Origin of the sequence: Sphingobium sp. RSMS (assembly GCF_005406185.4) — a bacterium.
Lineage (GTDB): Bacteria > Pseudomonadota > Alphaproteobacteria > Sphingomonadales > Sphingomonadaceae > Sphingobium > Sphingobium fuliginis.
On record NZ_CM191257.1, the window covers coordinates 2,091,769 to 2,147,557 of the forward strand.

Genomic DNA, 55,789 nt, shown 5'->3' on the forward strand with positions numbered 1-55,789 from the left:
CACATCCACTGGCGGGCAAAGTCTCCCTCCGGCGCGCGGCGGCGATAGGCGGGGTTGATCGAGAGCGCGGAAAATTCCGCCACCACCCTTCGCCGCAGCGGCGGGACCATCAGGCTGAGCGGCGTCAGCACGGCGAAACGCAGGATGAGGCCCAACGGCGCCAGCGCCGCCACCAGGATGAACAGCGGCAGCGACCAGGGCTTCATCAGCGCCAGCGGCAGATATTCCGGATCATTCGCCGTGCCGTAGCGGGTGCGGGCATGATGCTGCGTATGCACCTCTTCATACATGAATGACGGGATCATCAGGGGGATGCCGACGATCAGGTTCCAGCCAAGGCGGAAACCCGGCAGCGCGCCCTTGCGGATGTGGGTCAGCTCATGGATGAAACTGGCCGCGCGATAAAGCGCCAGCATCGCCGCCAGGCCGAACGCCAGCATGAGAGCGGCATCGCCGGTCAGGATCGCCCCGGCCAGCGCGGCATAGCCGACAAGAGCCGATGCCAGCATGTCGGGCCAATAGATGGCGGGCCGGGCCGTCGACAGTTCGCGGGTCAGGTCGGCCGCCGCGCGCAGCATCGCCGCATCGTCGGGGATCGCGCTTTTCGTCCGCGACGCGGCTGCAATAAGGGGATCGTGCACAGTCATGCCGTGGTTCCTAAAGGGTAAATGCGCTGCAATTGGGGCAGCAACATGACGATTTGGTCATGATGATCCCATCCGCTCATGTCCCGATTGACATTCCCGGAACAAGCGCCGAACTGCTCTGCCCAAACCTCTCCAGCGAAAGCGTCCTGCGCCGTGGCCAATCAAGAACTGGTGATTACCCCCGTAACTTCCAAGGCCGACCGCAAGGCTTTCGTCGATCTGCCCTGGCGGCTCTATGCCGGCGATCCCAACTGGGTGCCGCCGCTGAAGGATGAGGTCTACAGCCTGATCACGCCGGGCAAGAACCCCTTTTTCGGCCATGCCGAGGCGCAATATTTCCTGGCCCGCCGCGGCGACAGGGTCGTGGGACGGGTGTCGGCGCATCTCGATCATCTGGCGCTGGCCCAGCCCGCCGAGCAGGGCATGGGGCCGGGCACCGGCAATTTCGGTCTGTTCGAGGCGGAGGATGCCGAAACCGGCGCAGCCCTGATCGCGACGGCGGAGGGGTGGCTGCGGGCCAAGGGCATGACCCGCGTGCTGGGGCCGATCTCACTGTCGATCTGGGAGGAGCCGGGGCTGCTGATCGAAGGCTTCGACCACAGGCCGACGGTGATGATGGGCCATGCGAAGCCGGAATATCGCGCCATGGTGGAGGATGCGGGCTATCGGCCGGTCAAGCAGCTCAAGACCTATGAACTGGACATCACCCGGCCATTCCCGCCGCTGATCCAGCGCATCGTCCAGTCGGGCGAGAAGAACGAACGCATCCGCATCCGCAAGGTCGACAAGTCGAAATTCGACAGCGAAGCGGCGATCATCCTCAGCATCCTGAACGACGCCTGGGGCAATAATTGGGGCTTTGTGCCGATCACCGACGAGGAGGTCGCGCATTTCGGCAAGCAGTTGAAGCCCATTGTGTTCAACGACCTCATCATGATCGCGGAGCTGGAGGGTGAGCCTGTCGCTTTCATGATGACGCTGCCCGATCTCAACGAAGCGATAGCGCCGCTTAACGGCTCGCTCTTTCCCTTCGGCTGGGCGAAACTGCTCTGGTGGCTGAGAAAGCCGAAGGTGCGGACCATGCGCGTGCCGCTGATGGGCGTGGTGCAGCGGTTGCAATCTTCCCGCATGGCGAGCCAGCTTGCCTTCATGATGATCGAATATATCCGCCGCAGCGCGACCGCGCATTATGGCGCGACGCGCGGCGAGATCGGCTGGGTGCTGGACGACAATCAGGGCATGAACGCCATTGCCGACGCCATTGAGAGCAAGGTGAACAAGGTCTATCAGGTATATGAAAAGCCCCTTTAGGCGCTGTCTGCATCCCATAGGCTTCCCGTTGGAGGGGATGAAGGGACGCGAGCAGAAGCACGCTTCTGCTTTGGCGCCCATGCTGAATTCAGCCTGAAAGCCCGCCCAAGGAGAATGGTTAAGGCACCGCCACATCCACCGCGCCGGCCGCGATCTTCACCATGGCCGGCGTCTTCGCCAGCACTTCGCCGTCGATGGAAATGCTCTGCGGCGGCGCCGTTTCGATCCGGAACGCCTTGCCGCGAAACTCCTCCGTCTGCGCGTCCCGGTCGCGCAGCTTGAAGAATTTGGCGTACCAGTCCCAGGCCAGCCGGGCGTGGCTGCGCCCAACCACCGCCTGGATCACGATCTCCCCGGTGTCCACATCCGCCTGATCGGACAGTTCCACCCCGCCATGATAGGGGCCGTTGAGGATGCGTACTTCCGTCGCCCACATGCTGCGCTGCCTGATCCCATCGTCCAGCATCAACCGGAAAGCGCGAAAGCCTATGGAGCATTTGACCGCCCAGAGCAGATAGCCGATCCGTCCCAGATAACGCTTCAACTTGTGCGGCACCGTCTCCCCGATCCGGGGGGACAACCCCAGCGAGGCCGCATTCACGAAATAGTCCCGGTCGATCATGCCCAAGTCGATTCGCCGCCGCCGGCCGCCGGATATGACCGCCACCGCCCCTTCCAGATCGAGCGGAATGCCCAGCGTCCGCGCAAAACTGTTCGCGGTGCCCAGCGGCAGCACGCCGAAGACGCAGTCCTTGCCCACCAGCTCATCCACAGTGCCGGACAGCGATCCATCGCCGCCGCCGACGATCACCATCGGCGCGCCGTCCGCGATGGCCCTGCGCACCGTTTCCTGCAATCGCTCCGGCTCCTTCACCGCATGGGCTGCGATCAGGCGCAGGCCCGCTTCCTCCAGCCTGGCCTTGGCATCCTTGAACAGGGCTTCTCCTCGGCGGGAATGCACATTGACGATCAGCGCCGCCTCATGCGGCAGGTTTCTGACGGGCGGGGATGTCGTTTCCATGCCTCGACAACACGCAACTGCGCTCCAAGGTCCGAAACCATAAAAGGCCTTGCCCGTTCATGGTTCATGGCCCGCATCGCTCATCTGTCGGATATTCATTTCGGCGCCCATGATCCCCGCATCGTCACCGCCACCGAGGCCTGGCTGCAACAGCATCAGCCGGACCTGGTGGTCATCAGCGGCGATTTCACCCAGCGCGCGAGGCGCGAACAGTTCCGGCAGGCCGCCGCCTGGCTCAACCGGCTGCGGTCGGCGGGCATGAAGCTGCTGGTGGTACCAGGCAATCATGACATTCCGCTCTACGATCTGGCGCGCCGCTTCGGGGCGCCGCTGCGCCGCTACAAACATTATATCAGCAATGATCTGTGCCCTTTTTACGAGGATGATGCGGTCGCGATATTGGGGCTCAACACCGCGCGATCGCTGACGATCAAGGATGGGCGGATCAACCATGACCAGATGGACATGCTTCGCGAAAGATTCGCGCGGGTCGCGCTGGAGAAGACGCGCATCCTCGTCACCCATCACCCGCTCTTCGCCATGCCGATCGGCAAGGGCGGCGAGTTGAGCGAAGCTGTCGGAAGGCATGAGGATGCCGTACGCGCGGCGGCGGAAGCAGGCATCCATATCGCGCTGGCCGGCCATTTCCATCGCACCTATGCGGAGGCGGCGGAGAAGATGGTGGCGCATTCGGGCGGCGCGCTGGTGATCCAGGCGGGAACGGCGACCTCCACCCGCCTGCGCAATGCCGAGCCGCAAAGCTTCAACTGGCTGCACGTTCACCGCCATGACGAGATAGAAGTGCAGGTGGTGGTATGGGACGGCGCCAGTTTCCAGCGAGGCCACCATATCGGCTATTTCAAACAGGGCGGCGCGTGGATCGGGCAGGACATGGCCGATCCGGCGGCCCTGCCGGGAATTCAGGTAGCGGAAAAGGCGAGAAGCTGAGGCTGGCAGGCTGTGTGGGGAGGTGGAAACCGATTGTCTGCTGAAAAGGATGCGACAACGCAAAGTTAGAACGCACGCCCAGCGTCCGATTCAACGCGGCGCGCTCTGGTCGAATGCTCCCTGGGCAAGGGCCGCGCCATGATCCCGGATGGCGCGGGGCCAGTCGGCAGCAGCAAGGTCGAACCCCGCCTTGTCCCTTGCATAGAGCGCGCGAATGGCGTCCTCATAGCCGGGCCGGTCGCCCGCCATCACCGTCAGAAAATGATAAGCCGCGTCCATCGCCGCGCGAGGCGATGGCTTTGTGTCCGCATCCTTGCGCGCCGCATCGACCAAGCGCCGCAGCGTCACGGAAGCACCGCCGGGCTGCGCCGCCAGCCAGTCCCAATGCCGGGGGAGCAGAGTCACTTCACGCGCCTGAACGCCCAGCCGGGGCCGCCCCCGGCCGCGGGAAATCTCCTGCACTGGACCGCGCAGATCGATATCCACCTGCCGCCCGGTGCTGTCGTCGAACAGCAGCAGAGACTGCGCCTGCGTCCCCATGGCATGAAGCGTTGCCCGCAGCTCTTCCTCGTCACCCGTCGCAATCCAGAGGTCGCCCGCAAAGGCGGTCAAAGTGCGCGTCATGCCGAAATCTCCTTCGGCACAACATTTATTATCCGGGTAAAATAGAGTCAATAACGTCCGGGTAAAATTATTCGGTCAGTTCCGCCCAGACAGGGGCATGATCGCTGGCCTTTTCCCGCCCACGAAAATCCTTGTCGACCTGCGCGTCGATCAGGCGGTCGGCGGCGGCGGGACTGAGCAGCAGATGATCGATCCGGAACCCCGCGTCGCGTGGCCAGGCGTTCATCTGATAATCCCAATAGGTCCATATTCCGCCCGCCGGGTGCCGGGAAGCGATGGCATCCGTCCAGCCGTCGCCCAGCAGGCGACGATAGGCGGCGCGGCTTTCCGGCTGCATCAGCGCGTCGTCGGCCATCGCCTTGACCGAATAAACGTCCCTGTCACGCGGAATGACATTATAATCGCCCGCCAGGATCGCCGGCACTTCCTCCGCCCAGATTTCCGCAGCGCGAAGGCGCAGACGCTTCATCCAGCGCAGCTTGTAATCGAATTTCGGTCCCGGCTGCGGATTACCGTTGGGCAGGTAGATGCTGGCGACGCGCAGCCCCTTTACATCGGCTTCCAGATAGCGGCTATGCTCGTCCTCCGGCTCCCCTTCCAGGCCGCGGCGGACCTCCACCGGCGTCTCGCCGCGCGCAAGGATGGCTACCCCGTTGAACCCCTTCTGCCCGTGCCATATCGCGCCATAGCCGACATCTTCGATGTCCTTGACCGGGAAAGTGTCGTCGGAGGTCTTGATTTCCTGAAGACAGGCGATGTCGGGGCGGGTCTCGTCCAGCCACTCCAGCAAGCGCGGCAGGCGCGCCTTGATTCCGTTGATGTTGAAGGTGGCGATGCGCATAAGGGCCTGTCTTTCTTTCGGTCGGCCTGAATCGCATCAAACCGGCGCGTGCCCTTTTAAGGAAATGAAGGGCTTCGACAAGCTCAGCCCGAACGGGGAGAGAGCGCTATCAGACCGAGAAGCTGGTGCCGCAACCGCAGCCGGCGGTGGCGTTGGGGTTCGTCACCTTGAAGGCCTTGCCGCCCAGATCGGACACGAAATCGACCGCCGAACCGCGCACCAGATCGATGCTGACGTCATCCACCACCAGCGTCACGCCGTCGCGCTCGACCATGATGTCGTCGGGCTCCACCGCCTCGGCCAGACCGAAGCGATACTGGAAGCCGGAACAACCCCCGCCCTCCACTGCCAGACGCAAAATGGCGGGCTTGCCCTGCTTGGCGGCAATGGCGGCCACGCGGGCAGCGGCAGAGGGCGTAAGATCGATGTCGGTCATGACGTTTAAATAGGATCAAGCAAAAGGCCCGACAAGCTTTCGCGTGCCGGGCCTTGGGAAAGAGAAAAAAGTTCGGCTCAGTCCGCCGCCTTTTCCTGGGCCTTGGTCGGGCCGCCCATGGCGATCGGCGGCTTGGTGTTCATCGCCACCAGATAATCGGGTCCGGCCACGAAGGGGATCGGGTTGATCGCCTGGCCGTCGACGCGCACCTCATAATGCAGATGGCTGCCGGTGGAACGGCCGGTCGAACCCATCAGGCCGATCAATTGGCCGCGATGGACATAGCTGTTGGCGGCGACCAGCAGCTTCGACATGTGGCCGTAGCGCGTTTCCATGCCGCCGCCGTGAGAAATCTGGACCAGATTGCCGTAACCGCTGGCCCAGCCGGCGCGGCTGACGATGCCGTCGGCGGTCGCGTAGATCTTGGTGCCGGTCGGGCCAGGGATGTCGATGCCCTTGTGCATGCGGGCGCCGCCATTGAACGGGTCGGAGCGGACACCGAAATTGGAGGTCAGGGAGAGTTTCTCCACCGGACGCCCGGAGGGGATGTAGTTGCTCGACTTGGCCTGCCCGTCGAGCCGCTGAAGGCTGGAGAAGAGATTGGAGAAGCCGACATCGGCCGGGCCGAGCGTGCTGGTGTTGATTTCCGACGCATCGCCATAGGGATCGTCTTCATCTGCCTTGGCCTGAGCCGGGACTGCGGCGCAGAGCGCTCCCGCCATACCCAACGCTCCAGCGATTTTAAGTGCAGAACGGAACCATCGCGCAGCGCGCGCATTATCAGAATGAAGAACCAACATGCCGACCCCGACTCTCGACCGGAGGCTTTGCGCCTCTCGGCCTAATCCCCACGTTTCCAAAATGCGGCTGATGCCGCCACCCGCTGGAACAAAGAGGACATGTCCCGCCTTATTGTGCAAGCGGCGTGTAAAATTCCCGCGTTAAACCGGCTTGTCGGCGCGCCGAGTCGTTGAACGGAGGTTTCAACGCACCCCGAAAGTGGCGTTTCACAAGGATTTGGTAATGTTTTGCGGGGTTCACGCCCAGTCGTTTCGTCGCATGGCCGAACCATGTCGTCCCGGCGGAGACGTGGCGAATCTCATCTGTCATGATCCTCTGCAACATGCGCGCCGACATTTCATCGCCCGCTCCCCGGAAGCGGACGATGGTAGCCGGGGTGATGTCCAGCGCACGCGCTTCCAGCACCATCGGCACGATGGCAAGGCGGGCGAGCGCATCATGCGCCGTCTCGCTCGCGGCCTGCCATAGCCCGTCATGCGCCGGCAAAGCGCCGTAAAAGCTGCCGAACTGCCGCAGACGCCGGTCGAGCAGCGCGAAATGCATGGCTTCGTCGGCGCCCACCCGCATCCATTCACCGGTGAATTCCGGCGGGAATTCCGCCCCGAACCGCCCGATCAGGTCGAAGGCGAGATCGATGGCCACGAATTCGATATGGGCAAGCGCATGGAGCATCGCGATCCGCGCCCGTTCCGAACCGATCCTGCCGCGCTTGGGCATCTGGTTGGGCGGCAAAAGTTCGGGCTTTCCCGGGCGCGCCGGGCGATCCGGCATGGCGGCATCGAAGCGATGCGCCAGCCGCCCAAGCCGCCAGTTCCTTGCGACCGCCCGGGCCGCCATCAGCTTGGCCAACGGATCGGGGGTCAGCAGCACATGGGCGCAGGCCGCGCCGACGCTGTCGATGGAAACAGGAAGCGTCAAAGGCCTTGTCCGGCCTCCAGCACCTCGGCGGCATGGCCCTTGACCTTCACCTTGGGCCAGACGTGCAGGATCTTCCCGTCAGCCCCCACCAAAAAGGTCGCCCGCTCGATCCCCATATATTTGCGGCCGTAAAGCGACTTCTCGACCCAGGTGCCGAAAGCCTCGCACATCTCGCCCGGCTCGTCGGAGGCGAGCGTGACGGTCAGCCCGTATTTTTCGGCGAATTTCTTGAGCTTGGCGGACTTGTCCTTGGATATGCCGACCACCGGCACGCCCAATGCCGCGAAATCGGCGGCGAGCGCGGTGAAATCCTTGGCTTCGCTGGTGCAGCCGGGCGTGTCCGCCTTGGGATAGAAATAGACGACCAGGGGCTTGCCCCTGTAGCGCGCCAGGGTGAAATCCACCCCATCCGCATCCTTCAGCGTCACTTCAGGCACGGCGTCGCCCACATCCAGCATCGTCATTCCTCCTTGAAGGGCGCCGCCAGCGCCGCCCATGCGTCACCGACCCTTTGCCGGGCCTTACCGTAGCTTTCAAGCAGCGCGTCCCAGCTTTCGACCCCGCAGGCCCGCGCGACGAGAGGCCGGGTGGCTTGCGGAGGTTCGGTCGATTTCGGCGAAACGAGGCGGGAAACGACGAGAAAGCGGGTGATGAGATCATGGGCCGGGATCAATTCGCCCGGCAGGTGGCCGGCCGCCGCAAGCTGCTCCAGCGCGGCGCGCAGATCGGGGTCGAACGCCATATTGTGGCGGAACTGGGTGACGTGGATCAGGAATTCCAGGTCTACCAGCCCGCCCGGCACCAGCTTCACGTCCAGATCGCTCGCGGGCGGTTTGTGCCTCGCGATGTCCCCCCGCATCTTCACCGCATGGCGCGCCAGTTCATCGAAATCGCGCTGCCGCTCAAGCGTTTCCGTCAGGATCGCGCCCAGCGCCGCGCGCGCGGCATCGGAGCCGAAGACCGGGCGGGCGCGCGTGAGCGCGAGATGCTCCCAGGTCCACGCCTCCTCCCGCTGATAGCGGGCGAAGCTGTCCAGGCTGACCGCCAGCAGCCCTTGCGCGCCGGAGGGGCGAAGGCGCGTGTCCACCTCATATAACGGGCCTGCCGCGGTGTGCACCGACAGGGCATTGGTGATGCGCTGGCCAAGGCGGTTGAAATATTGCGTCGCGCCCAACGGCTTCGCGCCGTCGGATTCGGTTTCGAAGCTGCCGGTGAAGAGATAGACGAGGTCGAGGTCGGACGCATGGGTCAGCACTCCGCCGCCCAGCCGGCCCAGCGCCAGGATCACCATCTCGCCGCCGGGCACTTTTCCATGGGCGCGCTCGAACTCCGCGACGGTGGCGGCGCCCAACGCCTCGATGGCGGCTTCGGCCACGCGGGAATAGCCCCGGCCCGCCTCCAGCGGATCGCCGCCGCGAATGATCTGCGCGCCCAGAGCGAAGCGGCGGTCGTTCACGCGTTGGCGCACCCGGTCCAGCAGCGCCTGATAATCCTCCCCCTCCTCCAGCCGGGCGAACTGGTCGGCCAATATCTCCACAGGAGGCGGCGGATCGAAGGCGGAGGTGTCGATCAGCCCGTCGAGCAGTTCCGCCCGCCGCCCCAGCGCGTCGGCCAGCGTCGGCGCATGGCTCAGCAGTTCGGCCAGCAGTTCCACAAGGCCGGGTCGCGCCGCCAGCAGCTTGAAGAAGTTGATCGCGCTCGGCAGGCGGCCGACCAGATCGTCCAGCCGGTTGAGCGCCCGCGCCGGATCGGGCGCCGCGGCCAGCGTCCGCATCAGGCCCGGCAGCAATTGCTCCAGCGCCTCCCGCGACGCGCCGCTGCGCAATGCGCGGACCGTGCCCGATCGCCAGCGCGCGATCCGCGCCAGCGGCGTTTCCGGATCGGCAAAACCCAGTTCGGCAAGCTGCGCCTTCAGCCTCTCCTCGTCCAGCGACAGGGATTCATCGGGCGTCGCTGGGGTCAGCCGGTCGTAATTGCCGCCCACCCACTGCACATGCGGGCGCAGCAGGTCGAGCAGCGCTCCGCCATCCTCCAGCCCGTGCAGGCGCGCGACATTATCCAGCGCCTCGGCCGACCTGGGCAATTCATGGGTCTGGCGATCCTCCACCATCTGCAACCGGTGCTCGACGGTGCGGAAGAGGACATAGGCCTCGTCCAGCCTGGCGGCGACCTCCGCTTCGAACACGCCGGCGGCCGCCAAGGCACGCAAGGCTTCCCGCGTATTGCCCGACCGCAGGGAAGGATCGCGCCCGCCATGGATGAGCTGGTGCACCTGCGCGAAGAATTCGACTTCCCTTATGCCGCCACGCCCGCGCTTGAGGTCATAGCCCGGCCCGAACGCCTGACCCTGCGAATAATGGTCGCGGATTCGGCGGGAGATGTCCGTGATCGCATCGATGGCCCCGAAATCCAGACTGCGGCGCCAGACGAAGGGGCGGATCGCCTGCATGAAATAATCGCCCAGCGGCAGGTCGCCCGCCGCCGGTCGGGCCCGGATGAACGCCGCCTGCTCCCAGCCGAGCGCGGTCGATTCATAATAGCCGATCGCCGCCTCCACCGGCAGGGCGATGGGCGTCGCCTCCGGAGAGGGGCGCAGGCGAAGGTCGACGCGGAACACATAGCCGTCGCCGTCCCGGGCATTCAGCAGTTCGCTGACCCGCCGGCCAATGCGCACGGCCGCGTCCGCCGGGTCTTCCCGCTCGCCATGGGGCAGCGTCTTCGGGTCGTAGAGCAGGATCGGATCGATGTCCGACGAATAGTTCAGTTCCCGGCTGCCATGCTTGCCGAGCGCCAGCACCACGAAGCCCCGCTTCTCCGCGTCCGGATAACGCTCCGCCATGGCGGCGGCCAGCGCCTGCTCCAGCGCCTGGTCGGCAAAGTCCGACAGGGTGCGCGTGACCCGGTCCAGTCCCCAGACGCCCGCCAGATCGGCGGCTGCGGTCACCAAGGCCACCGCGCCACGCCTGCGCCTCAGCGACCGGGCAATGCCGTCATCGGGCGCCGCCACCTGCTGCGCGGCGGCCCAGGCCCCTTCGAAATCTCCGCTCTCCACCAGATCGGCAACATCCGGAAAGCGATCCAATTGCCGGGCCAGGAAAGGCGAATGCGCCCTGATCCTTGCCGCGACCGCCAAACGGTCCGTCACCATGAATCTCCCATAATGGAGCCGATATTGCGTGCCATTGCGACGAACACCAGAAACTTTTGCGCCGCTTGGCAGTTATCTTACCATGGAAATGCAACGAAAACCCCTCAGCCGGTCGGCCCGGATTCAGGATGGCGCGATCCGCCGCGTCCTGAATATCGGCGTTCCGCAACCCTATGAGGGCATCGGCAATGCGTTGCGTTCGACCTTCCGTGCGGGTAGCGGCGCTGTTCCGGACGACATGCTCGACCTGCTGGAGAAACTCGACCGGCATTAGTTTCCGTCGGATCGGCCCAGACCCACCGCGCTCCTGCGGAGGAGCGGGGCGTCGAGGGGACCGCCGCAGTCTAGGCTAGCCACCTTCACAAGGGGCGACAGCATTTTATTTACGATCCGCGCCTATGATGACGCGATCATGAATGGACGCGCCCCATGATCTACAAGGCCTTTGCCGCCGTGACCCTGATCGCGGCTCCGATCATCGTATTGACGGTGGAAAGCTTCGTTCCCCAATCCAGTCAGGCCGTGCCGTCCGCGGCGATTGTTCCGGCTTCAGCGCCCGTGGTGATGCCCGCCCAGGCCGCGCCGTCCCCAACGCCGCCCCAAGACAGCGGCGCCCAAGATCCGGGCGCTGCGGACTTCGGCCAGCCCATGCCCGAAGCCGGCAGACCCTTCCTCGCCCCGGGCGCAGGGCTGCCCGCTGCGCCCGTATCGAACCCGACGCCGGTCGAAGGCGTGCAGCCGTCCGACGAGGTGCCCGAATAAGGCCGGACCTCACATTCCCTTGAACGTGTCGCATTGCGCGGGATCGCCGCTGTCGAGTCCCTTGCGCAGCCAGGTCATTCGCTGTTCGCTGGTGCCGTGGGTGAAGCTTTCCGGCACGGGACGGCGGCCGGCCGCCTTTTGCAGCGTATCGTCGCCTATGGCTTGCGCCGCCTTCATCCCCTCCTCCAGATCGCCCGATTCCATGAGGCCGGTGCGCTTGGCCCAGACGCCCGCATAACAGTCCGCCTGCAATTCGACCCGCACCTGCAGCGCATTGCCCTGTTCCTCGCTGACGGCGCGCTGCCGCTGGTTCACCTCGCCCAAAGTCCCCTCCAGATCCTGCACATGATGGCCGACTTCATGCGCGATCACATAGGCTTGGGCGAAATCGCCGGGGGCGCCGAAGCGCTGGCGCAGTTCGGTGAAGAAGTCGGTGTCGAGATACACTTTGCGGTCATTGGGGCAATAAAAGGGGCCCATGGCGCTTTGCGCCGCGCCGCAGCCCGACACGCCGCTCTGGGAATAGAAGTAAAGGACCGTCGGCTGATATTGCCGGCCGGCCTGCTGGAAGAGCGGCCCCCAGACGCGCTCGGTCGATCCCAGCACCTTCAGGGACCAATGCTGTATATCGCTGAGTTTGGAGGTATCGCGGCTGACCTCGCTCCCCTGCGGCATCTGGCCGCCACCCCCCATCAGGCTCAGGGGATTGACGCCCATGACCGCCAGAATGATCAGCACCACGACGATCCCGCCGCAGCCGAAACGGCTGCCGATCAGCGGCAGCAGCAGGCCCAGACCGCCGCCCATCCCGCCGCCGAAGCCGCCGCGACCCTCCTGGATCTCGAAATTGGTGCTTTCCCGTTCGTCGTCGAGCCGCATCTCGTCCCTCTCTTTCCTTGCCCTGCCTATTCCATTCCGTCGCCGGTGGAAACGTCCCCGATGCAATGCGGGTTGCGGCGAGCGCACCGTCCCATGAAGAGAATGTAACGAGACATTCAGTTGGAATGCCGGAAGACTATTCTATATTGCGCTGCGACATGGCCGACACCGAATCCCAGCCGCGCAGGCGCGCCAATATGCCGCTTCCCCTCCCCCGCGAAGTCGCCCTGTTGCTGCAGGGCGGCGGAGCGCTCGGCTCCTTCCAGGCGGGCGTCTATCAGCGGCTGGACGAGTTGGGAATCGACGTCAGTTGGGTCGCGGGCATTTCGATCGGCGCGGTCAACGCCGCCATCATCGCCGGCAATCCGCCGCACAAGCGCCTCAGCCGGCTCAAGAAATTCTGGCTGACCGTCTCCGGCGGCATGCCCAATGTCGTCCTGCCGGAAATCGACCATATCCGCGAGGCCGCTCATCTGATGGCGGCGGGCACGGTCGCGACCTTCGGCGTGCCGGGCATGTTCCGCCCACGCCTCTGGCCCGCGCCGCTGATGCCGGAAGGGACGGCCGGCGCGATCAGCTTCTACGACAGTGCGCCGCTGAAGGACACGCTGGACGCCTGCATCGACTGGGACCTGCTGAATGACGGGCCGGTGCGGCTGTCGGTGGGCGCGGTGGATGTGGAAAGCGGCAATTTCGCTTATTGGGATACGCGCGGCCGGGGCGGCAACACCCGGATCGACGCGCGCCACATCATGGCGTCGGGCGCTCTGCCACCGGGCCTGCCGCCCATCGAGATCGACGGGCGCTGGTATTGGGATGGCGGCATCGTGTCCAACACCCCGCTCGCCCATGTGCTGGACCATCAGAGCGAGGATATGCTGGTGTTCCAGGTCGATCTGTTCCCCGCCGAAGGGCCGATGCCCCGGCAGATGACCGATGTCTATTCCCGGACCAAGGACATTCAATATTCCAGCCGCACCCGCCAGGTGACGGACCAGTATCTGCGGCTGCGCAAGGAGCATAAGGCGATCCGCGCCCTGCTCGACAAACTGCCGCCCGAATTGCAGGAGGACGCGGACGCACAGCGGCTGCGCCAGTTGCTGGACGTGGGTTCGGTCAACATCGTCCACCTCATCTACCGCAGCCGCGCGTGGGAAAGCGGAGCGCGCGACTTCGAATTTTCCCGCTCCACCATGCTCGACCACTGGGCGCAGGGCCGCGACGCGGTGGAGGAAGTGATGCACAAGGGCGACCTCATCGCCCGCAACATCGTCAACGGGAAAAGCTCCACCTTCGACCTCGACGCCCCCGACCATCTCAAGGAGAAGCAGGCATGAGCAGCCAATTCCTGTCCGGCAAGACCGCCCTCATCACCGGATCGACCTCCGGCATCGGCCTTGCCTATGCCAAGGCGCTGGCCGGGGAAGGCGCGAATGTCGTCATCAACGGCTTCGGAGATGCGGACGCGATCGAAAAGGAACGCGCCGGGCTGGAGGCGTTGAGCGGGGCGAAGGCGCTCTATAGCGGCCATGACCTCACCAGAACCGAGCAGATCGAGGCGATGATGAAGGAGGCGGCGGACGCATTCGGCGGCGTCGACATCCTCATCAACAATGCAGGGGTGCAGCATGTCGCGCCGGTCGAGGATTTCCCGGTCGACAAATGGAACCTCATCATCGCGCTCAACCTCAACAGCGCCTTCCACACGTCCCGTCTCGCCATTCCCTTCATGAAGGAGAAGAAATGGGGACGGATCATCCAGACGGCTTCGGCGCATTCGCTGACGGCCTCTCCCTATAAGAGCGCCTATGTGACGGCCAAGCATGGCCTTGCCGGTTTCACCAAGACGCTGGCGCTGGAGCTGGCGACCTTCGGCATCACGGCGAACTGCATTTCGCCCGGCTATGTGTGGACGCCGCTGGTGGAGAACCAGATTCCCGACACGATGAAGGCGCGCGGCATGACGCGGGAGCAGGTGATGAACGACGTGCTGCTGGCGGGGCAGCCGACCAAACAGTTCGTCACGGTCGATCAGGTGGCGTCCATGGCGCTTTATCTATGCAGCGATGCCGCCGCGAACATCACCGGCGCCAATATGAGCATCGACGGCGGCTGGACCGCGCAATAGCCATATCCATCCCGGTCATCGGCGCGCAATTCCTTAACATGGATTGTGTCATATTGGGGACAGCGGGAAGGATTTGTTTTCATTGAGGAAACCTGATGCGACCAGCGCAGGTTATCCCCTCCGACACGCCATGCGGCGAAATTGGAAAAGGGACTCCTCATGAAGAAATATCTCATTGCGGCCGCACTTGTTGCGGCGCTGCCTTCCGTCGCGTCCGCGCAGGAGGAAACGGCGCCCGACGGCACCCAGGCCTTCGGCGTCGAACCCTATGTCGGCATATTGGGCGGCTATCACACCTTTGACCGTGGCACCGAATTCGGCAGCGTGCCCGGCGAGACGATCATGAACGGCGCGATCATCAGCGGCGTCGCGGGCGTCAACGTGCCGCTCGGTCCCGTCTTCGTGGGCGTCGAGGGCAATGCCACCAAGGGTTTCAGCGACATCGACTGGGAATATGGGGTGAAGGGCCGCTTCGGCGCGCGGGCCGGTGAAAGCGGCATGATCTTCGCGTCGGCCGGCTATCAGTGGGTCAACGGCAAGGGCGGCTGGCCGGACCGCAAGGACTGGATGTACGGCCTGGGCGTCGAGGTCGGCCCGAAGGACATCGGTCTGGGCGGCGTCACGGGCAATAGCGGCATCCGCCTGCGCTTCCAGACCGAAACCTATGATTTCGACAGCTTCCGGCCCACGGCTGGCGTGATCTTCCACTTCTGATCCCTCCCATGGCATCGGCAGGAGCGCCCGTCGGCAACGGCGGGCGCTTTTGCTTTGGGGAAACAGGCTGGACATGCCGAAGCCCCTTAAAAGGCGCGGCAAATCCGCTTATGGTTGCTTCTTCCATCAGGGAGACCCATCGATGCGTCATGCGTTGACGGCCGTCATGGCCGCCGCCAGCCTTATCTCCATTGCCCATGCCCAGTCCCCTGGCGCGCCTGTGAATGGGGCGACGCCCGCGACGCCGGCCAATGCCATCGCAGCGACCATCGCGAAGGACATGGATGGGCTAATGACCCTCTATCGCGACCTGCATGCCAATCCCGAACTGTCCGAACAGGAAAGCGCCACCGCCGCCAAGCTCGCCCGGCGGTTGAAGGCGATGAAATTCACCGTCACCGAAAAGGTCGGTGGAACGGGCGTGGTCGCGGTACTGAAGAACGGCTCCGGCCCGGTGCTGCTGATCCGCGCGGACATGGACGGACTGCCGGTGACCGAGCAGACGGGGCTGGAATTCGCCTCCAGGGTGAAGGCCAAGACCGCCGACGGCGCCGAAACCGGCGTGATGCACGCCTGCGGCCATGACACGCACATGACCGCCTTCATCGAAACCGCGCGGCTGCTCTCCACGATGAAGGAGGAATGGAAGGGCACGCTGGTGATGATCCTTCAGCCGGCCGAGGAAGTGGGCCGTGGCGCGCGGCTGATGCTGGAGGATGGGCTCTACACCCGCTTCCCGCGCCCGACCCATGCCATCGCCTTCCACGACGCCGCCAATCTGGAAGCGGGGAAGATCGGCTATACGCCGGGCTTCGCGCTCGCCAATGTGGACAGCGTCGACCTTTTGGTGCGGGGCGTGGGCGGCCATGGCGCCTATCCGCAGACGACGCGCGACCCGATCGTGATCGGCGCGCGGATTGTGACCTCGCTGCAAACGCTGGTCAGCCGGGAACAGGACCCGTTCGACCCGGCCGTCGTCACCGTCGGCAGCTTCATGGGCGGCGCCAAGCATAATGTCATTCCCGACGACGCGAAGATGCTGCTCACCGTGCGCAGCTATTCCGATGAAACCCGGGAAAAGCTGATCCGGGGAATAGAACGCGTCGCCCGCGGGGAAGCCATTGCGGCGGGCGTGCCGGACGACAGGATGCCGGTGATCTCCGTAAAGGACGAATTCACGCCCTCCACCTACAATCCGCCCGCCTTCGCCAACCGGATGGCGGACGTGCTGAAGGCCCATTTCCCCGAGGGCACCGTCAGCGAAACCAGACCCTCCATGGCGGGAGAGGATTTCGGCCGCTATTACCGCGCCGACAAGAGCATCGAAAGCTTCATCTTCTGGGTCGGCGGCGTGCCGGCAGACCAGATGGCGAAGGCGAAGGCCGGTGAGGTCAGCCTGCCGTCGCTGCACAGCCCCTTCTGGGCGCCCCAAGCCGACAAGGTGATCGCCACCGCCAGCGAAGCCATGACGGTGCTGGCGATGCACATATTGAAGCGGGATTGAGGCTGAAGCCCCTCATTCCCCCTCCCGCAGGCGGGAGGGGGAATGTCTTGGCCTGGCCAAAAGCCACCCCGCCCCGCAACCCATGAAAAAGGGCGCCACCTCCCGGCAGCGCCCTTTCCCAATCCATAAACCCGGTCAGGCGCCCGCAGGCGACGGATCACCGAATGGCCCCTTGCGCCGGCGCGTCTTCGGGATCGAAGACCCGGCCGCCGGGATCGCGGACGGCTTGATCGTCGTGCCGTCATCACGGGTGATCTCGCCCTTGTCGAGCAGCGTCTTGATTTCCTCGCCGCTCAGCGTCTCATATTCGAGCATCGCATTGGCGAGCAGGTGAAGCTGGTCCTCATGACCCTTCAGGATTTCCTGCGCCCGCGCATAGCCCTGCTCGACCAGCCCGCGGATTTCCTTGTCGATCAGCTTGGCCGTCTCGTCCGACATATGGACACGCTGGCTTTGCGAATAACCGAGGAATGTCTCGCCCTGCTGCTCTTCATATTGCAGGGGGCCGAGCTTGTCGGACATGCCCCATTGCGTAACCATGTCACGCGCGAGCTTGGTGGCATATTGAATGTCGCCCGAAGCGCCCGACGATACCTTGTCATAGCCGAAGATGATCTCCTCGGCCACGCGGCCGCCCATGGCGACGGCCATGTTCGCGTGCATCTTGTCGCGGTGATAGCTGTAGCTGTCCCGCTCCGGCAGGCGCATCACCATGCCCAGCGCACGGCCACGCGGAATGATCGTCGCCTTGTGAATGGGGTCCGAGGCCGGTTCATGGACAGCGACGATGGCATGACCCGCCTCATGATAGGCGGTCATCTTCTTCTCATCGTCGGTCATCACCATGGAGCGGCGCTCGCTGCCCATCATGACCTTGTCCTTGGCCGCCTCGAACTCGTCCATGGCGACCAGACGCTTGCCGCGGCGGGCAGCCATCAAAGCCGCTTCGTTGACGAGGTTCGCCAGATCGGCGCCGGAGAAGCCCGGCGTGCCCCGCGCGATCGTGCGCGGATTGACGTCCGGCGCCAGCGGCACCTTCTTCATGTGCACGGCCAGAATCTTCTCGCGCCCCTCGATGTCGGGACGCGGCACCACGACCTGCCGGTCGAAACGGCCCGGACGCAACAGCGCGGGGTCCAGCACGTCGGGACGGTTGGTCGCCGCGACGATGATGATGCCCTCATTCGCCTCGAAGCCGTCCATCTCCACCAGAAGCTGGTTCAGCGTCTGCTCGCGCTCGTCATTGCCGTTGCCGAGGCCCGCGCCGCGATGGCGGCCGACCGCATCGATTTCGTCGATGAAGACGATGCAGGGCGCATTCTTCTTCGCCTGCTCGAACATGTCGCGGACGCGACTCGCGCCCACGCCGACGAACATCTCGACGAAATCCGAACCCGAAATGGTGAAGAAAGGCACGCCCGCCTCACCCGCGATGGCGCGGGCGAGCAGCGTCTTGCCTGTACCCGGCGAGCCGACCAGCAAGGCGCCCTTGGGAATCTTGCCGCCCAGCCGCGCGAACTTGCTCGGGTCCTTCAGGAACTCGACGATTTCCTGCAATTCCTCACGCGCTTCGTCGATGCCGGCGACGTCATCGAACGTCACCTTGCCGTGCTTTTCGGTCAGCAGCTTGGCCTTCGACTTGCCGAAGCCCATGGCCCCGCCCGCGCCGCCGCCCTTCTGCATCTGGCGCAGCACGAAGAAGGCGATGCCCAGAATCAGCAGGAACGGCAACGACTGGTAGATCAGGATCATCCAGAAGCTCGGCTGTTCCTCCGCCTGGCCGGAATATTTGACATTATAGTCGTCCAGCAGGCCGGTCAGGCCGGGGTCGTTCACCGGGACAGTGCTGAATTTCTGCCCGCTGCTCAGCGTGCCGGAAATCCGGTCGGTGGCGATGGCGACATCCTTGACCTGGCCTTCCTGCACCTTGGCGCGGAATTCGGAATAGGCGATGCCGGTCCCGGCGGTCGACGCCGTGCGGCTGTCGAACATGGAGACGAACAGCAGCAGGGCGACAATCACCCCCGCCCATATCATCGCGCTCTTGATCCAGGGATTACCCTGCGGGTCCTTCTCGTCGTTCATTCACCACTCTCTTTCACCCGGCAAGATAGGATGCCGCAGCAAAATCGCAAGCGCGCGCCTGCTAAGGTCAGCCGCCGATAAATTGCGACAGGGCGATATAGGCCAGGATTACCGCGACCCCCGCCGACAGACCGCAAAGCATATAGCCGGTATAGAGCAGCATCGGCGGATGGGGTCGCTCCATCCGGTGATTACGCTGCGCCGCCGAAAGAATGACGCTGGCCAGGAGGCCATAGGTCACCGCCGCAAATTCAAACATGAATCGAAAATTCCCACGCTCAACTGGCTTCATTAACCAACATAGGCGTTAAGGAAAGGTCATTGCGCCCGATCAAATCGACGGATTGTTCGACGGATGCGCCAAGCCGTGGAACCTTTCCGTAACGATCATTGCCAGCGTCGCTGGGGCGCCAGCGTCAGAGTCCAGCAGGCCCCGCCCTTCAGGATGAGGCGACCGATGCTCATCTTCTCGCCCCGGCGCGCCGCCGCGACCAGCCTGTCCACCGCTTCCCCGCGTGGCGGGGCGGCATCCGGCTGCAATCGCGCGATCATGCGGAGGATCAGGCGGCGCAACAATTCGCGGGGCAGGTCGGTCCGGTCCAGCGTCAGCCCGCCTCCACCCGCGTGCACATGGCGCGCTTCCAGATCGTCGACCGTCCAGTCCAGCGCCTCCTCCGCCTCGGCCAGAGCCGCCGCGCTGCGTCCCGCCGCCGCGGCGTCGATCCAGTCGACACCGGCCAGCGCCATGCGCAGGGCAGCCCGGTCGAAGCGCGCATCGCTGTTCGACGGATCGTCGACATGGGGCAGGCCGCGTTCCAGCGCAGAGGCGAGCAAGTCGGCCTTGCGCACGCCCAGCAGCGGGCGCAGCACCACGCCCTGCCGCGCCCGCACGCCGGCCAGCCCGCCCACGCCCGCGCCCCGGTTGAGCCGCATCAGCAGCGTTTCCAACTGATCGTCCGCATGATGCGCCGTCAGCAGCCAATCCAGCCCCCGCGCTGCCCGCCAGCCTTCCAGCAGCCTGTACCGTTGCGCTCTCGCCCAGCTCTGAACATTGCCCCGAACCGCGCCGGTGGGATGCAGGGTGGCATGCGCGATCCCGGCGCCTGCGCACCAGTCCGCCACCATCGCCGCCTCCGCTGCCGAAGCCTCGCGCAAGCCATGATCGACCGTGGCCGCCTCGACACGCCCTGGAAAGGCGCGCGCGGCGAGGTCGAGCAGCGCCATGCTGTCAGGCCCGCCGGAAACCGCCACGCCGAAACGAGCGCCGTCGGCATCCCCGACCAGCGCCATCATCGCCCGGCTCAGTTCCGCGACGGGATCGCCCTCGGCCATGGGGACTTCAGGCGGTGCACTTGGCCCTGGTCCGGCCCTTGTCCATCATGCCGCGCAGGCCGTTCGACAGGCTGGCGCCGTAGACCTGCTCCAGTTCCGCATAGACCTTGCAGGCGTCGGCGGGCTTTTTGAGCTGGATCAGCGCCTCGCCCAGATAGGCCAGGCTGTCGGCCGCACGGTCGCCCTTGGGCCGCTTCTGGTAATTTTCATAGAAGGCGACCGACGCCAGCGCCGGCTTGCCGTCGTCCAGATAGGCGCGGCCCAGCAGGTTCGCCGCCTTGCTGGCGACGGGACTGGCGCCATATTTATCCACGGTCGCCTTCAGCTGCGCCTGCGCCTCCGGATAGAATTTCGCGTCCCACAGGCGGAAGCCATAGGTGTAGGCGTCGTCGGCCTCATTACCCGTCGAGGGCCGCTCGATCGCGGCGACGGCGGTCTTTCGTTCCTCGCTCGCACCATTGGCGGCCGGGCGCGGCGCACCTGGCCGCGCCGATGCGGTGGTGGAGGCCGGAGCGGCCGAGGCGGAGGGGCCGACCGCCGGCGGCACGACCGCGGGCGCGGCACGGCTTTCCTGTTCCGCCTTGTAGCGGTTGAACGCCTCTTCCAACTGCTTCAGCTTGAAGCTGTTTTCCTCCACCTGCCCGGTGATCGAGGCCAGTTGCGATTCCAGCGCATTCACCCGCGCCGTCAAATCCGCCACCGGCGTGGAGGCAGGCGATCCCGGCACCACGGCCGGCGCGGCGGGACGCGTGATCTCCGCCTCCAGCGGCGCGCCGGCCGGGAACACCTTGCGCTGGACCGCGCGCATTTCCTTTTCCAGACGGTCGACCCGAACATCGACGCTGACATTCTGGGCCGCGAGCGGCGGCGCGAGCGCGATGAGCGCCAGTGCAGCCGTCGCGAAAAAAGCGTTACGCATGGATGATCCCCGACTTATATCCGGTGTTAACCATAGGGCGATAATCCGCCCGGTAAAGCGCGACTTTGCGCCAAATTCCGCTGAATCGCCCCTGAACGGATCAGTCGGCCGCAGCGGGCGCAGGTGCGGCGGGCACCGGGGCGGCCGGACCCGTGGGAACCGGGGCCGTGGAGGCCGGAGCCGCCTGCCCCTGACCCTGACCCTGCGCCGCGGCAGGCGCCGCCCGCGCCAGCAGCGCCTCCGCATTGACCGGCACATCGGCGATGGTCCGGTCCGGCGGCCCCAGCGGCGCAATCGGCTTGCCGCCGACCGTCACGGTCAGCGCCTGCGGCCGGCCTGTCAGGATCATCGGATTGCGGGCATTGGCGGGAAGGGTGAAGCTTTCCCCCTTCTTCATAAGCCCGTCCTTCAGCCTCTCTCCCGCCTCGTCATAAATGCGCAGCCAGACATCGTCATTGGCGGTGAACAGCACGGTCTGCACCACCGGCGCCGCCGGGCGCGCGCCTGCTGCCGGCTTCGCGGTCGCGGGCGCGGGGGCACTTTGCTGCGCGGCGATCTCCTCGCCTGTCGGCGGCGTCATCACCTGCGTGCGCCAGACGGCGAAGCCGGCGACCAGGATCACGACGATTGCCGCCGCCGTCCAGGCCAGGGCCCGCGATGGAACCCGCGCCGGATCGGCCGGTTCGAACGCCTCATAGCGGTTGCTGCCAAGGTCGGAATTATGCACCGCGTTGCGCACGTCGGCGGCGATCGCCACCTCGTCCACATCGATGGCGCGGGCATAGGCGCGGGCAAAGCCCACCGCATAGGGAATGCCGGGCAGGGCGGCATAATCGTCGCGCTCTATCGCCTCCAACTGCCGCTGGGCGATGCGCGTCCGCGTGGCGACATCCTGTATCGACAGTCCTTGCGCCTCCCGCGCGGCGCGCAGGCGCGCGCCCGGAGTATTGGGCTGCCGTTCCGGCGCCGCGACGCCGGGTTCCAGTTCAGGTTCTTCTGCCATGCTGCTCCGCGACTTTTGAAGGCTGGCCTTGTCTCATTGCGGGACGGGGATTGTCAACGCCGCGCCGCCCCGGAAAGGCGGGATGCATCGCCGCGATCCCCATTAATTCAATTCAATAGCATGTTCGCCGGCCCAGTCGACCAGCGCCGAACGAATATCCGTCACGCCCTTGTCCAGCAGATCGCGCATGAACCGGCGCAGTTCCGCAGCATCGATGGTCCGGATCATCGCCTTCACCGGGCCGACCGATGCCGGGGTGATCGACAGGCGCCGCACGCCAAGGCCGATCAGCGCCATCGCTTCCAGCGTGCGCCCGCCCATTTCGCCGCAGACGCCGACCGGCACCTCATAGGTTTCACAGGCGCGCACCACGCGGTCCAGGAAGCGCAATATCGCGATGCTCAGCCAGTCGTAGCGCTCCGCCAGGCGCGGATGCGCGCGGTCGGCGGCGAACAGGAACTGCGTCAGGTCGTTGGTGCCGATGGAGAGGAAATCGAGCCTGGGCAGCAGGAGGTCCAGCCCCTCCGCCAGCGCGGGCACCTCCAGCATCGCGCCATAGCGCACCGCGACCGGCAGCTTCTTCTTCTGCGCCACCAGCCATTCGCGCTGATGTTCGACGAGCGCCTTCGCCTGCTCATATTCCCAGGGCTCCGACACCATCGGGAACATGACGTGCAGCACCTTGCCCGCCGCCGCCTCCAGCAGCGCGCGGGCCTGCGCCTTCATCAGGCCGTCTCGGTCCAGCGCCAGCCGCAAGGCGCGCCAGCCCATGGCCGGATTGTCCTCCAGCTCCTCCTCATCGTCGCGGGACATGTAGGGCAACGCCTTGTCGCCGCCGATGTCGACAGTGCGGAAGATCACCGGCCGGTCGCCCGCGGCATCAAGGACGTCTCGATAAAGCCGCTGCTGCTTTTCCCGCTGCGGCAAAGTGGCGGAGACGAGGAACTGGAATTCGGTGCGGAAGAGCCCGATGCCGTCCGCCCCCACGATGTCCAGCGCCTGCGCATCCTCCCGCAGGCCCGCATTCACCATCAGTTCGATCCGCTGCCCGTCCACCGTGACGGACGGCAGGTCGCGCATCGCCGCGAATTCCGCGCGGCGCTTCTGCGTCACATGCAGCTTGTTCTCGAACGCCTCCTCCATGTCGGGCGTCGGACGGATCAGCAGATTGTTGTCGGCGACGTCCATCAGGATCAGGTCGCCTTCGTTCACCTGATGGCGGATGTCGCGCACCCGGCCCAGCACCGGCACGCCCATGGCGCGCGCGACGATGGTCACATGGGCCGTCAGCGACCCTTCCTCCAGGATCACGCCCTTCAACCGCCGCCGGTCATATTCCAGCAGTTCCGCCGGTCCCAGGTTGCGCGCGATGAGGATGGCGTCCTGCCGCAATCCGAGTTGCGCCGCCGTCCCGAGCTGCCCCGACACGATGCGCAGCAGCCGGTTCGCCATATCCTCCAGATCGTGCATCCGGTCCTGGAGCAGCGGATCGTCGATCTGGCGCATGCGCATGCGGGTGCGCTGCTGCACGCGCTCTATGGCCGCCTCGGCGGTCAGGCCGCTGTCGATCGCCTCGTTGATCCGCCTGATCCATCCTTCGTCATAGGCGAACATCTTGTAGGTTTCGAGCACCTCCTGATGCTCGCCCTCGGTGCCGAACTCGGCCGTGCCGGTCATGCGGTCGATCTGTTCGCGCATCTTGGTGAAGGCGGAAATGACGCGGGCCCGCTCCGCCTCCGTATCCTCGGCCACGGTATGTTCGATATGGACGCGCGGCTGGTGGAACACGGCATGGCCCCGCGCCATGCCCATCACCAGTTGCAGCCCGTGCAGCACCGAGGAACCGGTATCCTGCACCCGGCTGTCCAGCGGACCGTCATCGGCCAGTTCGGCATTGGCGATCAGTTCGGACAACACCATCGCCACGGTCTGCAGCGCCTCGATCTCGATCTCTTCATAACGGCGCGGCTCCACATGCTGCACGCACAGGACGCCGATCGCTCGCTCCCGCCGCACGATCGGCACGCCCGCGAAACTGTGGAACAGCTCCTCGCCCGTTTCGGGCCGATAGCTATAGTCGGGATGCGACGCCGCCTCGTCCAGGTTCAGCGTCTCGACATTGGTGGCGATCATGCCGACCAGCCCTTCGCCCATCGCCATGCGGGTGACGTGGACGGCCTCCTGCTTCAAGCCCCGCGTCGCGAACAGTTCCAGCAGCCCTTCGCGCACCAGATAGATGGAGCAGACCTCGCTCGACAGCGATTCCCCGATGATCTCCACCACCTTGTTCAGCTTCGCCTGCGCGCTGGTGCGCGCGGCCATGACTTCCTGCAGGCGAATGAGGATCTGGCGGGCGGCGGCGGCGGGCGTGCTGGGCATGTGCCAAGCGCTAACAGATCGCGCGTCCGCTTTCCAAGGCGAATATGCGCGGTTCCAGCGGATTTTCCGTCTATGGATATGGCGGAAATGGACGAGGCTTTCGTTTACAGCCTTAAAATCTCGAAAGTCAGCGAGTCAGGGAGACGAGCATATGGCAGAAATCGATACTAAAGCCTTCGAACAGGATCTGATCGACCGCGGCTATTCCCGCCGCCAGATGGGCAAGGTCGCGGCCCTGCTGGGCGCGGGCGCGGCCGCCCTGCGCGTCACCGGCGCCATGGCGCAGCAGGCGGCGAAGCCGGTGGAAGGCGCGGTGCGCATCGGCGCCAATGAATGCTGGACCGGCCCCTTCCCCGTCGCCGCCGAAGCCGCGTTCAAGCTGGTGCAGGAAGGCAATCGCTACGAACCGAATGACGAACATGCGAAGCTGTTCGCCGCCGTCGCCGCCGTGGAGGGCATCCCGGCCGACCGCATCACCGCCTGGCCGGGCTCCAGCGATCCGCTGAGCCGCGTCGCCGTCGCCTATGCATCGCCCACGCGCGGCATCGTCACCGGCAACCCTGCCTATGAGGCGATCTGGCGCACCGGCGACTGGCTGGGCGCGAAGGTGACGAAGGTGCCGCTCACCAAGGATTATGCCCATGACGTGAAGGCGATGCTGGCGGCCGATCCCAATGCGGGTGTCTATTATATCTGCTCGCCCAACAATCCGACCGGCACGATGACCCCGCTGGCCGACATCCAGTGGCTGGCCGACAACAAGCCGAAGGACGCGATCCTGGTCGTCGACGAAGCCTATATCCACTGGTTCGATGGTCCGAACGCCGCGAAGATGGCGGCCAGCCGCGACGACGTGCTGATCCTGCGCACCTTCTCCAAGCTGTTCGGCATGGCGGGCATGCGGCTGGGTCTCACCTTCGCCAGCCCCGCGATCATGGAAAAGATGATGCGCTATGACGGCGGGCAGGTGACCGCGATGCTGCCGATGACCGCCGTCGCCTGCGGGACCGTGTCGGTGGCGCAGGCCGACCTCATCAAGGCCCGCCGCGCGGAAATGGTCGCCAATCGCGAAATGGCCATCGCCCACCTCAGGAAGAAGGGGATCAAGGTCATCCCCGGCAGCCAGGCCAATATGTTCATGGTCGACTGGGGAAAGCCGGCCAAGGCCATGCAGGCCGCCATCCTTGCGGAAAAGGTGCAGATCGGGCGCAACTGGCCGATCTGGCCCAATGTGTCGCGCGTCTCGGTCGGCTCGGCCGATGAGATGAAGGCCTTCTGCGATGCCATCGACAAGGTTTGGAAAGCCTGATCCAGGTTAACGGCTCATAAAATTTCAGGAATCCGGAGGCGGCGCATTGTGGAAATGCGCCGCCTCCTTCGTTTCCCCCGGTGGAATATGCGCAGTTGATGGAACAACTAGGGGAACAGACGACATGACCATGATGTTGGAAAAGGACGCCCGCGAAGACCTGCTCGACCGGGGCTATTCCCGCCGCACGATCGGCAAGATTTCCGCTCTGATGGCGGCCGGGGCGGCTGCCGGCAACCTGTTGATCCAGCCCGCCCTCGCGCAGCAGCAGGCGGCGCGCGGGGTGAAGGGCGCGGTGCGCATCGGCGCCAACGAATGCTGGACCGGCCCGTTCGAACCGGGCGTTCAGGCCGCGGCCAGGGCCGCCGCCGTCGGCAACTGGTACGATCCCGACAATTACAAGGGCGACCTGATCGCCACCATCGCCAAGGTGGAGGGGATTCCGGAATCGCACATCATGCTGTGGCCGGGTTCGGGCGGGCCGCTGGTCAGCACGGTCGCGGCCTTCTGTTCGCCCACCAAGGGCCTCGTCACCGCCGATCCGACCTTCGAATCCGCCTGGCGCACCGCCGATTATCTGAAGGCCCCTATCGCCAAGGCCCCCCAGGCCATTGGCAAGGGGCACGATGTCAAGGCGATGCTGGCCGCCAATCCCAATGCCGGGCTCTATTATATCTGCACGCCCAACAATCCGACCGGCACCATCACGCCGCTGGCCGACATCGAATGGCTGCTGGCGAACAAGCCCAAGGATTCGTTCCTGCTGGTCGACGAAGCCTATATCCACTGGTTCGACGGCCCGAACGCCGCGAAGCTGGTGGCGGGTCGCAAGGACCTGATCGTCATGCGCACCTTCTCCAAGCTGTTCGGCATGGCGGGCGTGCGCCTCGGCCTGACCTTCGCGGACCCCGAAGTGCAGAAGCGCATCAGCCTGTTCGGCCCGACGGCGGGCGGTCTGTCGATCACCGCCATGGCCTGCGGCAATGCGGTCTATCCCGAAGCCGGCCTCATCAAGGCACGCCGCGCGGAAATGATCGCGAACCGCGAGGAAACCATCGCCTGGCTCACCAAGAAGGGCATAGAGGTGCACCCCGGCAGCGAGGCCAATATGTTCATGGTCGACTGGAAGACCAAGCCGGCCAAGGAGATGCAGGCCGCCCTGATCGCCACGCCGGAAAAGGTGCAGATCGGGCGCAACTGGCCGATCTGGCCCACAGTCTCGCGTGTGACCGTGGGTTCGGCCGACGACATGGCGAAGTTCCGCGCCGCCGTGGACAAGGTGTACAAGGCCTGATTTCCTTCCCTAGGGGTCGCAGAAAGGGCGTCCGGTATATCCGGGCACCCTTCTTTCCATCCTGGGGCAATCCAAGGCATTTCCCTCCCGTAGTCGGGAGGGGGATGTCCGCTCTGCGGCCGACCTAGAGCCAATCGACATTCAGAAGATGACGAGCCGAAAATGGTGGTTTTCCGTGACCCGGAGCGCAGCCTACTCAAAGTAGGTGAGCACCGGAAGCACGGAAAAGCGTCATTTGCAGGCCGTCAGGGCTGAATGTCGATTGGCTCTAAGCCATGCCCGCCGAAGTCTCGCACAAAGCCTTGAACTGCTCGGCCATCTGGTCCCAACCGGGGTGGAATCCCATCTCCTCATGCTTCGCCATCGCTCCGGCATCCCAATGCCGGGCCGTCGCGGTGAAGCGCGTCCCCTCCCCCTCCACGGCAAAGCTCCAGATCGCCGTCATGAAGGGCGTCTGCGGTATCCAGCCGGAGGCATAGGCGTCGGTCGTCACCACCTTCTCCTGCGGCACCACCTCCAGCACGATGCCTTCCATCGGCCCCGTGTCCTCGCCATTCGGGCCGAACATCCGCACCGCGCTCCGCCCGCCGGGCCGCAGATCCTCCTCGATCACCTCGGCGCGCCAGGGCTTCGGGCAGAACCATTGGTCCTTGAGGTCCGTCCATACCTTCCACACGATTTCGCGCGGGGCGGCGATGTGACAGGTCACCGATAGTTCGAATTCCGCCGCGCTCATGCCGGCCTCCCCTCGAAAGCCGCCTTCATCCGGGCGGTATCCAGCTTCTGCATGGTCATCATCTCGTTCATCATCCGCTGGATGCCCGGTCGGTCGCCGGTCTTGTAAAGGTCCATGATCTCCTGCGTCACCAGCTGCCAGGACAGGCCATATTTGTCCTTCAGCCAGCCGCACGGGCCCGGCGACCCCCCATCGGCTGTCAGGGCATCGAAATACCGATCGATCTCCGCCTGATCCCGACAGGCGACGGACAGCGAGACCGCCTCTGTGAAAGGAAATTTCGGCCCGCCGTTCAGCGCCTGATAGCTTTCCCCGAACAGGGTGAATTCCACCAGCAGCACGTCCCCGCCCTTGAACGGACTGGGGCTGGGATTATCGTCGGGATAGCGGCTGATGAAATCCACCGATCCCCCGAACAGGGATGTGTAGAAGCGCGCGGCCTCCTCCGCCTGCCCGTTATACCACAGGCAGGGTGAAATCTTCGACATGGTTCCTCTCCTTATGCCGTGCCGGATCGCATGCCCACCAGCGCGAACATCGCGCCCTGGGGGTCGGTCGCCTGGATGATCCAGGCCCCGCCCGGCACCTCCATCGGGCCGTTCAGCACGGTTCCGCCGCCGGCCTTCACCTTCTCCGTCGCGATGTCGATGTCCGGCACGACGAAGTAGAAGAGCCAGACCGGCACCGGCACCTCCGGGGGACGGGCCATGATGCCGCCCGTCATGCTCTGGAAATCGGTGCCGCCGGTCTGGGAGACGAGCTGATAGCTGCCCATTTCCCCCATATCCATGGCCTCGCCCTTCGCCCAGCCGAACTGCCCGGTGTAGAAGGCCAGGTCGGCGTCGAAAGCGCCGCTGTAAAGTTCATGCCAGCCGACATGACCGTTCGCCATCGGTGGTGCGGGCTCCATCCCGTCGGGACTGGACCCCTTGAGCAGCATGAACGCCGCCCCGCCCGGATCGCTCATCACCGCGAAGCGCCCGACGCCCGGAATGTCCTCCGGCGCGCGCTTCACGCTGCCGCCCGCCCCGGCCAGCCGCTTCGCATCCGCATCCACATCGGCCGAACCGACATAGCCACCCCACCAGGGCGACATGCCGCGATCCTTCGCTTCGGCCGGAATGGACATGATCCCGCCCATCGGCCCGGCGCTGCCCGACACGACATGATAGGGATCATCGGTCCGCTCCCCGCCAAAAGGTTGCGCGGTCCAGCCGACGATGTCGCCATAGAAGGCGATCGCCGCCTGCGGATCGCTGGTCATCAGTTCATACCAGAAGAATTTGCCGTTCAGGTCGGTCATTTCCAGCCTCCCTCAAGCCCAGTTTTCGATCCCTGCCCTCAGGCCCTGGCGTCGAGCAGCACTTCGAACCCGCCATAGATCAGCCGCGCACCGGCGAAAGGCATGTCTTCCCCTTCCTTCGGCTCCATCCGCGGATCGTTCATGACCTTCTCCGCCCCTGCATCGCGAGTCGCCTTGTCGGGCCATTCGATCCAGGAAAAGACGACCTCCTCATCCTCCTCCGCGATCACGGCGGTGCGGAAATCGTTGACCTTGCCCGGCTTGACGTCGTTCGCCCAGCATTCCACGACCCGCAGCGCGCCATGTTCGATGAAGATCGGCGCGGCATAGGCCGCCACTTCCCTGTACCGCTCCTTGTTGCCCTTGGGCACGGGGATCACGAAACCGTCCATATAGCTCATCGTTTCTCTCCTTAAGGAAAGGCGGAGTTCAGGCGGCGGCTTCCTTGTTCACCGCCAGCGCCGCTTCCATATCCATCCACGCCACTTCCCAGATATGGCCGTCCAGGTCGGCAAAGCTGCGGCCGTACATGAAGCCATGGTCCTGCCGGGGATTGGGCTCCGCACCGCCCGCCGCCAACGCCTTCTCCGTCGTCCGGTCGACATCGGCGCGGCTCGCCTCGCTAAGGGCAAGCAGCACCTGGGCCGTTTCATGCGCGTCCGGAATGCGACGCGGCGTGAAGCCGGCAAACCGCTCCCGCGTCAGCAGCATCACGTGGATATTGTCGGAAAAGCTCAGCATCTGCGCGCTGTCGTCCGCAAAATCATTGTTCCGGACCGCGCCCACCGCCTCGTAAAAGGCTATCGAGGCGGCCAGATCCTTCACCGGCAGGTTGACGAAAATCATTTTCGGAGCGGGGGCGTTCGGCATCACACATCTCCTTGGGATCATCCTGGCCTGTGGCCTTTTCCCGACTCACCGGCTTGAACTTTATGCACTGATAGATTATCTTATACAACCTATAAGTTAGGAAAAATAACCAAGGACTTCCTCTCGTGAAAAAGCGGGCCTATCAGGATGGTTGTGCAACGGCCCATGCGCTGGACCTGATCGGGGATCGCTGGGCCATGCTGATCATGCGGGAATTGATGCTCGGTCCCAAGCGTTTCACCGATTTGCGCGCCAGCCTGCCCGGAATCAGCGCCAACGTGCTGACGCAAAGGCTGGAGGAGCTGGAAGCGGCCAGCATCCTCATCCGCCGCCGCCTGCCCCCGCCCGCCGCCAGCCAGATTTATGAGCTGACGGAATGGGGCCGCGAGTCGGAGATATTGTTCCAGGTGCTGGGACGCTGGGCATCCCGCTCTCCCACGATGCAGCCCGGCATGCCGATGAGCAATGCGTCGGTGATCCTGTCGATGCGCACGATGATCGACCGAGACCGCATAGGCGATCTGGATGCGACCATCGGCCTGCGCTTCGGGGAGGAGGAGTTCCGCCTGACCCTGAAGGATGGCGATTTCACCGCCGGGCGCGGCGAAGCGGGCGGTGCGGACGCAATCTTCTCCGGCGACCAGAATGGACTGGCCGCCGTGATCTATGGCGGCCTGACGTTCGAGGACGTGGCCGACTCGCTTCAGGTGGAGGGGGACAGGGCCCTTGCGGCACGCTTCGTCCGCCTGTTCCCCTTGCCGCCAAAGGCGCCTTCGACGACCACGCCAGCGTCATGAGGCCCCATAATCCTCCCCATGCCGGGCATGGGGAGGTTTCATGTCCGCTCAATGCCCGGCGTTCAAAATCCCGAACACCTGCTCAAACTCCCCGCGCCGCTCCGCTTCGCGCAGGAACTTCACCCGTTCGACGCAGATTTCCTCCAGCGGCGGCTGCTGCGCCAGCAGCCCCATGACTTCCGCTATGAATTCGTCCAGCGGCATCATCTGCGGATTTTCCGCATGGCCGGGCATCAGGTCGGTCTGCACTCCCGGCGGCGCCAGTTCGATCACCTCGACATTGCTACCCCTGAGCTGATGCCGCATCGACTGCGACCAGCTATGGAGCGCCGCCTTGGTTGCGCTGTAGGTGGGAGTGGCCGCCAGCGGGACGAAGGCCAGACCCGACGTCACCGTCATCAGCGTCGCCGCCTCCAGCCCCAGCAGATGCGGCAGCAACACATGGGTCAGGCGGATCGGCCCCAACAGGTTCGTGGCGACGGTGGCCTCCGCTATGGCAAGGTCGATCCGCTCCTCCACAACCATGATCCCGGCATTATGGATCACGACATTGAGCGCGGGGAAGTCCGCGACCAGCTTTCCGGCGAAGGCCGCGATCGCCGCCGCGTCCTCCATGTCGACGGTCAGGGCTGCCATGCCCGGATGCTCCGCCGCCACGGCGTCCAGCGCCGCCTGCCGCCGCCCGGCGATGATGACCTGATTGCCGGCCGCATGGAATTCATGCGCCAGCGCCGCGCCGATGCCGGAACCGCCGCCGGTGATGAGGATGGTGTTGCCGCTCTTACGCATGGTCTTCTCCTTTTGCGATGGTGTGACCGGCAATCTAGAGCTACACTCTCTTTTTGAAAGAAGGCACCGAAAAGTGCCATACGCACCAAGAGGTGAGAAATGGAAAATCCGTTGCAAAAACGTTTTGCCCCGGCTGAAATCGCCGAAGCGGAAGCCTTTATCGACACCAATCCCGAAGCGCCGCTGGACCCTCGGATCGAACGACTCGTCAACGATCTGATCGGCCGGGTCGCGGATAAATGGACGCTGCTGGTCCTCGAACTGCTGGAGGAAAGGGGCACGCTCCGCTTCACCCGCATTGCCGAACAGGTGGAAGGCATCAGCCAGAAGATGCTGACCCAGACATTGCGTCAGATGGAGCGCGACGGCCTCGTCATCCGCACCGTCCATCCCGTGGTGCCGCCGCGCGTCGAATATGCGCTGACGCCGCTCGGCAACAGCCTCAGCGCCGCCTTTTGCGGCGTCTGGGTCTGGGCGGAGCGCAATCTGGAAGCGGTGGAGGAAGCCCGGCGCCGTTTCGACACGCGCGACTGAGGGATTATTGCGCGGGAATGAAGGTTTCCCGCATGGGCGTCAGCGGGAATGTCGGCACCTCTACCCGTACCGGAGCGCCGGGCACCAGAGCCGATGGCGGCGTCCCCGGCGCACCGGGCGCAAAACCGGCCGCGATCTCCCTGGGCGGGGTCGGCGGCGGCGGCAGCGGCGTTGGCGACACCACCACGCTCACCGTCCCGCCGAAGCGCGACTGCCATTCGGCCAGCCGCCGCAGATAATCGGCATAGGCGGCGTAGAATTCCTGGAACGGCTTTTCCAATTGGGTGAGCGCTTCGGGCGCATAGGCCAGCAGCTGGTTCGACGGCATGGCCAGTATCTTCGCCCCCACCTCTATGGCCACGGGGCAGAAGCTTTTCGTCACCGGCGGCAGCGCAAAGAAATTATAGACGACGGTGTTGAGCAGTTCCCGCGCCTTCAGCCCGCCCTGACCGTAAGCGACATAATAATTGCGGTCGACCGCCGCGTTCGCTTCGCGCAGGGCCGCCTCATGCACATGCAATATCCGGTTATACTGGATGCGCGCCGGTTCGTTCACGCCATGACAGGAAAGCGCCGCGACGTTCAGCGCCATGCGCACGTGCCACAGCGCCGTATTGGCCGTCACGCCGCGATTGGGCGTCAGATATTTACCGTCCTCGCCCACATCCGGAATGCCCATTTCCTCGACCGCCCCCATCGGCGGCAGGGGCTTTATCGTGGGCACCACCGGGGGTGGCGGCGTGGGCGGCGCCTTCTTCTCGGGCGTGGAACAGCCTGCGATCAGCGCGAGCGCGGTGACAGATGCAAACTCACAGAAACGGCGAACGACGGTACGCGGCGGCACCCTGGCATCCCTTTGATCATTATCCGGACGTCACAACTCATCGCAGAGCGAAGCGTTCCTGACGACCAAAGCGGGCTCGGCTCGTCCGGGGAGGGATTCGGTTCGTCCCATTTGCCCTGCGACGCGCACCTGCGAAGGGAATGCGGTATGCCCCAGGCCGCTGCGTCAAAATCGGACGCTGGTCGCGCGCTCCAAGTTTTTGTTGCGTATCCTTTGAAGCAGAAAACCGGTCCCGCTTTTCTGCACGATATCCTAGATGCGCCGTTCCAGCGCCGCCGCCGCTTCGTCCATCAATTGCGCGATGATGTCGGCCACCGGCTCCTCCTTCGACACCATGCCCACCGACTGCCCGGCCATCAGCGAACCGCCCTCGACATCGCCGTCGATCACGGCGCGGCGAAGCGCACCCGCCCAATAATGTTCGATCTGGAGCTGCGCCTCGCCCATGTCGACCGCGCCGCTGTCGAGCAGATTGGCGACCTCCCGCTGCTTGGCCGTAAAGGCCTCGGTTCCCGCGTTTTTCAGCGCCCGCACGGGGATGACCGGCAGGCGCGGGTCGATCTGCACGCTGGCGATCGCATCGCGGGCCGATGCACGGAAAAAGGCCTTCTTGAAGTTCGGATGGGCGATGCTCTCGACCGCGCAGGCAAAGCGGGTGCCCAGCTGCACGCCCGCCGCGCCCATTTCCAGATAGCCGGCGATCAGTTCGCCACGCCCGATGCCGCCGGCGACGAAGACGGGAAGCTGCGACGCCATTTCCGGCAGGATTTCCTGCGCCAGCACGCTGGTCGACACCGGGCCGATATGTCCGCCCGCCTCCATGCCCTCGATCACCAGCGCATCCACCCCGGAACGCGCCAGCTTCTTGGCCAGCGCCAGCGCGGGAGCGAAGCAGATCAGCTTCGCGCCCTTCTCCTTGATCGCCTCGATACTGCCCTTGGGCGGCAGGCCGCCGGCGAGGACGACATGTCCGACCTCATGTTTCGCGCAAACCTCGATCAGCTCGAAAAGCTGCGGGTGCATGGTGATGAGGTTGACGCCGAAGGGCTTGCCCGTCAGCGCCTTGGTCGCCGCGATCTCCCTGTCGAGCAGCTCGGGAGTCATGGCCCCGCAGGCGATCACGCCGAAGCCGCCCGCATTGGAGATGGCCGCAACCAGATTGCGCTCCGACACCCAGCTCATCGCCCCGCACAGGATCGCGACCTCGCAACCCAGGAAATCGGTGCCGCGGGCCATCAGGGAAGCGAGTTTGGCGTTGGTCATGTTCAAGCCCTTAGAATCATAAAGCCCCTCCCCTTCAGGGGAGGGGTTGGGGTGGGGGTTCTCCCCACGCGCTATTTTGTGGGGCAGTCCCCCATCCCCGGCCCCTCCCCTGAAGGGCAGGGAAGGAAAGGTCAAGCGACCGGCGCGTCCAGGCCATAGGCCGTGTGCAGCACACGCACCGCCAGTTCGGTCTCATCCTCGTCGATCAGCACCGAAACCTTGATCTCGCTGGTCGAGATGGCGAGGATATTGATGCCGCGATCAGCCAGCGACTTGAACATGGTGCTGGCGACGCCCGCATGGCTCTTCATGCCGACGCCGACGACCGACACCTTCGCCACCTTCGTATCCGGGATCACCCGGTTGAAGCCGATCACGTCCTTCTGGCTTTCCAGCACGTCCAGCGCCCGTGCAAGATCCGCGCCCGGCACGGTGAAGGTCACGTCCGTCTCGCCCTTGTCGCGGCCGACATTCTGGATGATCATGTCCACGTTGATCGCGGCGTCGGCCAGCGGCCCGAAGATGTGCGCCACCGCGCCCGGACGGTCCGGCACGCGGGTCAGGGTGATCTTCGCCTCATTCTTGTCATGGGCGATGCCGGTGATGAGCTGACGTTCCATCTTGTCTTCCTTGAGCTTGGCTTCCAGTTCCTCTTCGCTGACGATCAGCGTGCCGGGGAGGTCGTCCTGGGTGGGATCATCGAAGGAGGAAAGCACCTGCACGACCACGCCTTCCTTCATGGCGAGGCCGACCGAGCGGGTCTGGAGCACCTTGGCGCCGACCGAAGCCAGTTCCAGCATCTCCTCATAGGTGACGAGGTCGAGCTTGCGCGCCCGCGCCACGATGCGGGGATCGGTGGTGTAGACGCCGTCGACGTCGGTATAGATGTCGCAGCGGTCCGCCTTCACCGCCGCCGCGACGGCAACGGCCGAGGTATCGGACCCGCCGCGGCCGAGGGTGGAGATGCGGCCATCCTCCATCATGCCCTGAAAGCCGGGGATGACCGCCACCGTGCCCGACCGCATCGACGCCAGCAGGTCGATCGTGTCGATGTCCCCGATGCGCGCCTTGGCATGGGCTTCGTTGGTGCGGATCGGAAGCTGCCAGCCGAGCCAGCTCCGCGCATCCACGCCCATCGCCTTCAGCGTCATGGCCAGCAGGCCGCTCGTCACCTGTTCGCCGGAAGCAACGACGACATCATATTCCGCCGGATCGTAGAGCGGCGAGGCTTCCTTGCAGAAACCCACCAGCCGGTCGGTCTCCCCCGCCATGGCGGATACGACGACGGCGACCTCATGCCCCTGTTCGACGACATGTTTGACCCGTGCGGCCACGTTGCGAATTCGCTCCATCCCCGCCATGGAGGTGCCGCCGAATTTCATCACGATGCGCGCCATTTGCCTGTCGAACCCGCCTGCTGAAAAGAAATAAAATGCCCCGGAGGGGCGCGAAAACGGCGCTCCTATTAGCAGCAGCGGCGAATATGGCAAGCAAAGCGACAGAGTAGCGGCAGCAGCGGAAGGAACCGACCCGCCTGCCGGTCATTGCCCGTCCGGGGACCAGGAACGGAGGATGCGATGGAAAGCAGCTTATGGGCGATGGTGACGATCGGCGGGCCGATCCTGCTCGGGATCGTGCTGATTTTCGTGATGCTCAGCAACCGCAGGCACCGGACGCCGGAAGAGATGCGCCGCACCGAGGATGCGACGCGGGACCTCTACCGTCGCCTCGACCAGGAGGACAAGGCGCGCGAATTCGGATCGGCGGCGCCGGGCAATGCAAGACAGGCCGAAAAACAGCCATAGCCTGCACCCCCGGACACTGGTAGCAGGAGGCCATGGAGAATATTGCGTCCAGCACCATCGACCCGCGTGAAGCCGCCCATTTCGGCACCATGGCCGCCGACTGGTGGAATCCCCATGGCAGCAGCGCCATGCTGCACAAGCTCAATCCGGTCCGGCTGCGCTATATTCGCGATGCCGTCGACCGGCATTGGCCGGGGCGGAGCCATGATTTCCGTCCGCTGGCGGGCCGCCGCGCCCTGGACGTCGGCTGCGGCGCCGGCCTGCTGGCCGAACCGCTGGCGCGCCTGGGCGCTAGCCTGACCGCGCTGGATGCGGCGGAGGAGAATATCGCCGTGGCGCGCAACCATGCCGCGGGGCAAGGCCTCGCCATCGACTATCGCGCCACGCCGGTGGAACGACTGGAGGAAACAGGTTTCGACCTCGTCACCTGCATGGAGGTGATCGAACATGTGGCGGACCCGGCAGCCTTCGTCGCCGCGCTGGCGGAAAAGATGGCCCCGGACGGCCTGCTGATCCTTTCGACGCCCAACCGCACCCCCCTCTCCCGCCTTGCCATGATCACCATCGGGGAAAGCATCGGCGGCATCCCCAAGGGCACGCATGACTGGCACAAATTCCTCAATCCCGAGGAACTTGCGAAGCTGCTGGAGAATGCGGGGCTGGAGGTGATCGACAGCAGCGGACTCAGCTTCTCACCGGCCAGGGGCTTCATCCTTTCGCCCAACAAGGCGATCAACTATCTGCTGACCGCCCGGCACCGGCAGGGCTGATGGCGATGGCGGTCGATCCCCGCATCGACGCCTACATCGCCCGGCAGGCCGATTTCGCACAGCCGATCCTCCGCCATTTGCGCGGTCTGATCCACGCGGCATCGCCGGACATTGCGGAAACCGTCAAATGGGGCATGCCCTTCTTCACCTATCGGGACAAAAACCTCTGCAACATGGCCGGCTTCCAGCGGCATGTCGCCTTCGGCTTCTGGCATGACAAGGTTGCGCCGGACAGCAGTCGTGGCGAAGCCATGGGCCAGTTCGGCCGGATTCGAAGCCTGCAAGATCTGCCGGACGATGCCACGATCGCAGCTCTTTTGAGGAAAGCCATGGCGTTGATAGAGGCAGGCAACGAGCCACGCAGCGGCGTGAAGACGCCTCGCGCACCGCTCCCCCTGCATCCCGCTTTCGCGGCGGCCCTCGACGCCGACCCTGCCGCCGCGGCAACATGGGCAGGCTTCCCGCCCGGCAAGGTGCGCGACTATTGCGAGTGGATCAACGATGCGCAAACGGATGCCACCCGCGACAGGCGCATCGCACAGGCGGTCGAATGGATCGCGGCGGGCAAGGGCCGCAACTGGAGATATGAAAAACGCTGAGAAGCGGTGAGCCGGGGATGGAGACCGGAGGAACGCAGCGGGGACTGAAAAAGCGTTCCGGGGCTCGCATTTCCCCGTGCCGCGCTCCCCAAAGGCGCGGCACCCATGACACCCTCAACTCACCGGCTTCGCCACAGCCACCATCGTCGGCTGGGCATCCGACACGGCATCCTTCGGCGCCACATCGGCAGCCGGAGTCTTGAGGCTCGCGGCAGCCGATTGTAGCGCAATGGCCGCCGCCTCCAGCGCTGCGGCCGCCGATTGCGGCGTGACGGCGGGCGGTGCCGCTTCCGCCACGGCAACCGGCATCGCTGGTTCCGCCACCGGCGGCGGCGCGGCCAAAGGCGCCGCAGCAGCCGTCTTCAGTTCACAGACATCGCCCACGCCAGCCGGCTTTTCCGAAAAATTCCGCGCCAACACAGGCAGTTCGTCCTGACCGGCGTTGGTGGCCAACGTCATCAGCGTGTCGGCCATTTGACAGAAACCCGCCGATTGCACGCCATCCGTATGACTGTTGGCCATTTTCGTGATGAAGTCGTCATAGGCACGTTGCCCGTCGGCAATGCCGTTTTCACGCATGAAACGCAGTTTCAATGCATTATTATATTTGTCCGCATTTCCCATCCTCTCATAGAATTTATCGTATTTCGCGGTGATTTCGCTATTGGTCGATCGGCATTTCAGCGATCCCAGCATCAACATGATCTGAAGATCTCTGACACGCGCTGCCTCTATTTCATAAGGCTGCCAGCACTGTACCTCCCCCGCGGACGCAGCGCCGCCGAAAAAGAGCGCAACGATACAACTGGCGGCACTCGCCGCCATCCTCAACCTGGACATGATGGACCTCGCAGAATCTCCGACCCCGCAAATCAAACATTAACATTTTGCCATAAAAATGCCATTAATTTTTATTTGACAGTGACATTTATGACGCATCCGGAAACATCGCGGATTCACGTCCTTTCCCTGATTTTATGACCGTTGCACCGGGTTATCCATGCGGATATTTCAGTTCCGGCATCGGCTATGCCGTCACGGCGTCGGCCCGCGCGATCAGCGCCCTCGCCTCCTCGACATGCATGCTTTCGATCATTCGCCCCTCGAACCGCTCGGCCCCGCCCGTCGCCGCCTCGACCAGCCGCCGTGCATCGGCGACGGCCTGGGGGTCGGGACCGAACACCTGATTGGCGACCGGCACCTGGCTCGGATGGATCAGCGTCTTGCCGTCGAAGCCCAGCGCATGCCCCGCCGCGCACTCGCTTTCGAAACCCGCTTCATCGTCCAGCCGGTTGAAGACACCATCGAACACGGCGATCCCCGCCGCTCGCGCCGCAAGGATGACGGATTGCAGGGACAGGGCCAGCCCTTCCCGCCCGGCCGACGGCGGTATCCCCAAATCCTGCCGCAGATCGTTATTCCCCATGAACAGCCCCGCGCAGCCCTCCGCCGCCGCGATCGCCTGCGCCGCCAGCACGCCCGTCGCGCTCTCGATCATCGCGATCACCGGCTTGTGGCAGACGCTGAACACATCCTTCACCTGACGGGGATTTTCCACCTTGGGCAGCACCACATAATCCGCGGCCGATGCCTTGAGCGCGACCATCTCCCGCCCATGAGAGGGCGCGCCCTCGACATTGATGCGCACTGCCGAGAGACGACTGCCAAATCCCTCCGCAACCGCTTCGACCGCATTGGCCAGCGCTTCTTCCTTGCGGCCGTCGGGCACCGCATCCTCCAGATCCAGTATCACCATGTCGCAGGACAGCGTCCGCGCCTTGGCAATGGCGCGCGGGTTGGACGCGGGAAGGAACAGCAGCGATCGGGCGTGGCGCAACAACATGATGGAACTCCTATCACTTTGCCTTTTCCCATTCATGATTTCGCGTCATAGTCCAAGCGGATTTCGGGGGAGAGGCAGAGATGCTGACGACATTCGCGCTGACGGTGACATTATTGGTGCTGTTCTACCTGGCGGTGAGCGTCAAGGTCGTGCGCCAGGGCTATCAATATACCATCGAACGCTTCGGCCGCTTCACCGAAGTCGCGCGCCCCGGCCTGAATTTCTACCCTGCCTTCTTCTACGCCGTCGGGCGGAAGATCAACATGATGGAACAGGTGGTCGACATTCCGGGGCAGGAGATCATCACCAAGGACAACGCCATGGTCTCGGTCGACGGCGTCGTGTTCTTCCAGGTGCTGGACGCGGCCAAGGCGGCCTATGAAGTGTCGGAACTCTATGTCGCGATCATGCAGCTCGCGACCACCAACCTGCGCACGGTCATGGGGTCGATGGACCTGGACGAAACCCTGTCCAAGCGCGACGAGATCAACGCCCGCCTGCTCTCGGTGGTCGACCATGCCACCAATGCATGGGGCATCAAGATCACCCGCGTGGAACTCAAGGACATCCGCCCGCCCGCCGACATCGTCAACGCCATGGGCCGCCAGATGAAGGCCGAACGCGAGAAGCGCGCCCTGATCCTCGAATCGGAGGGGCTGCGCGCATCGGAAATCCTGAAGGCCGAAGGGCAGAAGCAAAGCCAGATCCTGGAAGCGGAGGGCCGCCGCGAAGCCGCCTTCCGCGACGCCGAAGCCCGCGAGCGCGAGGCGGAGGCCGAAGCCAAGGCAACGCAGATGGTTTCCGAAGCGATCGCCAGCGGCAACGCGCAGGCGATCAACTATTTCGTCGCCCAGAAATATGTCGAGGCGGTGAGCCAGTTCGCCACCTCCCCCAACGCCAAGACGATCCTTTTTCCGGTGGAGGCGACTCAGCTGATCGGCACATTGGGCGGCATCGGCGCGCTGGCCAGGGAGGCTCTGGGAGACGCCGCGCCTCCACCGCCGCCCCCTGCCCCGTCGCGGCGCGGGCCGTTCGGACAGGGGCAGGCATGACCGACTGGCTCGCCATGCTGGACGACCATTGGGGCTGGCTGGTCTTCGCCGCGCTGCTCGCCATGGGTGAAGTGGTGATACCGGGCGTATTCCTGATCTGGGTCGCGCTGGCCGCCGCGCTGACCGGTCTGGTCGCTCTCGCGTTTCCGGTCTCCATCCCCCTTCAGTTGCTGCTTTTCGCGGGCCTTTGCCTGCTGTCGGTCTGGGGCGGGCGACGCTGGTACACCGCCAATCCGGTGGACTCGCAAGACCCGCTCCTCAACGACCGCACCGCCCGGCTGGTGGGAGAGGTCGTCACCGTCGTCGAACCCATCGACAATGGCCGGGGCCGGGTGAAGGTGGGCGACAGCGTCTGGTCGTGCAGAGGCCCCGACTCGCCAGTCGGTGCAAGAATGAGAGTGACGGGCGCGGAAGCTGCGGTGCTGACCGTGGAACCGGCTTGATGGCGATGACCCAAGTTGCGGATCGCATCGAGGATGTTCTGAAGGCGAACCATCCCGGCGGTTGAGATCACCGATGACAAGCTTGGTCGCCGCGCGGGAAACAGATGTTCAGCCACGAAGCCCCAAGATGAAGCGCTTCTCTCTTCCCAAAACCCGACCTCTGAAAAGCCATGGCTCCACGCCGTTCAGGCGGATCTCCGACAGAGGACGACAATATCGACAGCAAGCGAATGCTGATCCGGGTCGAACAGGGCAAGGGCGGCATGGACCGCGAGGCCATGCTCTCGCCGCAGTCGCCCGAACCGCTTCGGCATTTGGCGCCGTTGCGGAAAAGCGCTCGATCATTTCTGCCTTGACATTCGGGCCGCCGCTGCGCGCTTATTTGGGGGCCATCCTGATCGCTCCGTCCAGGCGAATGACCTCTCCGTTCAACATCGGGTTGGTTATGATGCTTTCCACCAATTGCGCATATTCGCCGGGCTGCCCCAACCGGCTGGGGAACGGCACCTGCTTTCCGAGGGAGTCCTGGGCCTCCTGGGGCAGTCCGGCGAGCAGCGGCGTCCAGAAGATGCCCGGTGCGATCGCCATGACCCTTATGCCATAACGCGCAAGCTCTCGCGCTATCGGCAGTGTCATTCCAACGATTCCACTCTTCGACGCGGCATAGCCGGCCTGACCGATCTGCCCATCATAGGCGGCAACCGACGCCGTGTTGACGATGACACCGCGCTCCTCGCCAACAGGTTCGGCGGTGTGAAGCCGCGCGGCGAAGGCGGAGAGCACATTGAACGAACCTATGAGATTGATCGTCACGATCCTGGAGAAGTCGGCAAGCGGCATCGGACTGCCGTCGCGATCTATCACCTTGCGCGGCGTGGCGATGCCGGCGCAATTGATCAGGATGCGAGCGACGCCGTGCCGCGCCTCAGCTTCCGCGATCGCCGCGTGAACGGCGACTTCGTCCGTCACATCCACGGCCAGGAAATGTCCTCCCAACTCCTCCGCCTGTGCGGAGCCGAGCTTCGAATTGAGGTCGAAGATCGTGACCCTGGCTCCTAAGCGGGCAAGGCGCAGTGCCGTGCCAGCCCCGAGCCCCGATGCGCCTCCCGTGACGATTGCTGCAACGCCATCGATGTTCATCGCTTGTCTCTCCCTCAAATCAGTTCAATTGCCATTGCGGTCGCTTCGCCGCCGCCGATGCACAGGGCCGCGACGCCGCGCCGACCGCCCCGGCGTTGAAGCGCCGCCAGCAAGGTTGCCAGAATGCGCGCGCCCGACGCGCCTATCGGATGGCCCAGGGCTGTCGCCCCGCCATTTACATTGAGGCGGTCATCGGGGATTGCCAAATCGCGCGCCGCGATCATCGCTACCGCGGCAAAGGCTTCGTTCACCTCGAACAGGTCGACATCCTCAACCGACCAGCCTGTTCTGCCGAGCAACGTCCGGATGGCGTGAACGGGAGCGGTGGTGAAGAGCGCGGGAGCATGCGCATGCGCCGCGGCCCCGCTCAAGCGCGCTATTACCGGCATTTTGAGCCGCTCGGCAACGCTCCGCCGAGTCAATATAATGGCCGCCGCGCCATCGGAGATCGATGCCGAACTCGCCGCAGTGATCGTGCCGTTTGACGCGAATGCAGGCTTTAACGTCGGTATTTTCTCCGGCCGCGCCCTCCCCGGCTGCTCGTCCGTTGCGATGAATTGCGAGCCTGACCGCGTCCTTACAGGCACCGGCACGATTTCTTCGGCGAAGGCGCCCGTTTCGATTGCGGCCCGCGCCCGCTCCAGCGACCGAAGCGCATAGGCATCCTGCATCTCGCGCGTGAACTGATAGGCATCCGCCGTATCCTGCGCGAACGCGCCCATCGGCTTGCCCACGCTATAGGCATCCTCGAGACCGTCCATCATCATTGTGTCGATGACGCGGTCATGTCCGATCCGAGCGCCAGAGCGATGTTTGGGAAGGGCATAGGGCGCATTGGTCATGCTTTCCATGCCTCCGGCGACGATGACGTCGGCGGCGCCCGCTCGCAGCGCTTCGGCCGCCATGATGATTGCCTGCATGCCAGAGCCGCACATTTTGTTCACTGTCGTGGCCTGAACGCTCTCCGGAAGCCCGGCGCCGAGAGCGGCCTGTCGCGCCGGCGCCTGGCCGAGCGCCGCCGGCAGCACGCATCCCATGTAGATGCGGTCGATTGCTTCGCCCGGCACCTTGGCGCGTTCGACTGCCGCACGGACGGCGATAGCGCCAAGCTCCGTTGCGGCGACCGATGAAAACGCGCCTTGAAACCCGCCCATCGGAGTGCGGGCATAACTGGCAATCACGATAGGGTCGGTCTGCATAAATTTCCTTCAGCTTCAGGCGGATATGTCCGCTCCTGCTCCACGGATCTGGACAGCGCCTTCCTCGAATGATTTGAGGAAGAACAAGCGCCCCCCGGCACTTGTCATGATCAACTGCACAGCAGGATCGGCGTTTCGACAAGGCCGCGGAATGACTGCATGAACTGGGCCGCCAGGGCGCCGTCGATTGCGCGATGATCGAAGCTCGCCGTCGTCGCCATGATCGTCGCGAGCCCCACGGCACCATCGACCTTCCACGGCTGCTCCACCCCTGCGGCCGTGCCCAGAATGAGAGCCTGGGGCGGATTGATCACCGGAAACATCTCGTCGATCCCGAACATGCCGAGATTGGAGATCGAGCAGGTGCCGCCCTGATATTCCTCGGGCAGCAGCTTGCCATCGCGCGCCTTCGCGGCGAGCGCCTTCGTCTGCGTCGCTATGGCGGAAAGCGACAGCGCCTCAGCGCCCTTGATCACCGGAGTGATGAGGCCGCCGTCGATCGCAACCGCCATCGATATGTCGACGCGCGCGAAGCGATGCAGCTCCTCGCCGCCGAACTGGACGTTCGCGTCCGGCACTTCGACGAGCGCGAGCGCCAGGGCCTTGATCAGCATGTCGTTGACGCTGAGCTTGATGCTGCGCGGCGCGAGAGAGGCGTTCAATTCTCTGCGCAGCTTCAACAGCGGATCGATGTTGCAGCGTGCCGTCAGGTAGAAGTGCGGCACCGTCTGCTTGGATTCGGTGAGGCGCCGCGCGATGGTCTTTCGCATCGAACTGAGCTTGACCGTCTCGACAGGAACGCCGGAAGGCGGTGGGGCGATGGTCGCGACAGGGGACGGCACGGCGTCGATCGACCGTGCGACCGGGTCGTGGCGCGGGGTGACCAATGGCCCGATGCCAAGATCGGCGCGAACGATGCGGCCGTTGGGGCCGGTACCGGTGATGCCGCCAAGGTCAATGCCCTTCGCCTCCGCAATGCGCAATGCAAGCGGGCTAACCTTCACCCGCTCGGCGGGCGACACACGGGTGCGCGGCGCCGGCACCCTTGGCGCGGGCTTTGGCCGGACCGACTCTGGAGCGGATGGAGCGAGCGCTTGCGCGGCCTCGACAGGTCGGGCGATCGTCGGCTCGGCGCCGGCCAGCACCGGCCTGGGCGCGGTCTCGCCATTCTCCGCCATGACGGCAATGACCGTGCCGACCGCAACGTCTGCCGTTCCTTCGGGAACCACGAGGTTCGTTATCCTCCCCTCGTCCACGGCTTCGAATTCCATCGTGGCCTTGTCGGTCTCGATCTCGGCGAGGAGATCGCCGGCCTTCACCAGATCGCCCTCGGCGACCAGCCATTTTGCCAGCGTGCCCTTTTCCATCGTCGGCGACAGCGCCGGGATCTTCAGTTCGATGGCCATGTCAGTTTCCCAGGAAAAGTTCGGCGGCGGCTTCGATGATGGCGTCGCTGTCCAGCCGATAGGCGTGATAGAGATCGGGCAGGTCCCCGGTCTGGCCGAAACGGTCGGTCCCGAGCGGGCTCACCCGCATGCCCTTGACGCCGCCGAGCCAGGACAGCGCGGCGGGCGATCCGTCGAGCACCGTCACCAGGCCCGCGCCCGGTGCCAGCGCGGATAGCAACGTCTCAGCATGGCAGGGCGCGGCCGTTTCATCGGTCCAGCGCGCGGCGCGACGGGCCGACCAGCCGCGATGGAGCAGGTCAGGTGAGGTGACATTGAGCAGGCCGAGACCCGGAATGTCGTCGACAAGCTTTTCCCACGCCGCCAACGCTTCGGGCGCGACGACGCCGGTGAAGGCAATCGCGGCTTCAGCCCCTTCGGAAGGACGACGCAGCCAGTAACCGCCCTTCAACAGGTCGGCTTGCCAGCTGACGTCATCGCGTGCGACCTGCGGGATCGATCGGGTCGTCAGGCGCAGATAGACGGAGCTGCCGTCAGGCTGCTGCATATGGTCGAAGGCATAAGCCATCATCATGGCCAGCTCGTCGGCATAGGCCGGCTCGAAATAGGTGAGATTGGGCTGACCCATGCCGATCAGCGGGGTGTTGATCGACTGGTGCGCGCCGCCTTCCGCTGCCAGCGTGATTCCCGACGGCGTGCCCACCAGGAGGAAGCGGGAGTCCGAATAGCAGCCATAGTTCAGCGAATCGAGACCCCGGGCGATGAACGGGTCGTAGACAGTGCCGACCGGCAGCAGCCGTGTACCGAAATGCGGTGCGGCAAGGCCCAGCGAGGCCAGCATGAGGAAGAAGTTGTTTTCTGCAATGCCCAGCTCGATATGCTGACCCGCCGCATGCTGCGCCCATTTCTGTGCCGAGGGAATCTTCGCCTTGTGGAACACGTCGGCCAGCTCCTGCCGGCGAAACAGGCCGCGCTGGTTGACGAAGGCGCCGAGATTGGTGGTCTGGGTGACGTCAGGCGCGGTGGTGACAATGCGATCGGCCAGCTCCTCGCCCGATTTGGCGAGGTCGAGCAGGATGCGTCCGAAAGCGGCCTGGGTGGATTGTTCGGCACCCTCGGGCGCGCGGATCGCCGGAACGGCGATTGCGGGCGCCAGCGGTTCCGTCTTGACCTTCGCGATCGGACTGTCGGCGATGAAAGCCTTCAGCTCTGTTGCGGCATTGTCGCCAAGGCCGCCCCAGGGTTCCCACTCCTCGCCTTCCCTGATGCCCAGGCCGGTGCGGAACTGCTCCATCTGGGCCGGGTTCATCATGCCCGAGTGATTGTCCTTGTGGCCCGCGAGCGGCAACCCGTGGCCCTTGACCGTATAGGCGATGAACAGGGTCGGCCGGTCGTCCTGCGCGCTGTCGAATGCGTCGACCAGCGTTTCGATGCAATGGCCGCCCAGATTGGTCATGAGCCGCGCCAGAGCCTCGTCGTCATAGCTGTCGAGCAGCTTCCGGGCGTTCGGTTTCTGGCCGATGTCGGCCATCAACCGCTCGCGCCAGGCTGCACCACCCTGATAGGTCAGCGCAGCGAATTCGGCGTTCGGGCAGCTGTCGATCCACTCTTCCAGCGCCTTGCCGCCTGCCTGAGCGAAGGCGGCCTGCTGCATCTTTCCGTACTTTAGCGTGACAACGCGCCAGCCACATGTCTCGAAGATATCGTCGAAGCGCCGGAACATGCGATCCGCCGTGGTCGCATCCAGCGACTGGCGGTTATAGTCGACGATCCACCAGCAGTTGCGCAGATCGTGCTTGTAACCCTCGATCAGGCATTCGTAGATATTGCCCTCGTCGAGTTCGGCATCGCCCATCAGCGCGATCATGCGACCCGCATCCTCCTCCCGCACCTGGCCGTGCGCGATAAGATAGTCCTGGACGAGTGAAGAGAAAGCCGTGACCGCGACGCCCAGGCCGACCGAGCCCGTGGAGAAGTCGACGGGGATAGTGTCCTTGGTACGGGAAGGATAGCTTTGCACACCCCCCAGACCGCGGAATTTCTGCATGCGATCGAGGGTCTGGTTGCCGAGCAGGTAATGGATGGCATGCAGTACCGGCCCCGCATGCGGCTTGACCGCCACTTTGTCCTGCGGACGAAGGGCATGGAAGTAGAGCGCCGCCATGATCGCGGTCATCGACGAACAACTGGCCTGATGGCCGCCGACCTTCAGGCCATCACGTTTCGGCCGAAGATGATTGGCGTTGTGAATCATCCAGGAGGAAAGCCACAATAATCGCGTATCGAGATGCTCGAGCGCGTTGACGATGTCGCGTCGCGACTGGCTGCTCGCGGCTTCCATGCACTTGATCCTTCGAATTCGATCGGCGGTCGATAAATTGAGGAGGGCCGCCGCGGGTGTCACACCCTCCGCGGCTTCTTGCGTGATCAGATGAGCGTCCGGTCGGCGCCCTTCAGGCCCAGCATTTCGCGCGCTTCGGCGGGTGTCGCGGGCTCATGGCCGAGTTCGGCCAGGATGCGCTTGATCTTCTCGACCTGCTGGGCGTTCGATGCGGCGAGTTCGCCACGTCCGATATAAAGACTGTCCTCAAGCCCGACGCGAACATGCCCGCCCAGCAGCGCCGCCTGGGTTATGAACGGCATCTGGTGGCGGCCCGCCGCCAGCACCGACCATTTATAGCTCTCCTTGCCGAAAAGCCGGTCCGCGGTTTCCTTCATGAACACGAGGTTTTCGAGGTGCGCGCCCACTCCACCCAGGATTCCGAAGACCATCTGGACGAAGAATGGCGGCTTGATCAGGCCACGATCGATGAAGTGCGCCAGCGTGTAGAGATGCGAAAGGTCATAGCATTCATGCTCATATTTGGTGCCCATGCCGCCCAGCGTCTCGAACATATAGGCGATGTCACGGAAGCTGTTGCGGAAGACATAATCGTCCGAATTGGCAATATAGTCCTTTTCCCACGGATATTTCCATTCCGTGATCTTGCCCGCCACGGGAAACAGCGCGAAGTTCATGCTCCCCATGTTGAGCGAGCATATCTCGGGCTGGAACCGGAGCGCGGCCGCGATGCGCTCCTGGACGGGCATGGTCAGACTGCCGCCGGTGGTAAGGTTGATGACCGCGTCGGTGCGCTGCTTGATCACCGGCAGGAAACGCGCGAACACCTCCGGATCGCCGGTCGGGTGGCCATCCTCGGGCCGACGTGCGTGCAGGTGGATGATCGCGGCCCCTGCTTCGGCGGCGGCAATCGACTCCTCAGCGATCTGTTCGGGGGTAATCGGCAGCGCATCGGACATGGTCGGCGTATGGATGCCTCCCGTGATTGCGCATGAAATGATGACTTTGGCCATGAAGCTCTCCATTAATAGGCCACCGCGCAAACCTCTCGGATCGCTTGGATTATTGCCTCGCCTAGCGGACGGCATGAGCCTCCCAATAGGCGCGCCCCCATGGCATGGGCAGATGGCGCATCCCGCCCTGAGATGCGTGGCAGGCATCGCTCAGGTCCCTTGATTGCGCTTGCTGCGGATGTGCGGATGCCAGGCAGCCGATAGGTGCCAGCTATCGCCGGCAAGTTTCTGCCATATCGGTTTTATAGCTTTGGGCGACTAAACTCCCGCGATGCGGAGCGCGCAATCCTGCGGGTTTGTTCGGCGAAGGGCGGCGCCCGAAGGAAACAAGGCGCACAAATGATGGGCGGCGTGGCCGTCCCGACGGAAAAGAGAGACTAAGGAGAAGACAATGCAGATGCTTGATGAACGCCGATCCGAGATCGCGGCGAAAATTGTTCCGCCTTCGAAACTCGCTCATTTTGTTCTCCGCACGTCCCGCTTCACGGAGATGGTGGATTGGTACAAGCTCGTGATGCATGCGACGGCCGCCTACGAAAATCCGGGCTTGTCTTTCCTGTCCTACGATGAAGAGCATCATCGCATCGCGATCGTGGCCGTTCCCGATCTGCACGACCAGGACGGTTCCGATGTCGGCCTGCATCATATCGCCTTCACCTATGACTCGCTTCACGACCTGCTGGAAAATTATCAGCGCCTGAAAGATCTTGGGATCGCGCCTGCATGGGCGATCAATCATGGCCCCACCACCTCGCTCTACTATCGCGACCCGGACGGCAATCATCTCGAATTCCAGGTCGAGAATTTCGAGACTGTCGAAGAATCGACGAAGTTCTTCTTTACGGAAGAGTTCAACGTCAATCCCATCGGCGTCGAGTTCGACCCGGACATGTTGCGTCAGCGGATGCTTGCGGGTGAGGACGAGACGGAACTCAAACGGCGTCCTGCAAGCGGACCGGTGGGACTGGACGCAGTCAAGATCTGACGAGGCCGGGATTCCATCGGGAACCGCGTGCCGGGCCTGAACAGGGTCGAGGGATTCCGTCGGCCCAGGGCTGCTCGTAACTTGCGGCTGGCGCACGCGCGGCGCCGGCTGCTTCATCCGCTTCATCGAACCGACGGCCCTGATGCCCGCTGCCTATCATGGGACAGAAACCGCCATCGTTTCCTTGAATAGCTAATCTTCAATAATACAACAAAGCCGGTGAATGTCGGCAGATCATAGATAAATGTCGGGAGGAAAAGATGCGTGTATGGCTGGTGACGACCGTTGCGTCCGTTTGTTTGATGCCGGGGATCGCCCTCTCGCAAGGCGCGCCGGCGGGGTCGGCCGTGCAGGAACCCGCATCGGCGGAGGAATCCACCGCCAATGGAACGGGTCTGGAAGAAATCATCGTAACCGCCCAGCGCCGGGTCGAAAGCTCGCAGCGCGCGGCGGTTGCTATAAATGTCGTCGACGGCGCCGCGCTGCTGAAGGCCGGCGTGACGCAGGCGGATCGGCTCAACGAACAGGTTCCTGCGCTCTCCATCCAGCCGACGAGTACCGGCAATCTGATTTTCATCCGGGGCGTCGGCAATTTTACCCTTACCCAGAACAGCGATCCGGCCTCTGCGTTCAACTATGACGGCGTTTATGTGGGCCGCCCGACCGGCACGGTCGGCGTTTTCTACGATCTCGAACGGGTCGAGGTGTTGAAAGGTCCGCAAGGAACGCTGTACGGCCGCAACGCGACGGGCGGCGCGATCAACGTCATCCCCGTGCAGCCGAAGCCTGGCGATTTTTCCGGCCATGGCTCCCTGAGCTATGGCAATTACGATGCCCTCATCGCGGAAGCAGCGGTCAACATACCCATGGGCGATGACGGGGCTCTCCGCATATCGGGCATGCGCTCGAAGCGGGATGGCTATAATCGCGATGGAACATCTGACGAGGATATTGCCGCATTGCGCGTGCAGTTGAAGGCACGCCTGACGCCCAACCTGACCGTTCGCCTCGCCGCCGACCATGCGGATCTGGGCGGCGTGGGTACGAGCGTCGGTTACGACGGGCACTATGTCTATAATCCTCTGGCCGGCCGATACGCCTTTGCGCCGGCGAGCGTGCCTGCCTCCGATGGCGTGCTCACGCCTTTGGCGCAGGCCTATCGCGTCACCGTCAACGCCGGCCCCGCAGGCCGCAAGCTGGACCCGCTGGCCATCGCGCCCTATCAGAACAATCGGTTTTACGGCGCCAACGGGCTGATCGAGTGGACAACGCCAATCGGCACGCTCTCGGTCATCCCTGCATGGCGCTACAACAAGCTCGACTATCTGGCGACCAGCGGCGCCTTCGGGGCGCTCCAGCGCGAGACCGATGAGCAATACAGCCTTGAGGCACGTTTCGCCGGCAACCGCGTCGGCAGCATCGACTATACGATAGGCGCGCTTTACTATCATGAGGACATCTCTGCCGATGTCGCGCTGAGCACCTCGGCTTCGGCAGCATTCTCCAACGCGCGCTACGTCACGGAATCGATCGCGCCCTTCGGCCGGCTGACACTCCATCTGAACGACCGCGTCAGACTTGTCGGCGGTATCCGCTATACCGAGGATCGCAAGCGGTTCGCCGGCACGAGCATCTCAGGCGCGATCGTCTGCCAGCTACGGGTCGCGGGCGTGCCCACCTGTCCCAACGCTCCGCTCTTTCCCGTTGTGGAGACGCCGGCGCAGTTTCCCTTCGCCTTCCCCGCGGCGGGATCACCGCCGGTGCCGCTGCGCGTTGGCGGCGTGCCCACAGGGGCTCTCCTCATCCGCGGCGACCGAAACGACGATCAGCGCCTGACCAACCGCCGCGTGACATATCGCGGCGCGGTCGAGTTCGATCTGGCCCAGCAATCGATGCTCTATGCGAGCGTCGAAACCGGCTATCGGTCGGGCGGCTTTTCAGCCGCCACCGGTTTCGAGACATATGATCCCGAATTTATCACAGCCTATACGGTCGGATCGAAGAACCGGTTTTTCGACAACCGGGTGCAGCTCAACATCGAGGGTTTCTGGTGGGAATATAAGGACCAGCAGGTGTCGTCCGTCCGTCCCGACCTTGCCGGACGCATCACCAATATCACCCAGAATATCGGGCAGTCGCGCATTCGCGGTATCGAGGTGGAGGCGCGGGTGTTGGCCACTCCGACGACTTTGATCAGTGGCGACGTCCAGTATCTCGACAGCCGCAACAAGTCGTTCACCTACGTAAACCAGAATAGCGGCGTGCCGCCATTGACCGGCTGCATCGCCACTCTGGATACCGCGGCGAACCGTTATAATGTGGATTGCGCGGGCAAGCCGGGCTTCAACTCGCCGAAATGGACGCTGAACATCGCTGCCCAACAGACAATTCATGTCGGCGATTTCGACCTCGTCGCCAGTGCCGATACGCAATATCGCAGTTCCCGGTATCTGGGTTTCCTCTATCTCCCCGAACAGCGCGCCTCGGGCGTCTGGCGCAGCAATGCGCAGTTGAGCTTCGGTCCGGCGAACGGAAACTGGTCGATCGCTGCGTTCGTTCGCAACATCGAGAATAACCGCACCCCGGTCTTCTCCTCGACGCAACCCATCGCCAACATCCTCGTATCGACCCGCGCCGCGCCGCGCACTTATGGCGCCCGCGCCGCTGTGAAATTCTAGAGCAGATTCCGATCCGATTGCATCGGCTCGACTGCTCTAAGTTTTTGTTTTGTCGTGTTTTCCGAGTCAGCAGATGATTCCATCTGCTTGGAAAACGCTCTAGCTGGGAAATGTCCGTGCATAAGAGAAACCAAGTCAAATCCTTCGCAACGGCCTTGCTGTCGATAGTCGCCGCCGCGCCGCTGGCCGCCGCGCCGCCCGTGGACATGGTGCGCCAGGGCGTGGTCCTTGACGGCGTGACCGTCATCGATACGCGCACCGGCGCGGCAAGACCCAACAGCGCCGTGTGGATACAGGGCGAACGGATCGTCAAGGTTGCGCCGGCGCACAGCTTCAAGGTCGCTCGCACAGCACGCCGCGTGTCGCTGCCAGGCAGGTTTGTCGTGCCTGGCTACAACGACATGCATGCGCACAACCTGAATAGCGCAAGTCCCGCGACGAGCCTGCCGCTCATGCTGGCGAGCGGAATTACGGGGTTCCGCCAGATGGCCGGCTCTCCGGAATTGCTGGCGGCGCGTGCATCGGGGAAGCCTATCCTGCCGCCAGAATCCCCGGCCCTGTTGGCTATGCCCGGTGCGATACTCATCCCCGGAGCAAGCGCCACTGCCGAGTGGATGCGGGCCGAAGTCCGCCGGCAGAAGCAACAGGGCGCCGATTTCATCAAGATAGCGGATGCCGGTCGCGAAGCCTATCTGGCGGCGATTGACGAAGCGCGTCTCAACGGGCTTCCGATCGCAGGCCATCTTGTCCCGTCGGTCACGATCAGGGAGGCCGCCGGGCATGGGATGACGTCGGTTGAGCATCTTGGCCCAGGCATCAGCGTCCTGCTGAGTTGCTCGCGCGACGAGGACGCGTTGCGGCGAATCCTGTCTTCGGCACCGGAACCGGCGGAGGCTCCGGCGAATGCCGCGCCGGAGGAGTGGAAGCGGCTCTTGGCCAATCCCATGGCGCAGCTTCCGCCGCCCGCCATCAGGCTGATCGCGCGGACGGTAGCGACGTTCGACGAAGCGAAATGCCGCACGCTCGCCCGCGATCTCGCGGCCGGGACCATGTGGCAGGTTCCGACTCTGGCGCGACTGGAAGCGATGGAGATAGGCGACGGCCCATCCCTGCGCGACAATCCGGACAATAAATATGTGCCCGCGGAATCGCGCGCGCTCTGGAACTCGGTCGGTGATGCGTTCAGCCGCCGAATGGCCGCGGGCGACCGGGAGACGCTTCGGAATCTGTTCGAACTCCAGTTGAAGGTGACGAAGCTGTTCGACGAAGCGGGCGTCAAGATGCTGGCTGGAACGGACTTCGGCGGAGGGTGGCTGCCCCCTGCTTCATTGCATCATGAGTTCGACCTGCTCGCGCGAGCCGGCATTCCTCCCTTGCGCATCTTGCAGATGACGACGATCGACGCGGCGCGCTTTCTCGGACGGGAACGGACGATGGGCGCGGTGGAGCCGGGGATGGCCGCCGATCTGGTCGTCCTCAATGCCAATCCACTGGCGGCGGCTGGAAACCTTCACGGCATTGCCGCCGTGATGCGCGCCGGACGCCTCTACATGCGTGCGGAGCTCGATGCGCTGAAGCGGCGATCGACGCCGCGATGAGGGGCTTTTCCGGCGGTCGCGGCGCCAGTGCACTTCTCTGAACCGGGCAAGCATAAAGGACGAGCATATGAATCACTCGGTCGAGGACGTCATCCGGGAGTTGGAGAATCGGAGGATCGCCGCTCTCGTGTCAACGGACCTGGCTGCCCTTAACAATCTCCTTGCCGATGATCTCGTGCATGTGCACGGAAACGGGAAAATCGACGATAAGGAAGAGTATCTGCAAGGTGTGGCCAGCAAATATCGTTACCATTCCATCCAGCGAGGCGATCTCAACATACGCGTTTTCGGGAATGTGGCGATCGTAGTAGGTCGTCTGTCGCAAACGGTCTCGTTTCAGGGAGACGACAAGCGGATCGACATGAATGCAGTGGTCACCCAGACGTGGACCCGCGACGCGGACAATTGGAGGCAAAATAGCTGCCATACCGGTGTTGTTTCATCCTGAGATATGCCGCCGGTTCGTTGAACCAACAGCATCTTTCGTAATTCACGCCAGGCCGAAATCCAGCACGATCTTTCCGACGACATCTCCCCGTTGCAGGGCCTCCATCGCCGCGCCGGCCTCCTCCCAAGGCAGGACGCGGCCGACGACGGGATGGATCTCGTGCTGAACAAGCGCACGGTTCATCGCCTCGAACATCTCTCGCGAACCGACCGTGACGCCGCGAATTCGGGCATTCCTGCCATAGATGTGCCGCACATCGATCGGCTCGACCGCGCCGCTCAACATGCCGACCACGGAAATCGCGCCGCCCAGCCGAATGGCCTTCAGGCTCTCCGTAAACGTGCCGGCTCCGCCGACCTCCACGACGAGGTCTACGCCGCGGCCGTCCGTCATCGAAAGCGCAGGGGCGCTCCATTGGGGATCGTCTCGATAGTTGATGCCGCCATCGGCGCCCAGCGCACGCATCTGCTGCAATTTGGCGTCGGACGAACTGGTCGCCAGAACCGCCGCGCCAGCCATCTTCGCGAATTGCAGGGCGAAGAGGGAGACGCCTCCCGTGCCCTGGACGAGCACGACCGATCCCGGCTTCGCCGCGCCGGAGTGCATGACGGCGTTCCAGGCCGTCAAGGCCGCACAGGGCAAGGTTGCCGCCTCTGCCGCCGAAAGATGCGATGGAGCCGCAACCAGCGCCTGCTCGGCCGCCGTGAACATCGTCTGCCCAACGCCGTCACGCGCGGCCCCAAGCGGGCGGCGGCTTTCAGGAGAGAGTGCGCCAGCGATCCATTCCGGGAAAAAGAGCGAGCAGACGCGATCCCCCGGCCGCCATCGCGTGACGCCGTCGCCGACCGCCTCCACGATCCCGCAGGCATCCGAGAACGGGATATAGGCCCGGCCCGGTCGATCGATCGACTTTCCCGAGATCATGGCAATATCGCGATAGTTCAGCGCGACGGCCGCTGTTCGCACCCGCACTTCATGCGCGGCGAGCGGCGGCAAAGCGACGTCGGTCATGAAGAGCCGGGCTTCGCCATCTTCGACGCACACTGTCAGAGCTTTTCCCTGGCTGCTTCCCGGCATGAATATTCTCCCGATGATGATGCTGGCGCGGTTCGGTCGGGCCGCCGCGTTGGCCGGTCCCGGTTCAGCGGGGACCGAGGCGTACCGCGCCGTCGAGGCGGACCGTCTCTCCGTTCAGCATGGGGTTGCTCGCGATCGCGAGCACGAATTGCGCATATTCCCTCGGCTGGCCCAGGCGGCGCGGATGGGGCACCTGTGCCGCAAGGCTGCTCTGTACCTGCGGACTGAAACCCTCCACCATCGGGGTCAGAAATACGCCGGGAGCGATGGACACGACGCGGATGCGATGCTCCGCCAGATCGCGCGCCAGCGATAGGGTCATGCCTGCGACGCCCGCCTTGGACGCGGTATAGGCCGCCGTCCCGATCTGCCCGTCGAACGCGGCGATGGACGCCGTGTTGACGATGAGTCCCTTGTCCTCATCGGCAATGTCGGCCGCGACCAGGCGCGCTGCGAATTTCGAACTTGTGTTGAACGTGCCGACAAGGTTGACGTCGATGGTCCTGCGGAACCGATCCAAGTCGTGCGCCAGCCCGTCCCGGTCCACCGTGCGCGCCGGAAGCGCCACGCCCGCACAATTTACCAGCAGGCGCGCGGTACCGTCCCGGGCCGCCGCCGCCTCCATTACCCGCGCGACGCTGAGATCGTCGGATACATCGACCTGATGGAAAGACGCGCCGATCTCAGCGGCTCGGGAGACACCTTGATCTTCCTTGAGGTCGAAGATCGCGACTTTGGTCCCCTGCTCCCGGAGCATTCGCGCCGTCGCCAGGCCAAGCCCCGATGCGCCCCCGGTCACGATAGCGGGCAATCCCTGCAGATCCATCGCCTTTATTCCTCCCCAATTCGTTCGCTTCCTGTCCGCTTCATCAGCGGCAAACCGGGCGAATCCCGACGGTCCTGACGGCCCGTGACGGGACCGGGTGTCGCCGGGACCGGACGGCGCCAGCCCCGCCTGTTACCGCCAACGCTTAAATGGCCTTGGCCAAGCCACAAAATCGCTGTGGATGATGCAGCACATAAATATCGATGATGGATCTGTCGGCCGCGCGGCAACTCGGATCGACCGCGCTCCCCTCGATAGGACACCGCTTGTATCGCGGTAACTGATAATGCCTATCAGCGCCGCCGATTGGCCCGCCGTTCCATGTTCCAATAGAGTGCCGGCATTTCAGAACCCATGGTGCATGAAGGCAATGATGTCCGATACGAACGATGCAGAGGTGCAGGCGGTATATGACGCCGAGCGTCGC

The 55,789-nt window shown here is 64.3% G+C and carries 56 protein-coding genes (2 of these 56 running past the window's edge); 22 read left to right on the plus strand and 34 right to left on the minus strand.

The features are described from left to right. Window positions 1–647: the 5' portion of a fatty acid desaturase family protein gene (locus EGM87_RS10020; protein WP_044660031.1), read on the minus strand. The gene continues 421 nt to the left of window position 1, outside the view; the window shows 647 of its 1,068 coding nt (coding positions 1–647); it begins with the start codon at window positions 645–647; its stop codon lies beyond the left edge, outside the window. A gap of 153 nt (window positions 648–800) precedes the next feature. On the opposite strand from EGM87_RS10020, the gene EGM87_RS10025 reads away from it, so the two are divergent. Then, window positions 801–1,958, plus strand: a complete 1,158-nt coding sequence (locus EGM87_RS10025; RefSeq protein ID WP_044660032.1) for a hypothetical protein — start codon at window positions 801–803, stop codon at window positions 1,956–1,958. 118 nt (window positions 1,959–2,076) lie between these two features. Here EGM87_RS10025 and EGM87_RS10030 read toward each other — a convergent pair whose 3' ends face one another. Next, window positions 2,077–2,979 carry a diacylglycerol/lipid kinase family protein gene (locus EGM87_RS10030; RefSeq protein ID WP_025549739.1) on the minus strand — a complete coding sequence of 301 codons (903 nt, stop codon included), beginning with the start codon at window positions 2,977–2,979 and terminating at the stop codon, window positions 2,077–2,079. A gap of 66 nt (window positions 2,980–3,045) precedes the next feature. On the opposite strand from EGM87_RS10030, the gene EGM87_RS10035 reads away from it, so the two are divergent. Next, the gene (locus EGM87_RS10035; RefSeq protein ID WP_044660033.1) at window positions 3,046–3,927 is read left to right on the plus strand and encodes a metallophosphoesterase family protein; all 882 of its coding nucleotides are present in this window, start codon (window positions 3,046–3,048) and stop codon (window positions 3,925–3,927) included. Window positions 3,928–4,017: 90 nt separating this feature from the next. On the opposite strand, the gene EGM87_RS10040 is transcribed toward EGM87_RS10035, so the two are convergent. The 7 genes from EGM87_RS10040 to EGM87_RS10070 form a co-directional block, all read right to left on the minus strand. Further along, window positions 4,018–4,551 carry a DUF2239 family protein gene (locus tag EGM87_RS10040; RefSeq protein ID WP_044660034.1) on the minus strand — a complete coding sequence of 178 codons (534 nt, stop codon included), beginning with the start codon at window positions 4,549–4,551 and terminating at the stop codon, window positions 4,018–4,020. A 67-nt stretch (window positions 4,552–4,618) separates the two neighbouring features. Continuing rightward, the gene (xth, locus tag EGM87_RS10045; protein WP_044660035.1) at window positions 4,619–5,392 is read right to left on the minus strand and encodes an exodeoxyribonuclease III; all 774 of its coding nucleotides are present in this window, start codon (window positions 5,390–5,392) and stop codon (window positions 4,619–4,621) included. 109 nt (window positions 5,393–5,501) lie between these two features. Continuing rightward, on the minus strand, window positions 5,502–5,828 hold the full coding sequence (erpA, locus tag EGM87_RS10050; RefSeq protein WP_025549736.1) for an iron-sulfur cluster insertion protein ErpA: 327 nt from the start codon (window positions 5,826–5,828) through the stop codon (window positions 5,502–5,504). A gap of 77 nt (window positions 5,829–5,905) precedes the next feature. Next, window positions 5,906–6,628: a M23 family metallopeptidase gene (locus EGM87_RS10055; RefSeq protein ID WP_170825562.1), complete on the minus strand. Its 723-nt coding sequence runs from the start codon at window positions 6,626–6,628 to the stop codon at window positions 5,906–5,908. Window positions 6,629–6,737: 109 nt separating this feature from the next. Then, window positions 6,738–7,547: a ferritin-like domain-containing protein gene (locus EGM87_RS10060; RefSeq protein WP_044660036.1), complete on the minus strand. Its 810-nt coding sequence runs from the start codon at window positions 7,545–7,547 to the stop codon at window positions 6,738–6,740. Next, window positions 7,544–8,005, minus strand: coding sequence for a thioredoxin-dependent thiol peroxidase (gene bcp, locus EGM87_RS10065; protein WP_044660037.1), 462 nt, complete (start codon window positions 8,003–8,005; stop codon window positions 7,544–7,546). Before bcp ends, EGM87_RS10060 begins: the two co-directional genes overlap by 4 nt. Window positions 8,006–8,007: 2 nt before the next feature. Beyond that, window positions 8,008–10,695, minus strand: a complete 2,688-nt coding sequence (locus EGM87_RS10070; protein ID WP_044660038.1) for a bifunctional [glutamine synthetase] adenylyltransferase/[glutamine synthetase]-adenylyl-L-tyrosine phosphorylase — start codon at window positions 10,693–10,695, stop codon at window positions 8,008–8,010. Window positions 10,696–10,777: 82 nt separating this feature from the next. On the opposite strand from EGM87_RS10070, the gene EGM87_RS10075 reads away from it, so the two are divergent. Together EGM87_RS10075 and EGM87_RS10080 are read left to right on the plus strand one after the other, a co-directional pair. Further along, window positions 10,778–10,969, plus strand: coding sequence for a hypothetical protein (locus tag EGM87_RS10075; protein ID WP_025549732.1), 192 nt, complete (start codon window positions 10,778–10,780; stop codon window positions 10,967–10,969). 155 nt (window positions 10,970–11,124) lie between these two features. Continuing rightward, on the plus strand, window positions 11,125–11,457 hold the full coding sequence (locus EGM87_RS10080; protein ID WP_044660039.1) for a hypothetical protein: 333 nt from the start codon (window positions 11,125–11,127) through the stop codon (window positions 11,455–11,457). Window positions 11,458–11,466: 9 nt separating this feature from the next. On the opposite strand, the gene ypfJ is transcribed toward EGM87_RS10080, so the two are convergent. Next, window positions 11,467–12,336 carry a KPN_02809 family neutral zinc metallopeptidase gene (gene ypfJ / locus EGM87_RS10085; protein ID WP_044660040.1) on the minus strand — a complete coding sequence of 290 codons (870 nt, stop codon included), beginning with the start codon at window positions 12,334–12,336 and terminating at the stop codon, window positions 11,467–11,469. Between the two features lie 158 nt (window positions 12,337–12,494). Between ypfJ and EGM87_RS10090 the strand changes: the two genes are divergently transcribed. The 4 genes from EGM87_RS10090 (at window position 12,495) to EGM87_RS10105 (ending at window position 16,682) form a co-directional block, all read left to right on the plus strand. Beyond that, entirely contained in the window at window positions 12,495–13,673 is a 1,179-nt protein-coding gene (locus EGM87_RS10090; protein ID WP_044662741.1) for a patatin-like phospholipase family protein, read from the plus strand. Next, entirely contained in the window at window positions 13,670–14,464 is a 795-nt protein-coding gene (locus EGM87_RS10095) for a 3-hydroxybutyrate dehydrogenase (protein ID WP_025549729.1), read from the plus strand. Before EGM87_RS10090 ends, EGM87_RS10095 begins: the two co-directional genes overlap by 4 nt. Window positions 14,465–14,623: 159 nt before the next feature. Next, window positions 14,624–15,178 carry a hypothetical protein gene (locus EGM87_RS10100; protein ID WP_044660041.1) on the plus strand — a complete coding sequence of 185 codons (555 nt, stop codon included), beginning with the start codon at window positions 14,624–14,626 and terminating at the stop codon, window positions 15,176–15,178. 142 nt (window positions 15,179–15,320) lie between these two features. Then, window positions 15,321–16,682 (plus strand): amidohydrolase, encoded by a 1,362-nt coding sequence (locus EGM87_RS10105; protein ID WP_044660042.1) that lies wholly within the window; start codon window positions 15,321–15,323, stop codon window positions 16,680–16,682. A 135-nt stretch (window positions 16,683–16,817) separates the two neighbouring features. Here EGM87_RS10105 and ftsH read toward each other — a convergent pair whose 3' ends face one another. The 6 genes from ftsH to ptsP form a co-directional block, all read right to left on the minus strand. Beyond that, the gene (gene ftsH, locus EGM87_RS10110) at window positions 16,818–18,767 is read right to left on the minus strand and encodes an ATP-dependent zinc metalloprotease FtsH (protein WP_025549726.1); all 1,950 of its coding nucleotides are present in this window, start codon (window positions 18,765–18,767) and stop codon (window positions 16,818–16,820) included. 67 nt (window positions 18,768–18,834) lie between these two features. Next, window positions 18,835–19,026: a hypothetical protein gene (locus EGM87_RS10115; protein WP_025549725.1), complete on the minus strand. Its 192-nt coding sequence runs from the start codon at window positions 19,024–19,026 to the stop codon at window positions 18,835–18,837. Window positions 19,027–19,154: 128 nt separating this feature from the next. Beyond that, entirely contained in the window at window positions 19,155–20,099 is a 945-nt protein-coding gene (gene tilS / locus EGM87_RS10120) for a tRNA lysidine(34) synthetase TilS (RefSeq protein WP_044660043.1), read from the minus strand. A gap of 7 nt (window positions 20,100–20,106) precedes the next feature. Then, the gene (locus EGM87_RS10125) at window positions 20,107–21,018 is read right to left on the minus strand and encodes a tol-pal system YbgF family protein (RefSeq protein ID WP_044660044.1); all 912 of its coding nucleotides are present in this window, start codon (window positions 21,016–21,018) and stop codon (window positions 20,107–20,109) included. A gap of 100 nt (window positions 21,019–21,118) precedes the next feature. After that, window positions 21,119–22,021, minus strand: a complete 903-nt coding sequence (locus EGM87_RS10130) for a helix-turn-helix domain-containing protein (RefSeq protein WP_044660045.1) — start codon at window positions 22,019–22,021, stop codon at window positions 21,119–21,121. A gap of 102 nt (window positions 22,022–22,123) precedes the next feature. After that, entirely contained in the window at window positions 22,124–24,400 is a 2,277-nt protein-coding gene (gene ptsP, locus EGM87_RS10135; RefSeq protein WP_137710340.1) for a phosphoenolpyruvate--protein phosphotransferase, read from the minus strand. Window positions 24,401–24,551: 151 nt separating this feature from the next. Here ptsP and EGM87_RS10140 point away from each other — a divergent pair, with 151 nt between their 5' ends. Together EGM87_RS10140 and EGM87_RS10145 are read left to right on the plus strand one after the other, a co-directional pair. Beyond that, window positions 24,552–25,709, plus strand: coding sequence for a pyridoxal phosphate-dependent aminotransferase (locus EGM87_RS10140; protein ID WP_025549721.1), 1,158 nt, complete (start codon window positions 24,552–24,554; stop codon window positions 25,707–25,709). Window positions 25,710–25,833: 124 nt separating this feature from the next. Beyond that, the gene (locus EGM87_RS10145; RefSeq protein ID WP_044660047.1) at window positions 25,834–27,003 is read left to right on the plus strand and encodes a pyridoxal phosphate-dependent aminotransferase; all 1,170 of its coding nucleotides are present in this window, start codon (window positions 25,834–25,836) and stop codon (window positions 27,001–27,003) included. A 268-nt stretch (window positions 27,004–27,271) separates the two neighbouring features. Here EGM87_RS10145 and EGM87_RS10150 read toward each other — a convergent pair whose 3' ends face one another. The 5 genes from EGM87_RS10150 to EGM87_RS10170 are packed head-to-tail and all read right to left on the minus strand — an operon-like array spanning window position 27,272 to window position 29,912. Continuing rightward, a complete protein-coding gene (locus tag EGM87_RS10150; protein ID WP_044660048.1) occupies window positions 27,272–27,739 on the minus strand; it encodes an SRPBCC domain-containing protein in 468 nt (155 codons plus the stop codon). Beyond that, entirely contained in the window at window positions 27,736–28,227 is a 492-nt protein-coding gene (locus tag EGM87_RS10155; protein WP_025552101.1) for a VOC family protein, read from the minus strand. The genes EGM87_RS10150 and EGM87_RS10155 overlap by 4 nt, the downstream gene beginning before the upstream one ends. Before the next feature lie 11 nt (window positions 28,228–28,238). Then, window positions 28,239–29,042: a VOC family protein gene (locus tag EGM87_RS10160; protein ID WP_044660049.1), complete on the minus strand. Its 804-nt coding sequence runs from the start codon at window positions 29,040–29,042 to the stop codon at window positions 28,239–28,241. A gap of 38 nt (window positions 29,043–29,080) precedes the next feature. Continuing rightward, on the minus strand, window positions 29,081–29,443 hold the full coding sequence (locus EGM87_RS10165; RefSeq protein ID WP_044660050.1) for a DUF1428 domain-containing protein: 363 nt from the start codon (window positions 29,441–29,443) through the stop codon (window positions 29,081–29,083). A gap of 28 nt (window positions 29,444–29,471) precedes the next feature. Further along, window positions 29,472–29,912, minus strand: coding sequence for a VOC family protein (locus EGM87_RS10170; RefSeq protein WP_025552095.1), 441 nt, complete (start codon window positions 29,910–29,912; stop codon window positions 29,472–29,474). 125 nt (window positions 29,913–30,037) lie between these two features. Between EGM87_RS10170 and EGM87_RS10175 the strand changes: the two genes are divergently transcribed. Further along, on the plus strand, window positions 30,038–30,709 hold the full coding sequence (locus tag EGM87_RS10175) for a winged helix-turn-helix transcriptional regulator (protein WP_044660051.1): 672 nt from the start codon (window positions 30,038–30,040) through the stop codon (window positions 30,707–30,709). Window positions 30,710–30,757: 48 nt separating this feature from the next. On the opposite strand, the gene EGM87_RS10180 is transcribed toward EGM87_RS10175, so the two are convergent. Further along, the gene (locus EGM87_RS10180; protein WP_044660052.1) at window positions 30,758–31,498 is read right to left on the minus strand and encodes an SDR family oxidoreductase; all 741 of its coding nucleotides are present in this window, start codon (window positions 31,496–31,498) and stop codon (window positions 30,758–30,760) included. Window positions 31,499–31,597: 99 nt separating this feature from the next. Between EGM87_RS10180 and EGM87_RS10185 the strand changes: the two genes are divergently transcribed. Beyond that, a complete protein-coding gene (locus EGM87_RS10185) occupies window positions 31,598–32,032 on the plus strand; it encodes a winged helix-turn-helix transcriptional regulator (RefSeq protein WP_025552091.1) in 435 nt (144 codons plus the stop codon). Between the two features lie 4 nt (window positions 32,033–32,036). Here EGM87_RS10185 and EGM87_RS10190 read toward each other — a convergent pair whose 3' ends face one another. The 3 genes from EGM87_RS10190 to EGM87_RS10200 form a co-directional block, all read right to left on the minus strand. Then, a complete protein-coding gene (locus EGM87_RS10190) occupies window positions 32,037–32,876 on the minus strand; it encodes a hypothetical protein (RefSeq protein ID WP_044660053.1) in 840 nt (279 codons plus the stop codon). A gap of 252 nt (window positions 32,877–33,128) precedes the next feature. Beyond that, window positions 33,129–34,139, minus strand: coding sequence for an NAD(P)H-dependent flavin oxidoreductase (locus tag EGM87_RS10195; protein WP_044660054.1), 1,011 nt, complete (start codon window positions 34,137–34,139; stop codon window positions 33,129–33,131). A gap of 131 nt (window positions 34,140–34,270) precedes the next feature. Continuing rightward, on the minus strand, window positions 34,271–35,536 hold the full coding sequence (locus EGM87_RS10200; protein ID WP_025551431.1) for an aspartate kinase: 1,266 nt from the start codon (window positions 35,534–35,536) through the stop codon (window positions 34,271–34,273). A gap of 180 nt (window positions 35,537–35,716) precedes the next feature. Here EGM87_RS10200 and EGM87_RS10205 point away from each other — a divergent pair, with 180 nt between their 5' ends. Genes EGM87_RS10205 through EGM87_RS10215 form a run of 3 tightly spaced genes read left to right on the plus strand, consistent with a single transcriptional unit; the run spans window position 35,717 to window position 37,313 of the window. Further along, the gene (locus tag EGM87_RS10205) at window positions 35,717–35,944 is read left to right on the plus strand and encodes a hypothetical protein (RefSeq protein ID WP_044660055.1); all 228 of its coding nucleotides are present in this window, start codon (window positions 35,717–35,719) and stop codon (window positions 35,942–35,944) included. A gap of 32 nt (window positions 35,945–35,976) precedes the next feature. Then, window positions 35,977–36,714: a bifunctional 2-polyprenyl-6-hydroxyphenol methylase/3-demethylubiquinol 3-O-methyltransferase UbiG gene (gene ubiG, locus EGM87_RS10210; RefSeq protein WP_044660056.1), complete on the plus strand. Its 738-nt coding sequence runs from the start codon at window positions 35,977–35,979 to the stop codon at window positions 36,712–36,714. Window positions 36,715–36,719: 5 nt separating this feature from the next. Then, complete coding sequence (locus tag EGM87_RS10215; protein WP_044662742.1) at window positions 36,720–37,313, plus strand: YdeI/OmpD-associated family protein; 594 nt, start codon at window positions 36,720–36,722, stop codon at window positions 37,311–37,313. Between the two features lie 114 nt (window positions 37,314–37,427). On the opposite strand, the gene EGM87_RS10220 is transcribed toward EGM87_RS10215, so the two are convergent. Beyond that, window positions 37,428–38,138: a hypothetical protein gene (locus tag EGM87_RS10220; protein WP_253719058.1), complete on the minus strand. Its 711-nt coding sequence runs from the start codon at window positions 38,136–38,138 to the stop codon at window positions 37,428–37,430. 202 nt (window positions 38,139–38,340) lie between these two features. After that, window positions 38,341–39,156 carry an HpcH/HpaI aldolase/citrate lyase family protein gene (locus EGM87_RS10225; RefSeq protein ID WP_044660058.1) on the minus strand — a complete coding sequence of 272 codons (816 nt, stop codon included), beginning with the start codon at window positions 39,154–39,156 and terminating at the stop codon, window positions 38,341–38,343. An 80-nt stretch (window positions 39,157–39,236) separates the two neighbouring features. Between EGM87_RS10225 and EGM87_RS10230 the strand changes: the two genes are divergently transcribed. Both EGM87_RS10230 and EGM87_RS10235 read left to right on the plus strand, forming a co-directional pair. Then, window positions 39,237–40,208 (plus strand): SPFH domain-containing protein, encoded by a 972-nt coding sequence (locus EGM87_RS10230; RefSeq protein ID WP_044660059.1) that lies wholly within the window; start codon window positions 39,237–39,239, stop codon window positions 40,206–40,208. Further along, on the plus strand, window positions 40,205–40,651 hold the full coding sequence (locus tag EGM87_RS10235) for an NfeD family protein (RefSeq protein WP_025551422.1): 447 nt from the start codon (window positions 40,205–40,207) through the stop codon (window positions 40,649–40,651). Before EGM87_RS10230 ends, EGM87_RS10235 begins: the two co-directional genes overlap by 4 nt. Before the next feature lie 378 nt (window positions 40,652–41,029). On the opposite strand, the gene EGM87_RS10240 is transcribed toward EGM87_RS10235, so the two are convergent. The 5 genes from EGM87_RS10240 to kce form a co-directional block, all read right to left on the minus strand. Beyond that, window positions 41,030–41,791 (minus strand): SDR family NAD(P)-dependent oxidoreductase, encoded by a 762-nt coding sequence (locus EGM87_RS10240; RefSeq protein WP_044660060.1) that lies wholly within the window; start codon window positions 41,789–41,791, stop codon window positions 41,030–41,032. Between the two features lie 14 nt (window positions 41,792–41,805). Next, complete coding sequence (locus tag EGM87_RS10245) at window positions 41,806–42,990, minus strand: acetyl-CoA C-acyltransferase (protein ID WP_044660061.1); 1,185 nt, start codon at window positions 42,988–42,990, stop codon at window positions 41,806–41,808. 110 nt (window positions 42,991–43,100) lie between these two features. Then, window positions 43,101–44,396 (minus strand): pyruvate dehydrogenase complex dihydrolipoamide acetyltransferase, encoded by a 1,296-nt coding sequence (locus EGM87_RS10250; protein WP_044660062.1) that lies wholly within the window; start codon window positions 44,394–44,396, stop codon window positions 43,101–43,103. 1 nt (window position 44,397) lies between these two features. Continuing rightward, window positions 44,398–46,737, minus strand: a complete 2,340-nt coding sequence (locus tag EGM87_RS10255) for a thiamine pyrophosphate-binding protein (protein ID WP_044660063.1) — start codon at window positions 46,735–46,737, stop codon at window positions 44,398–44,400. Window positions 46,738–46,823: 86 nt separating this feature from the next. Then, complete coding sequence (gene kce, locus EGM87_RS10260; protein WP_037483882.1) at window positions 46,824–47,750, minus strand: 3,5-dioxohexanoate:acetyl-CoA acetone transferase; 927 nt, start codon at window positions 47,748–47,750, stop codon at window positions 46,824–46,826. Between the two features lie 391 nt (window positions 47,751–48,141). On the opposite strand from kce, the gene EGM87_RS10265 reads away from it, so the two are divergent. The 4 genes from EGM87_RS10265 to EGM87_RS10280 all read left to right on the plus strand — a co-directional run bounded on the left by EGM87_RS10265 (window position 48,142) and on the right by EGM87_RS10280 (window position 53,459). Next, the gene (locus tag EGM87_RS10265) at window positions 48,142–48,735 is read left to right on the plus strand and encodes a VOC family protein (protein WP_044660064.1); all 594 of its coding nucleotides are present in this window, start codon (window positions 48,142–48,144) and stop codon (window positions 48,733–48,735) included. Window positions 48,736–48,995: 260 nt separating this feature from the next. Next, entirely contained in the window at window positions 48,996–51,413 is a 2,418-nt protein-coding gene (locus EGM87_RS10270) for a TonB-dependent receptor (protein ID WP_044660065.1), read from the plus strand. Between the two features lie 116 nt (window positions 51,414–51,529). Continuing rightward, entirely contained in the window at window positions 51,530–53,011 is a 1,482-nt protein-coding gene (locus EGM87_RS10275; RefSeq protein ID WP_165363303.1) for an amidohydrolase family protein, read from the plus strand. A gap of 67 nt (window positions 53,012–53,078) precedes the next feature. Further along, a complete protein-coding gene (locus tag EGM87_RS10280) occupies window positions 53,079–53,459 on the plus strand; it encodes a nuclear transport factor 2 family protein (RefSeq protein ID WP_044660066.1) in 381 nt (126 codons plus the stop codon). Window positions 53,460–53,501: 42 nt separating this feature from the next. Here EGM87_RS10280 and EGM87_RS10285 read toward each other — a convergent pair whose 3' ends face one another. After that, on the minus strand, window positions 53,502–54,536 hold the full coding sequence (locus EGM87_RS10285) for a zinc-dependent alcohol dehydrogenase family protein (protein WP_130029761.1): 1,035 nt from the start codon (window positions 54,534–54,536) through the stop codon (window positions 53,502–53,504). Window positions 54,537–54,600: 64 nt separating this feature from the next. After that, a complete protein-coding gene (locus tag EGM87_RS10290; RefSeq protein ID WP_044660067.1) occupies window positions 54,601–55,362 on the minus strand; it encodes an SDR family NAD(P)-dependent oxidoreductase in 762 nt (253 codons plus the stop codon). A 373-nt stretch (window positions 55,363–55,735) separates the two neighbouring features. Here EGM87_RS10290 and EGM87_RS10295 point away from each other — a divergent pair, with 373 nt between their 5' ends. Continuing rightward, a protein-coding gene (locus EGM87_RS10295; RefSeq protein ID WP_165363305.1) for a nuclear transport factor 2 family protein crosses the window boundary here: on the plus strand, window positions 55,736–55,789 show its 5' end (the start). Its footprint extends 333 nt past the window's final position; the window shows 54 of its 387 coding nt (coding positions 1–54); its start codon is at window positions 55,736–55,738; the stop codon falls past the right edge of the window.

Bases quoted from the DNA above. Each gene is read 5' to 3' on its own strand.
- EGM87_RS10095 (WP_025549729.1), top strand. From the start codon at position 13,670: ATGAGCAGCCAATTCCTGTCCGGCAAGACCGCCCTCATCACCGGATCG.
- EGM87_RS10125 (WP_044660044.1), bottom strand. From the start codon at position 21,018: ATGCGTAACGCTTTTTTCGCGACGGCTGCACTGGCGCTCATCGCGCTC.
- EGM87_RS10115 (WP_025549725.1), bottom strand. From the start codon at position 19,026: ATGTTTGAATTTGCGGCGGTGACCTATGGCCTCCTGGCCAGCGTCATT.
- EGM87_RS10155 (WP_025552101.1), bottom strand. From the start codon at position 28,227: ATGTCGAAGATTTCACCCTGCCTGTGGTATAACGGGCAGGCGGAGGAG.
- EGM87_RS10170 (WP_025552095.1), bottom strand. From the start codon at position 29,912: ATGCCGAACGCCCCCGCTCCGAAAATGATTTTCGTCAACCTGCCGGTG.
- EGM87_RS10145 (WP_044660047.1), top strand. From the start codon at position 25,834: ATGACCATGATGTTGGAAAAGGACGCCCGCGAAGACCTGCTCGACCGG.
- EGM87_RS10070 (WP_044660038.1), bottom strand. From the start codon at position 10,695: ATGGTGACGGACCGTTTGGCGGTCGCGGCAAGGATCAGGGCGCATTCG.
- EGM87_RS10140 (WP_025549721.1), top strand. From the start codon at position 24,552: ATGGCAGAAATCGATACTAAAGCCTTCGAACAGGATCTGATCGACCGC.
- EGM87_RS10245 (WP_044660061.1), bottom strand. From the start codon at position 42,990: ATGCAGACCGACCCTATCGTGATTGCCAGTTATGCCCGCACTCCGATG.
- EGM87_RS10270 (WP_044660065.1), top strand. From the start codon at position 48,996: ATGCGTGTATGGCTGGTGACGACCGTTGCGTCCGTTTGTTTGATGCCG.
- ubiG (WP_044660056.1), top strand. From the start codon at position 35,977: ATGGAGAATATTGCGTCCAGCACCATCGACCCGCGTGAAGCCGCCCAT.
- bcp (WP_044660037.1), bottom strand. From the start codon at position 8,005: ATGCTGGATGTGGGCGACGCCGTGCCTGAAGTGACGCTGAAGGATGCG.
- EGM87_RS10200 (WP_025551431.1), bottom strand. From the start codon at position 35,536: ATGGCGCGCATCGTGATGAAATTCGGCGGCACCTCCATGGCGGGGATG.
- EGM87_RS10240 (WP_044660060.1), bottom strand. From the start codon at position 41,791: ATGAACATCGATGGCGTTGCAGCAATCGTCACGGGAGGCGCATCGGGG.
- EGM87_RS10150 (WP_044660048.1), bottom strand. From the start codon at position 27,739: ATGAGCGCGGCGGAATTCGAACTATCGGTGACCTGTCACATCGCCGCC.
- xth (WP_044660035.1), bottom strand. From the start codon at position 5,392: ATGCGCATCGCCACCTTCAACATCAACGGAATCAAGGCGCGCCTGCCG.
- ptsP (WP_137710340.1), bottom strand. From the start codon at position 24,400: ATGCCCAGCACGCCCGCCGCCGCCGCCCGCCAGATCCTCATTCGCCTG.
- EGM87_RS10180 (WP_044660052.1), bottom strand. From the start codon at position 31,498: ATGCGTAAGAGCGGCAACACCATCCTCATCACCGGCGGCGGTTCCGGC.
- EGM87_RS10090 (WP_044662741.1), top strand. From the start codon at position 12,495: ATGGCCGACACCGAATCCCAGCCGCGCAGGCGCGCCAATATGCCGCTT.
- EGM87_RS10080 (WP_044660039.1), top strand. From the start codon at position 11,125: ATGATCTACAAGGCCTTTGCCGCCGTGACCCTGATCGCGGCTCCGATC.
- ypfJ (WP_044660040.1), bottom strand. From the start codon at position 12,336: ATGCGGCTCGACGACGAACGGGAAAGCACCAATTTCGAGATCCAGGAG.
- EGM87_RS10255 (WP_044660063.1), bottom strand. From the start codon at position 46,737: ATGGAAGCCGCGAGCAGCCAGTCGCGACGCGACATCGTCAACGCGCTC.
- EGM87_RS10160 (WP_044660049.1), bottom strand. From the start codon at position 29,042: ATGACCGACCTGAACGGCAAATTCTTCTGGTATGAACTGATGACCAGC.
- EGM87_RS10225 (WP_044660058.1), bottom strand. From the start codon at position 39,156: ATGTTGTTGCGCCACGCCCGATCGCTGCTGTTCCTTCCCGCGTCCAAC.
- EGM87_RS10290 (WP_044660067.1), bottom strand. From the start codon at position 55,362: ATGGATCTGCAGGGATTGCCCGCTATCGTGACCGGGGGCGCATCGGGG.
- EGM87_RS10040 (WP_044660034.1), bottom strand. From the start codon at position 4,551: ATGACGCGCACTTTGACCGCCTTTGCGGGCGACCTCTGGATTGCGACG.
- EGM87_RS10195 (WP_044660054.1), bottom strand. From the start codon at position 34,139: ATGACCAACGCCAAACTCGCTTCCCTGATGGCCCGCGGCACCGATTTC.
- EGM87_RS10215 (WP_044662742.1), top strand. From the start codon at position 36,720: ATGGCGGTCGATCCCCGCATCGACGCCTACATCGCCCGGCAGGCCGAT.
- EGM87_RS10220 (WP_253719058.1), bottom strand. From the start codon at position 38,138: ATGGCGGCGAGTGCCGCCAGTTGTATCGTTGCGCTCTTTTTCGGCGGC.
- EGM87_RS10230 (WP_044660059.1), top strand. From the start codon at position 39,237: ATGCTGACGACATTCGCGCTGACGGTGACATTATTGGTGCTGTTCTAC.
- EGM87_RS10030 (WP_025549739.1), bottom strand. From the start codon at position 2,979: ATGGAAACGACATCCCCGCCCGTCAGAAACCTGCCGCATGAGGCGGCG.
- EGM87_RS10055 (WP_170825562.1), bottom strand. From the start codon at position 6,628: ATGTTGGTTCTTCATTCTGATAATGCGCGCGCTGCGCGATGGTTCCGT.
- EGM87_RS10075 (WP_025549732.1), top strand. From the start codon at position 10,778: ATGGAAATGCAACGAAAACCCCTCAGCCGGTCGGCCCGGATTCAGGAT.
- EGM87_RS10265 (WP_044660064.1), top strand. From the start codon at position 48,142: ATGCAGATGCTTGATGAACGCCGATCCGAGATCGCGGCGAAAATTGTT.
- EGM87_RS10280 (WP_044660066.1), top strand. From the start codon at position 53,079: ATGAATCACTCGGTCGAGGACGTCATCCGGGAGTTGGAGAATCGGAGG.
- EGM87_RS10205 (WP_044660055.1), top strand. From the start codon at position 35,717: ATGGAAAGCAGCTTATGGGCGATGGTGACGATCGGCGGGCCGATCCTG.
- kce (WP_037483882.1), bottom strand. From the start codon at position 47,750: ATGGCCAAAGTCATCATTTCATGCGCAATCACGGGAGGCATCCATACG.
- EGM87_RS10100 (WP_044660041.1), top strand. From the start codon at position 14,624: ATGAAGAAATATCTCATTGCGGCCGCACTTGTTGCGGCGCTGCCTTCC.
- EGM87_RS10285 (WP_130029761.1), bottom strand. From the start codon at position 54,536: ATGCCGGGAAGCAGCCAGGGAAAAGCTCTGACAGTGTGCGTCGAAGAT.
- EGM87_RS10130 (WP_044660045.1), bottom strand. From the start codon at position 22,021: ATGGCAGAAGAACCTGAACTGGAACCCGGCGTCGCGGCGCCGGAACGG.
- EGM87_RS10165 (WP_044660050.1), bottom strand. From the start codon at position 29,443: ATGAGCTATATGGACGGTTTCGTGATCCCCGTGCCCAAGGGCAACAAG.
- EGM87_RS10235 (WP_025551422.1), top strand. From the start codon at position 40,205: ATGACCGACTGGCTCGCCATGCTGGACGACCATTGGGGCTGGCTGGTC.
- erpA (WP_025549736.1), bottom strand. From the start codon at position 5,828: ATGACCGACATCGATCTTACGCCCTCTGCCGCTGCCCGCGTGGCCGCC.
- ftsH (WP_025549726.1), bottom strand. From the start codon at position 18,767: ATGAACGACGAGAAGGACCCGCAGGGTAATCCCTGGATCAAGAGCGCG.
- EGM87_RS10250 (WP_044660062.1), bottom strand. From the start codon at position 44,396: ATGGCCATCGAACTGAAGATCCCGGCGCTGTCGCCGACGATGGAAAAG.
- EGM87_RS10185 (WP_025552091.1), top strand. From the start codon at position 31,598: ATGGAAAATCCGTTGCAAAAACGTTTTGCCCCGGCTGAAATCGCCGAA.
- EGM87_RS10035 (WP_044660033.1), top strand. From the start codon at position 3,046: ATGGCCCGCATCGCTCATCTGTCGGATATTCATTTCGGCGCCCATGAT.
- tilS (WP_044660043.1), bottom strand. From the start codon at position 20,099: ATGGCCGAGGGCGATCCCGTCGCGGAACTGAGCCGGGCGATGATGGCG.
- EGM87_RS10105 (WP_044660042.1), top strand. From the start codon at position 15,321: ATGCGTCATGCGTTGACGGCCGTCATGGCCGCCGCCAGCCTTATCTCC.